The organism is Pseudomonas sp. R1-15, assembly GCF_051132085.1.
GTDB lineage: Bacteria > Pseudomonadota > Gammaproteobacteria > Pseudomonadales > Pseudomonadaceae > Aquipseudomonas.
This window is the reverse complement of record NZ_CP071660.1, coordinates 4,702,573-4,758,839: the sequence shown is the minus strand read 5'-3', so window position 1 is coordinate 4,758,839 and position 56,267 is coordinate 4,702,573. Positions and strand designations below refer to the sequence as shown.

57 protein-coding genes (2 of these 57 only partly in view) are annotated in these 56,267 nt (G+C 60.3%); 49 read left to right on the top strand and 8 right to left on the bottom strand.

Annotation, left to right across the window (positions count from 1 at the left end):
• Positions 1-619 carry the 5' portion of a type I methionyl aminopeptidase gene (map, locus tag J3P97_RS21440; protein ID WP_030139491.1) on the bottom strand. 164 nt of this gene lie to the left of the window's left edge, so 619 of the gene's 783 nt are visible here — the first part of the coding sequence; it begins with the start codon at positions 617-619; the stop codon falls past the left edge of the window.
• A 373-nt stretch (positions 620-992) separates the two neighbouring features.
• Here map and rpsB point away from each other — a divergent pair, with 373 nt between their 5' ends.
• From rpsB to ispD, 23 genes are all read left to right on the top strand, one after another.
• Positions 993-1,730, top strand: coding sequence for a 30S ribosomal protein S2 (rpsB, locus tag J3P97_RS21435; RefSeq protein ID WP_003198231.1), 738 nt, complete (start codon positions 993-995; stop codon positions 1,728-1,730).
• A gap of 194 nt (positions 1,731-1,924) precedes the next feature.
• Positions 1,925-2,788, top strand: coding sequence for a translation elongation factor Ts (gene tsf / locus J3P97_RS21430; protein WP_024619613.1), 864 nt, complete (start codon positions 1,925-1,927; stop codon positions 2,786-2,788).
• 215 nt (positions 2,789-3,003) lie between these two features.
• Positions 3,004-3,747 carry a UMP kinase gene (pyrH, locus tag J3P97_RS21425; RefSeq protein ID WP_039591983.1) on the top strand — a complete coding sequence of 248 codons (744 nt, stop codon included), beginning with the start codon at positions 3,004-3,006 and terminating at the stop codon, positions 3,745-3,747.
• The gene (gene frr, locus J3P97_RS21420) at positions 3,744-4,301 is read left to right on the top strand and encodes a ribosome recycling factor (RefSeq protein WP_305499089.1); all 558 of its coding nucleotides are present in this window, start codon (positions 3,744-3,746) and stop codon (positions 4,299-4,301) included. Before pyrH ends, frr begins: the two co-directional genes overlap by 4 nt.
• 13 nt (positions 4,302-4,314) lie before the next feature.
• Entirely contained in the window at positions 4,315-5,070 is a 756-nt protein-coding gene (gene uppS / locus J3P97_RS21415) for a polyprenyl diphosphate synthase (RefSeq protein ID WP_305499090.1), read from the top strand.
• Positions 5,070-5,876 (top strand): phosphatidate cytidylyltransferase, encoded by an 807-nt coding sequence (locus J3P97_RS21410; RefSeq protein ID WP_434572113.1) that lies wholly within the window; start codon positions 5,070-5,072, stop codon positions 5,874-5,876. The genes uppS and J3P97_RS21410 overlap by 1 nt, the downstream gene beginning before the upstream one ends.
• Positions 5,873-7,063 (top strand): 1-deoxy-D-xylulose-5-phosphate reductoisomerase, encoded by a 1,191-nt coding sequence (gene ispC, locus J3P97_RS21405; protein WP_434601716.1) that lies wholly within the window; start codon positions 5,873-5,875, stop codon positions 7,061-7,063. Before J3P97_RS21410 ends, ispC begins: the two co-directional genes overlap by 4 nt.
• A 52-nt stretch (positions 7,064-7,115) precedes the next feature.
• Positions 7,116-8,468, top strand: coding sequence for an RIP metalloprotease RseP (gene rseP, locus J3P97_RS21400; RefSeq protein ID WP_434672720.1), 1,353 nt, complete (start codon positions 7,116-7,118; stop codon positions 8,466-8,468).
• Positions 8,469-8,542: 74 nt separating this feature from the next.
• A complete protein-coding gene (gene bamA / locus J3P97_RS21395; RefSeq protein ID WP_434601715.1) occupies positions 8,543-10,918 on the top strand; it encodes an outer membrane protein assembly factor BamA in 2,376 nt (791 codons plus the stop codon).
• 45 nt (positions 10,919-10,963) lie between these two features.
• Positions 10,964-11,467, top strand: a complete 504-nt coding sequence (locus J3P97_RS21390) for an OmpH family outer membrane protein (RefSeq protein WP_003184901.1) — start codon at positions 10,964-10,966, stop codon at positions 11,465-11,467.
• 3 nt (positions 11,468-11,470) lie between these two features.
• Positions 11,471-12,526 carry a UDP-3-O-(3-hydroxymyristoyl)glucosamine N-acyltransferase gene (lpxD, locus tag J3P97_RS21385; protein ID WP_434601714.1) on the top strand — a complete coding sequence of 352 codons (1,056 nt, stop codon included), beginning with the start codon at positions 11,471-11,473 and terminating at the stop codon, positions 12,524-12,526.
• A gap of 111 nt (positions 12,527-12,637) precedes the next feature.
• The gene (gene fabZ / locus J3P97_RS21380; RefSeq protein WP_008154051.1) at positions 12,638-13,078 is read left to right on the top strand and encodes a 3-hydroxyacyl-ACP dehydratase FabZ; all 441 of its coding nucleotides are present in this window, start codon (positions 12,638-12,640) and stop codon (positions 13,076-13,078) included.
• Positions 13,075-13,851, top strand: a complete 777-nt coding sequence (lpxA, locus tag J3P97_RS21375) for an acyl-ACP--UDP-N-acetylglucosamine O-acyltransferase (protein WP_434572124.1) — start codon at positions 13,075-13,077, stop codon at positions 13,849-13,851. The genes fabZ and lpxA overlap by 4 nt, the downstream gene beginning before the upstream one ends.
• A 2-nt stretch (positions 13,852-13,853) precedes the next feature.
• On the top strand, positions 13,854-14,984 hold the full coding sequence (gene lpxB / locus J3P97_RS21370) for a lipid-A-disaccharide synthase (RefSeq protein WP_434672719.1): 1,131 nt from the start codon (positions 13,854-13,856) through the stop codon (positions 14,982-14,984).
• A gap of 11 nt (positions 14,985-14,995) precedes the next feature.
• Entirely contained in the window at positions 14,996-15,640 is a 645-nt protein-coding gene (rnhB, locus tag J3P97_RS21365; RefSeq protein ID WP_305501184.1) for a ribonuclease HII, read from the top strand.
• 99 nt (positions 15,641-15,739) lie between these two features.
• Positions 15,740-19,261, top strand: a complete 3,522-nt coding sequence (dnaE, locus tag J3P97_RS21360; protein WP_305499098.1) for a DNA polymerase III subunit alpha — start codon at positions 15,740-15,742, stop codon at positions 19,259-19,261.
• A 149-nt stretch (positions 19,262-19,410) separates the two neighbouring features.
• Complete coding sequence (locus J3P97_RS21355) at positions 19,411-20,358, top strand: acetyl-CoA carboxylase carboxyltransferase subunit alpha (protein ID WP_434572128.1); 948 nt, start codon at positions 19,411-19,413, stop codon at positions 20,356-20,358.
• Positions 20,359-20,491: 133 nt separating this feature from the next.
• Positions 20,492-21,820: a tRNA lysidine(34) synthetase TilS gene (gene tilS, locus J3P97_RS21350; protein ID WP_434672718.1), complete on the top strand. Its 1,329-nt coding sequence runs from the start codon at positions 20,492-20,494 to the stop codon at positions 21,818-21,820.
• 274 nt (positions 21,821-22,094) lie between these two features.
• Entirely contained in the window at positions 22,095-23,726 is a 1,632-nt protein-coding gene (locus tag J3P97_RS21345; RefSeq protein ID WP_434572132.1) for a CTP synthase, read from the top strand.
• Positions 23,727-23,730: 4 nt separating this feature from the next.
• Positions 23,731-24,576: a 3-deoxy-8-phosphooctulonate synthase gene (gene kdsA, locus J3P97_RS21340; RefSeq protein WP_041022908.1), complete on the top strand. Its 846-nt coding sequence runs from the start codon at positions 23,731-23,733 to the stop codon at positions 24,574-24,576.
• 154 nt (positions 24,577-24,730) lie between these two features.
• Entirely contained in the window at positions 24,731-26,020 is a 1,290-nt protein-coding gene (gene eno, locus J3P97_RS21335; RefSeq protein ID WP_258631378.1) for a phosphopyruvate hydratase, read from the top strand.
• A 168-nt stretch (positions 26,021-26,188) separates the two neighbouring features.
• Complete coding sequence (ftsB, locus tag J3P97_RS21330; RefSeq protein WP_003184873.1) at positions 26,189-26,467, top strand: cell division protein FtsB; 279 nt, start codon at positions 26,189-26,191, stop codon at positions 26,465-26,467.
• Positions 26,464-27,171 (top strand): 2-C-methyl-D-erythritol 4-phosphate cytidylyltransferase, encoded by a 708-nt coding sequence (gene ispD, locus J3P97_RS21325; RefSeq protein WP_434672717.1) that lies wholly within the window; start codon positions 26,464-26,466, stop codon positions 27,169-27,171. Before ftsB ends, ispD begins: the two co-directional genes overlap by 4 nt.
• A 150-nt stretch (positions 27,172-27,321) precedes the next feature.
• On the opposite strand, the gene J3P97_RS21320 is transcribed toward ispD, so the two are convergent.
• Positions 27,322-28,218: a LysR substrate-binding domain-containing protein gene (locus J3P97_RS21320; RefSeq protein ID WP_092330626.1), complete on the bottom strand. Its 897-nt coding sequence runs from the start codon at positions 28,216-28,218 to the stop codon at positions 27,322-27,324.
• Between the two features lie 107 nt (positions 28,219-28,325).
• On the opposite strand from J3P97_RS21320, the gene J3P97_RS21315 reads away from it, so the two are divergent.
• The 8 genes from J3P97_RS21315 to rpoS all read left to right on the top strand — a co-directional run bounded on the left by J3P97_RS21315 (position 28,326) and on the right by rpoS (position 35,464).
• A complete protein-coding gene (locus tag J3P97_RS21315; RefSeq protein ID WP_214915574.1) occupies positions 28,326-29,438 on the top strand; it encodes an S-(hydroxymethyl)glutathione dehydrogenase/class III alcohol dehydrogenase in 1,113 nt (370 codons plus the stop codon).
• Between the two features lie 8 nt (positions 29,439-29,446).
• Positions 29,447-30,292 carry an S-formylglutathione hydrolase gene (gene fghA, locus J3P97_RS21310; protein ID WP_434572137.1) on the top strand — a complete coding sequence of 282 codons (846 nt, stop codon included), beginning with the start codon at positions 29,447-29,449 and terminating at the stop codon, positions 30,290-30,292.
• Between the two features lie 43 nt (positions 30,293-30,335).
• Positions 30,336-30,809: a 2-C-methyl-D-erythritol 2,4-cyclodiphosphate synthase gene (gene ispF / locus J3P97_RS21305; RefSeq protein ID WP_305499111.1), complete on the top strand. Its 474-nt coding sequence runs from the start codon at positions 30,336-30,338 to the stop codon at positions 30,807-30,809.
• The gene (gene truD / locus J3P97_RS21300) at positions 30,806-31,864 is read left to right on the top strand and encodes a tRNA pseudouridine(13) synthase TruD (protein WP_434572140.1); all 1,059 of its coding nucleotides are present in this window, start codon (positions 30,806-30,808) and stop codon (positions 31,862-31,864) included. The genes ispF and truD overlap by 4 nt, the downstream gene beginning before the upstream one ends.
• Entirely contained in the window at positions 31,852-32,601 is a 750-nt protein-coding gene (gene surE / locus J3P97_RS21295) for a 5'/3'-nucleotidase SurE (RefSeq protein ID WP_305499115.1), read from the top strand. Before truD ends, surE begins: the two co-directional genes overlap by 13 nt.
• Positions 32,602-32,642: 41 nt before the next feature.
• Complete coding sequence (locus tag J3P97_RS21290) at positions 32,643-33,278, top strand: protein-L-isoaspartate(D-aspartate) O-methyltransferase (RefSeq protein WP_161796107.1); 636 nt, start codon at positions 32,643-32,645, stop codon at positions 33,276-33,278.
• 226 nt (positions 33,279-33,504) lie between these two features.
• On the top strand, positions 33,505-34,350 hold the full coding sequence (locus tag J3P97_RS21285; RefSeq protein ID WP_305499117.1) for a peptidoglycan DD-metalloendopeptidase family protein: 846 nt from the start codon (positions 33,505-33,507) through the stop codon (positions 34,348-34,350).
• Positions 34,351-34,456: 106 nt separating this feature from the next.
• Complete coding sequence (rpoS, locus tag J3P97_RS21280) at positions 34,457-35,464, top strand: RNA polymerase sigma factor RpoS (protein ID WP_003198289.1); 1,008 nt, start codon at positions 34,457-34,459, stop codon at positions 35,462-35,464.
• A gap of 491 nt (positions 35,465-35,955) precedes the next feature.
• On the opposite strand, the gene fdxA is transcribed toward rpoS, so the two are convergent.
• From fdxA to J3P97_RS21255, 5 genes are all read right to left on the bottom strand, one after another.
• On the bottom strand, positions 35,956-36,279 hold the full coding sequence (fdxA, locus tag J3P97_RS21275; protein ID WP_034111970.1) for a ferredoxin FdxA: 324 nt from the start codon (positions 36,277-36,279) through the stop codon (positions 35,956-35,958).
• 144 nt (positions 36,280-36,423) lie between these two features.
• On the bottom strand, positions 36,424-38,991 hold the full coding sequence (gene mutS, locus J3P97_RS21270) for a DNA mismatch repair protein MutS (RefSeq protein WP_434572145.1): 2,568 nt from the start codon (positions 38,989-38,991) through the stop codon (positions 36,424-36,426).
• A 228-nt stretch (positions 38,992-39,219) separates the two neighbouring features.
• Positions 39,220-39,387: a hypothetical protein gene (locus J3P97_RS21265; protein WP_305499122.1), complete on the bottom strand. Its 168-nt coding sequence runs from the start codon at positions 39,385-39,387 to the stop codon at positions 39,220-39,222.
• Complete coding sequence (locus tag J3P97_RS21260) at positions 39,384-40,142, bottom strand: zeta toxin family protein (protein WP_434601708.1); 759 nt, start codon at positions 40,140-40,142, stop codon at positions 39,384-39,386. Before J3P97_RS21260 ends, J3P97_RS21265 begins: the two co-directional genes overlap by 4 nt.
• Positions 40,143-40,399: 257 nt before the next feature.
• The gene (locus J3P97_RS21255; protein ID WP_434601707.1) at positions 40,400-40,702 is read right to left on the bottom strand and encodes a DUF6124 family protein; all 303 of its coding nucleotides are present in this window, start codon (positions 40,700-40,702) and stop codon (positions 40,400-40,402) included.
• A gap of 521 nt (positions 40,703-41,223) precedes the next feature.
• Between J3P97_RS21255 and J3P97_RS21250 the strand changes: the two genes are divergently transcribed.
• The 18 genes from J3P97_RS21250 (at position 41,224) to J3P97_RS21165 (ending at position 54,761) form a co-directional block, all read left to right on the top strand.
• Positions 41,224-41,958: a LexA family transcriptional regulator gene (locus tag J3P97_RS21250; protein WP_305501185.1), complete on the top strand. Its 735-nt coding sequence runs from the start codon at positions 41,224-41,226 to the stop codon at positions 41,956-41,958.
• Positions 41,959-42,417: 459 nt separating this feature from the next.
• Complete coding sequence (locus J3P97_RS21245) at positions 42,418-42,588, top strand: Com family DNA-binding transcriptional regulator (RefSeq protein WP_434572148.1); 171 nt, start codon at positions 42,418-42,420, stop codon at positions 42,586-42,588.
• Positions 42,589-42,603: 15 nt separating this feature from the next.
• Positions 42,604-43,185 (top strand): DUF642 domain-containing protein, encoded by a 582-nt coding sequence (locus J3P97_RS21240; protein ID WP_434672716.1) that lies wholly within the window; start codon positions 42,604-42,606, stop codon positions 43,183-43,185.
• A 63-nt stretch (positions 43,186-43,248) separates the two neighbouring features.
• Entirely contained in the window at positions 43,249-43,599 is a 351-nt protein-coding gene (locus J3P97_RS21235) for a phage holin family protein (RefSeq protein WP_434672715.1), read from the top strand.
• Positions 43,600-43,794: 195 nt separating this feature from the next.
• Positions 43,795-44,379, top strand: a complete 585-nt coding sequence (locus J3P97_RS21230) for a phage tail terminator protein (protein WP_434672714.1) — start codon at positions 43,795-43,797, stop codon at positions 44,377-44,379.
• Positions 44,376-44,558, top strand: coding sequence for a DUF2635 domain-containing protein (locus J3P97_RS21225; protein ID WP_434601704.1), 183 nt, complete (start codon positions 44,376-44,378; stop codon positions 44,556-44,558). The genes J3P97_RS21230 and J3P97_RS21225 overlap by 4 nt, the downstream gene beginning before the upstream one ends.
• The gene (locus J3P97_RS21220; RefSeq protein WP_434572157.1) at positions 44,558-46,054 is read left to right on the top strand and encodes a phage tail sheath subtilisin-like domain-containing protein; all 1,497 of its coding nucleotides are present in this window, start codon (positions 44,558-44,560) and stop codon (positions 46,052-46,054) included. Before J3P97_RS21225 ends, J3P97_RS21220 begins: the two co-directional genes overlap by 1 nt.
• A gap of 66 nt (positions 46,055-46,120) precedes the next feature.
• Positions 46,121-46,468, top strand: a complete 348-nt coding sequence (locus J3P97_RS21215; protein WP_024780162.1) for a phage tail tube protein — start codon at positions 46,121-46,123, stop codon at positions 46,466-46,468.
• Positions 46,465-46,761: a phage tail assembly protein gene (locus J3P97_RS21210; protein ID WP_434572159.1), complete on the top strand. Its 297-nt coding sequence runs from the start codon at positions 46,465-46,467 to the stop codon at positions 46,759-46,761. Before J3P97_RS21215 ends, J3P97_RS21210 begins: the two co-directional genes overlap by 4 nt.
• A gap of 130 nt (positions 46,762-46,891) precedes the next feature.
• On the top strand, positions 46,892-48,466 hold the full coding sequence (locus tag J3P97_RS21205) for a phage tail protein (RefSeq protein ID WP_434672713.1): 1,575 nt from the start codon (positions 46,892-46,894) through the stop codon (positions 48,464-48,466).
• Positions 48,453-49,691 (top strand): DNA circularization protein, encoded by a 1,239-nt coding sequence (locus J3P97_RS21200; protein WP_305499137.1) that lies wholly within the window; start codon positions 48,453-48,455, stop codon positions 49,689-49,691. Before J3P97_RS21205 ends, J3P97_RS21200 begins: the two co-directional genes overlap by 14 nt.
• Positions 49,692-49,694: 3 nt before the next feature.
• A complete protein-coding gene (locus tag J3P97_RS21195; RefSeq protein WP_434601700.1) occupies positions 49,695-50,735 on the top strand; it encodes a phage baseplate assembly protein in 1,041 nt (346 codons plus the stop codon).
• Positions 50,736-50,943: 208 nt separating this feature from the next.
• Positions 50,944-51,453, top strand: a complete 510-nt coding sequence (locus J3P97_RS21190; RefSeq protein ID WP_434572165.1) for a phage baseplate assembly protein V — start codon at positions 50,944-50,946, stop codon at positions 51,451-51,453.
• Positions 51,453-51,851, top strand: coding sequence for a phage GP46 family protein (locus J3P97_RS21185; protein ID WP_434572167.1), 399 nt, complete (start codon positions 51,453-51,455; stop codon positions 51,849-51,851). The genes J3P97_RS21190 and J3P97_RS21185 overlap by 1 nt, the downstream gene beginning before the upstream one ends.
• Entirely contained in the window at positions 51,841-52,881 is a 1,041-nt protein-coding gene (locus J3P97_RS21180) for a baseplate J/gp47 family protein (protein ID WP_434601699.1), read from the top strand. The genes J3P97_RS21185 and J3P97_RS21180 overlap by 11 nt, the downstream gene beginning before the upstream one ends.
• The gene (locus J3P97_RS21175) at positions 52,869-53,468 is read left to right on the top strand and encodes a YmfQ family protein (protein WP_434672712.1); all 600 of its coding nucleotides are present in this window, start codon (positions 52,869-52,871) and stop codon (positions 53,466-53,468) included. Before J3P97_RS21180 ends, J3P97_RS21175 begins: the two co-directional genes overlap by 13 nt.
• A 10-nt stretch (positions 53,469-53,478) precedes the next feature.
• The gene (locus J3P97_RS21170) at positions 53,479-54,345 is read left to right on the top strand and encodes a hypothetical protein (protein ID WP_434672711.1); all 867 of its coding nucleotides are present in this window, start codon (positions 53,479-53,481) and stop codon (positions 54,343-54,345) included.
• A complete protein-coding gene (locus J3P97_RS21165; RefSeq protein ID WP_434672710.1) occupies positions 54,345-54,761 on the top strand; it encodes a tail fiber assembly protein in 417 nt (138 codons plus the stop codon). Before J3P97_RS21170 ends, J3P97_RS21165 begins: the two co-directional genes overlap by 1 nt.
• Here J3P97_RS21165 and J3P97_RS21160 read toward each other — a convergent pair whose 3' ends face one another.
• Positions 54,762-56,267, bottom strand: partial view of an acyltransferase family protein gene (locus J3P97_RS21160; RefSeq protein WP_434672709.1) — the 3' portion only. It continues 471 nt past the right edge of the window; 1,506 of the gene's 1,977 nt are visible here — the last part of the coding sequence; its start codon lies off the right edge, out of view; the stop codon is at positions 54,762-54,764. It abuts the gene before it with no gap.

The following is a 56,267-nucleotide window of genomic DNA, read 5'->3' as shown; positions in this document are numbered from 1 at the left end:
TGATCATCGGTTCGATGGTGAAGGTCATGCCCGCCTGCAGTTCCATGCCGGTACCGGCGCGGCCGTAGTGGAGGATCTGCGGTTCTTCGTGGAACACCTTGCCGATGCCGTGGCCGCAGAACTCACGCACCACCGAAAAACCGTTTTTCTGCGCGTGCTTCTGGATCACTTCGCCGATGTCACCCAGGCGGCAGCCCGGCTTCACCAGTTCGATGGCCATGTACATGCATTCCTGGGTGACCTTGGACAGGCGCTCGGCCCACTCCGGTACGTTGCCGACGTGGAACATGCGGCTGGTATCGCCGTGGTAGCCGTCCTTGATGACGGTGACGTCGATGTTCAGGGTGTCGCCATCCTTCAACGGTTTCTCGTTGGGGATGCCGTGGCAGACCACGTGGTTGATCGAGGTGCAGATCGACTTCGGGAAGCCTTTATAGTTGAGTGGAGCCGGGATGGCCTTCTGCTCGTTGACGATGTAATCGTGGCAGATGCGGTCCAGCTCTTCGGTGGTGACGCCCGGCTTGACGTAGTCGGCGATCATTTCCAGCACTTCGGCGGCGAGTTTGCCGGCGACACGCATTTTGGCGATGTCCTCGGGAGTCTTGAGGGTGACGGTCATACAGGCTCTCTCTGCGCCCGACGGCGCTGTTCAAAACGAAATGGGCGGCGGATGATGTCGTTGCGGCCCTGAAAAAGGCGATTCTACCAGACGATCAGCGCAAATCCGCGCCCGCGTGCATCGCTTCTCTCTATAAGGGTGCGTATTCCTGGGCAATGAACGGGCGGCGTGCAAGCGCTTCGCCAGGTTTTCAGAATCCGGGTTTCGTTTTAATCCTTGCTGTGGTATAAAATGCGCCGCTTTCCGGGGATGACCCCGTAAGCTTAAATCCACACACGTGTCGACACGATGACCTGGGTGCCTTCGGCTTTTACAGTCGCTGGTTGGTCATTGGGATACGTGGAGGCCAAACCCGACTTACCAAGGAACTATCATGTCCCAAGTCAACATGCGCGATATGCTGAAGGCCGGTGTGCACTTCGGCCACCAGACCCGTTACTGGAACCCGAAAATGGGCAAGTACATTTTCGGCGCGCGCAACAAGATCCACATCATCAACCTTGAAAAAACCCTGCCGATGTTCAACGAAGCACTGACCTTCGTAGAGCGCCTGGCCCAGGGCAAAAACAAGATTCTGTTCGTTGGCACCAAGCGTTCCGCTGGCAAGATCGTTGCTGAAGAAGCAGCACGTTGCGGTTCGCCGTACGTCGATCACCGCTGGTTGGGCGGCATGCTGACCAACTTCAAGACCATTCGCGCTTCCATCAAGCGTTTGCGTGACCTTGAAGTCCAGTCCGAAGACGGTACTTTCGCCAAGCTGACCAAGAAAGAAGCGCTGATGCGCACTCGTGATCTTGAGAAGCTGGACCGCTCCCTGGGCGGTATCAAGGACATGGGCGGTCTGCCTGACGCGCTGTTCGTGATCGACGTTGACCACGAGCGCATCGCGATCACCGAAGCCAACAAGCTGGGTATCCCGGTCATCGGCGTTGTCGATACCAACAGCAGCCCGGAAGGCGTTGACTACATCATCCCAGGCAACGATGACGCCATCCGCGCCATCCAGCTGTACATGGGTTCGATGGCTGACGCTGTCATCCGTGGTCGCAACAATGTAAATGGCGGCACCGAAGTCTTCGCTGAAGAAGCTCCGGCAGCAGCCGCTGAGTAATTGACGCCCTGGCGTTGACTCAGTAAGCAAAAAGGGGGCTTGGCCCCCTTTTTGCCACCTCGAAAACCACTTGTCGCCAGCGCAGCTACCTGTTTGTAACCTGCAGCGGTCTATAAGCAGTGGTTTTTCAGGAAGAATTGATCGCCCGTTCGGTCGGGTGGAATGGTTGAAAACCTATCCAAGAGGATTTTGAAATGGCAGAGATTACTGCAGCGTTGGTCAAAGAACTGCGCGAGCGTACCGGCGAAGGCATGATGGACTGCAAGAAAGCCTTGACCAAGGCTGGCGGCGACATCGAGAAAGCCATTGATGACATGCGCGCTTCGGGCGCCATCAAGGCTGCCAAGAAAGCCGGCAACATTGCCGCTGAAGGCGCGATCGGCATCAAGGATGACGGTAAAGCTGCCGTTATCATCGAAGTCAACTCGCAGACCGACTTCCTGGCCCTGCAAGACGACTTCAAGGCATTCGTTGCCGCCAGCGTCGAAAAAGCATTCGCCGACAAACTGACCGACGCAGCTCCGCTGATCGCCGCTCAGGAATCGGCTCGTGAAGCCCTGGTTGCCAAAGTAGGCGAAAACGTCAACATCCGTCGTCTGGTTCGCGTCGAAGGCGATGTTGTCGGTTCTTACCTGCACGGTAACAAGATCGGTGTTGTTGTGGCCCTCAAAGGCGGCAACGTCGAGCTGGCCAAAGACATCGCAATGCACGTCGCTGCCAGCAACCCTGAGTTCCTGCTGCCGTCGGAAGTTTCCGCTGACGCCATCGAGCGTGAAAAAGCTGTGTTCATGCAGCTCAACGAAGACAAGATCAAAGGCAAGCCAGCCGAAATCGTTGAAAAAATGGTTGCCGGTCGTATCACCAAATTCCTGGCTGAAGCCAGCCTGGTTGAGCAGGCGTTCGTCAAGAACCCTGAAATCAAGGTCGGTGAACTGGCCAAGAAGGGCGGCGCTGAAATCGTTTCCTTCACCTACTTCAAAGTGGGCGAAGGCATCGAGAAACCAGTAGACAACTTCGCTGAAGAAGTGGCTGCTCAGCTGGCTGCCAGCAAGCAATAAGACAGTTTGTATAACTGTCGCCCTGAAGAGGCTGCCCGCTCACGCGCGCAGCCTCTTTTCGGATAAGGATGCCGATTTATATTGGTTTCCTGTCGGAACTGGCTTACAAAGCCGTGTTCCGATGGCGCTGTGTCAGCGTCAAGCTAGAGTGAACGCAGGCTGCAAACAGCCCGCAACAGAATTTTTTGAAAAATACGCCGCAGGAGAGATTCGCAATGGCTCAGCAGGGCAGTGGTTATCAGGCTCGCTATAAACGCATTCTACTCAAGCTTAGCGGCGAGGCCCTGATGGGCTCGGAAGAGTTCGGGATCGACCCGAAAGTGCTGGACCGCATGGCCTTGGAAGTGGGCCAGTTGGTCGGGATCGGCGTTCAGGTCGGCCTGGTCATCGGCGGCGGCAACCTGTTCCGTGGCGCGGCGCTGAGCGCGGCGGGCATGGATCGGGTCACGGGCGACCACATGGGCATGCTGGCCACTGTGATGAACGCCCTGGCTATGCGCGACGCGCTGGAGCGTGCCAATATCTCCGCGATCGTGATGTCGGCGATTTCCATGGTTGGCGTGACCGATCACTACGATCGCCGCAAAGCCATGCGCCACCTCAATTCCAAGGAGGTGGTGATTTTTGCCGCGGGTACCGGCAATCCGTTCTTCACCACGGATTCGGCCGCGTGCCTGCGAGCGATCGAGATCGACGCCGATGTCGTGCTCAAGGCTACCAAGGTGGATGGCGTGTACACCGCTGACCCGTTCAAAGACCCGCATGCCGAGAAGTTCGATCATCTGACCTACGATGAAGTGCTGGATCGCAAGCTGGGTGTCATGGACCTGACCGCTATCTGCCTGTGCCGCGACCACAAGATGCCGCTGCGCGTTTTCAACATGAACAAACCCGGGGCCCTGCTCAACATCGTGCACGGTGGCGCCGAAGGAACACTGATCGAGGAAGGCAAGCAATGATCAACGACATCAAGAAAGACGCTCAAGAGCGCATGCAGAAATCCCTGGAGTCTCTGAGCCACGCATTCGGCCAGATTCGTACCGGCAAGGCTCACCCGAGCATCCTCGGCAGCGTCATGGTGCCTTACTACGGCACTGACACGCCGCTGAGCAGCGTCGCCAACGTCACTGTAAAAGACTCGCGCACCCTGCAGGTCGTGGCTTTCGAGCGCAACATGCTCGCCGCGGTAGACAAGGCGATCCAGAGCGCCGGTCTGAACCTCAACCCAACCAACCTGGGCGAGCTGCTGCTGATCCCGATGCCGGCCCTCACCGAGGAAACGCGCAAAGGCTTCACGAAACAGGCCCGTAGCGCCGCGGAAGACGCGCGTGTTGCCGTGCGCAATATCCGTCGTGACGCGTTGGGTGAGCTGAAGAAGCTGGTCAAGGACAAGGAAATCAGTGAAGACGAAGAGCGTCGTGCCATCGCTGATATCGATAAGCTGACCAAAGAATCCGAGGCCCAGATCAGCAAGGCTACGGACGAGAAAGAAAAAGACCTGATGGCCGTATAAGGGTCTCGTTTTCATGGATAAGACCAAGCAGGCCGTGCCGTTCGCGGTACCGCGCCATGTGGCGATCATCATGGACGGCAATAACCGCTGGGCCAAGAAGCGCTTTATGCCCGGTGTCGCCGGGCATAAAGCCGGGGTCGACGCGGTTCGGGCGGTCATTGAAGTGTGCGCCGAGGCCGGGGTCGAGGTGCTCACCCTGTTCGCGTTTTCCAGCGAAAACTGGCAGCGTCCGGCCGACGAGGTCAGCGCCTTGATGGACCTTTTCCTCAAGGCGTTGCGGCGTGAAGCCAAGCGCCTCGACGAGAACAGGATCAGTCTGCGGATCATCGGTGATCGCTCGCGCTTTCATCCGGAACTGCAGGCTGCGATGCGCGAAGCCGAGACCGCCACGGCTGGCGCCGATCGGTTCGTGCTGCAGATTGCCGCCAATTATGGCGGTCAGTGGGATATCGCCCAGGCGGCGCAGCGCCTGGCGCGGGAAGTCCAGGCCGGTCATCTGCGGCCCGAAGACATCACGCCCGAGCTGTTGCAAACCTGCCTGGCAACCGGCGACCTGCCGTTGCCGGATCTGTGCATCCGCACCGGTGGCGAACATCGCATCAGCAATTTCCTGCTCTGGCAGCTGGCTTACGCCGAGCTGTACTTCTCCGACCTGTTCTGGCCGGACTTCAAACACGAAGCCATGCGCACTGCGCTGGCCGATTTCGCTTCCCGTCAGCGTCGTTTCGGTAAAACGAGCGAGCAGATCGAAGCTGGAGCCCGGGTTTAATGCTCAAACAACGAATCATCACCGCCCTGATCCTGTTGCCCATCGCCTTGGCTGGCTTTTTCCTGCTTGAAGGAGCCGGCTTCGCCCTGTTCATCGGCCTGGTCGTGACGCTGGGCGCCTGGGAATGGGCGCGACTGGCAGGTTTTGCTGCGCAGTCGGCGCGCATGATCTACGCGGCAGTGGTCGCCGCCATGCTGTTCATCATGTACCTCGTGCCTGGCATCGCGCCGTGGGTGCTGGGGGCGGCAGTGCTGTGGTGGGCGACGGCAACCTTCCTGGTGCTGACCTATCCACGCACTACGCACCACTGGGCCAATGCCGCGACCAAGCTGATGATCGGCCTGTTGATCCTGCTGCCGGCCTGGCAAGGGCTGATCTGGATCAAGCAGGGCGCACTGGGCAACTGGCAGATCATGGCGGTGATGGTACTGGTCTGGGGGGCTGACGTTGGCGCCTATTTTTCCGGTCGTGCCTTTGGCAAGCGCAAGCTGGCGCCGAAAGTCAGTCCGGGCAAAAGCTGGGAAGGTGTCTACGGTGGCCTGGCCCTGAGCCTGGTCATTACCGCTGTGGTCGGTTTTGTGCGGGACTGGACCGTCGCGCAATTGCTGATGGGCCTGTTCGGCGCGGCCCTGGTGGTTTTCGTATCGGTCGTCGGCGACCTGACCGAAAGCATGTTCAAGCGTCAGTCCGGGGTCAAGGACAGCAGTAACCTGCTGCCGGGCCACGGTGGTGTACTGGACCGTATCGACAGCCTGACCGCCGCAATCCCGATCTTCGCCGTGCTGTTGTGGATGGCGGCACCGTGAGTCGTCCTCAGCAGATTACCGTTCTGGGGGCCACGGGCTCCATCGGACTGAGTACCCTTGATGTCATCGGTCGCCATCCGGAGCGCTATCAGGTATTCGCTCTCAGTGGCTTCACCCGCCTGAGCGAGCTGCTGGCGCTGTGCATCCGCCACACGCCGCGTTTTGCCGTGGTGCCACATGCCGATGTGGCGCGGGCGCTGCAGGACGACCTGCGCGCCGCTGGCCTGCAAACTCATGTGCTGGTGGGCGAGGAGGGCCTTTGCCAGGTGGCTTCCGACCCTGAAGTCGACGCCGTGATGGCGGCAATCGTCGGGGCGGCGGGCTTGCGTCCGACGCTGGCGGCGGTGGAGGCTGGCAAGAAAATCCTGCTGGCGAACAAGGAAGCGCTGGTGATGTCCGGTGCACTGTTCATGCAGGCGGTGCGCAAAAGCGGCTCGGTACTGCTGCCCATCGACAGCGAACACAATGCGATTTTCCAATGCATGCCGCAGGATTTTTCCCGCGGCCTGGGGGCGGTCGGCGTTCGGCGGATTCTTCTGACAGCGTCTGGCGGCCCATTCCGGCAGACACCCCTGGAAGAATTGGTGCATGTTTCGCCCGAGCAGGCTTGCGCCCATCCGAACTGGTCCATGGGACGCAAGATCTCCGTGGACTCCGCCAGCATGATGAACAAGGGGCTGGAGCTGATCGAGGCCTGCTGGCTGTTCGATGCCCGGCCGTCCCAGGTCGAGGTGGTGATCCATCCACAAAGCGTGATCCACTCCCTGGTGGATTATGTCGATGGTTCGGTCCTCGCCCAGTTGGGGAACCCGGACATGCGCACGCCGATCGCCAATGCGCTGGCCTGGCCGGAGCGGATCGATTCGGGGGTGGCGCCGCTGGACCTGTTTGCCATCGCCCGTCTGGATTTCCAGGCGCCCGATGAACAGCGGTTTCCTTGCCTGCGCCTGGCGCGGCAGGCGGCCGAGGCCGGCAACAGTGCCCCGGCCATGCTTAACGCGGCCAACGAAGTGGCGGTCGCAGCGTTTCTCGATGGGCGTGTCCGTTACCTCGAGATCGCGAGTATCATCGAGGAGGTCTTGAATCTCGAGGCCGTGGTTTCGCTTGATGATCTCGATGCGGTATTTACCGTTGACGCCAGGGCTCGTGAGCTGGCGGGCCATTGGTTGAAGCGCCACGGGCGTTGAGACTGCGGTACCTTAGCCAGGGTTGTCCCGGGCAGGATTGTGGAGAAAACAGATGAGCGCGCTCTATATGATTGTCGGCACCCTGGTTGCGCTGGGGGTGCTGGTCACTTTTCACGAATTCGGCCATTTCTGGGTCGCGCGTCGCTGTGGCGTCAAGGTTCTGCGTTTTTCCGTTGGCTTCGGCATGCCTTTGCTGCGCTGGCACGACAAGCAGGGCACCGAGTTCGTCGTCGCGGCCATCCCCCTGGGCGGCTACGTCAAGATGCTCGATGAGCGCGAAGGCGAAGTGCCTGTCGATCAGCTTGACCAATCTTTCAATCGCAAGACCGTTCGTCAGCGTATCGCTATCGTGGCGGCGGGCCCGATCGCCAATTTCCTGTTGGCTCTGGTGTTTTTCTGGGCTTTGGCAATGCTCGGCAGCGAGCAGGTGCGTCCGGTCATCGGTGCGGTAGAGGCCGGCAGCGTGGCGGCTCGGGCCGGGTTGGGCGCAGGCCAGGAAATTGTCGCCATCGATGGTGAACCCACCTCGGGCTGGGCGGCGGTCAATCTGCAGTTGGTGCGCCGCCTCGGCGAAAGTGGCTCGCTGCAATTGCTGGTGCGCGAGCAGGGCTCGACGGCGGATTCGCCGCGAGAGCTGATGCTCGACAACTGGCTCAAGGGCGCCGACGAGCCGGATCCGATCCGTTCCCTCGGGATCCGCCCATGGCGTCCGGCGCTGCCGCCTGTGCTGGCCGAGCTCGATCCGAAAGGCCCGGCTCACGCCGCAGGTCTGAAAACCGGCGACCGATTGCTGGCATTCGATGGCCAGTCGGTGAATGACTGGCAACAGGTGGTTGATTCGGTTCGTGTACGTCCTGATACCAAAATCCTGCTGCGCGTCGAACGCGACGGTGCTTCAATCGACGTCCCGGTGACGCTGGCCGCCCGTGGCGAAAGCAAGGCGCCGACCGGTTACCTGGGGGCGGGCGTCAAGGCTGTCGAGTGGCCGCCGGAAATGATCCGCGAGGTCAGCTTCGGCCCTCTTGAGGCGATTGGCGAGGGTGCGCGTCGTACCTGGACCATGAGTGTCCTGACCCTGGACTCGCTGAAGAAAATGTTGTTCGGCGAGCTCTCGGTAAAAAACTTGAGTGGACCGATAACCATTGCTAAAGTGGCGGGCGCTTCTGCCCAGTCGGGCGTCGCTGATTTCCTGAATTTCCTTGCTTATCTGAGCATTAGCCTGGGGGTTCTGAATTTGCTGCCCATTCCGGTACTGGATGGGGGGCATTTGCTGTTTTATCTGATCGAGTGGGCGCGTGGTCGTCCCTTGTCGGATCGGGTGCAAGGTTGGGGGATACAGATCGGTATCAGCTTGGTGGTCGGGGTGATGTTGCTTGCTCTGGTCAACGATCTGGGTCGTCTGTAACGCTTCGCTGAATTGCGAATCTGCCGCATTTTGCGGCATTTTGTTTATTGCCAGTTGGAATAAGAAAGGACTTCATGAAACGTCTGCTGCTAACTGCGGTTCTCACCGTATTGATGATCGCCGAAGTTCACGCCGAGTCCTTCACTATCTCTGATATTCGCGTCAACGGCCTCCAGCGGGTTTCCGCGGGTAGCGTCTTTGGTGCCTTGCCGTTGAACGTCGGCGAGCAGGCGGATGATCGGCGCCTGGTGGAATCCACTCGTGCGCTGTTCAAGACCGGCTTCTTTCAAGATATCCAGCTGGGCCGCGACGGCAATGTCCTGGTCATCACGGTCGTCGAGCGCCCATCGGTTGCCAGTATCGAGATCGAAGGCAACAAGGCGATCTCCACTGAAGACCTGATGAAAGGCCTCAAGCAATCCGGCCTGGCCGAAGGCGAGATCTTCCAGCGCGCGACCCTCGAAGGCGTCCGTAACGAGCTGCAACGCCAATACGTTGCTCAGGGCCGTTATTCGGCGACTGTCGACACCGAAGTCGTGCCGCAGCCGCGCAACCGCGTCGGCCTGAAGGTCAACATCAACGAAGGCACCGTCGCCGCCATCCAGCACATCAACGTGGTCGGCAACACGGTGTTCCCGGATGAAGACCTGATCGACCTGTTCGAACTCAAGACCACCAACTGGCTGTCGTTCTTCAAGAACGACGACAAGTACGCTCGTGAAAAGCTCTCCGGTGACCTGGAGCGCCTGCGCTCCTACTACCTGGACCGTGGCTACATCAACATGGACATTGCTTCGACCCAGGTGTCCATCACCCCGGATAAGAAGCATGTCTATATCACTGTCAACGTCAACGAAGGCGAGAAGTACACCGTTCGTGACGTCAAGCTCAGTGGTGACCTGAAGGTTCCGGAAGACCAGGTCAAATCGCTGTTGCTGGTGCAGAAGGGCCAGGTGTTCTCGCGCAAGCTGATGACCACCACGTCCGAGCTGATCACTCGCCGCCTGGGTAACGAAGGTTACACCTTCGCCAACGTGAACGGCGTGCCACAACCGCACGATGAAGACCATACCGTCGACATCACGTTCGCCGTGGACCCCGGCAAGCGTGCCTACGTCAACCGCATCAACTTCCGTGGCAACACCAAGTCCGAGGACGAAGTGCTGCGTCGCGAAATGCGCCAGATGGAAGGTGGCTGGGCGTCGACCTACCTGATCGACCAGTCTAAGACCCGCCTGGAGCGCCTGGGCTTCTTCAAGGAAGTCAACGTCGAGACCCCGGCCGTACCGGGCGTCGATGACCAGGTGGATGTGAACTACAGCGTCGAGGAACAAGCCTCCGGTTCGATCACCGCCAGCGTCGGTTTCGCCCAGAGCGCGGGCCTGATCCTGGGTGGTTCGATCACCCAGAACAACTTCCTCGGTACCGGTAACCGCGTCAGCGTGGGCCTGACCCGCAGCGAATACCAGACCCGCTACAACTTCGGTTACGTGGACCCCTACTGGACTGCCGACGGTGTGAGCCTGGGCTACAACGCCTTCTATCGCACCACCGACTACGACGAACTCGACTCTGACATCTCCAGCTATGCGGTGGACAGCCTGGGTGCCGGCGTCAACATCGGCTATCCGATCAGCGAGACTTCGCGCCTGACCTTCGGCCTCACCGCCCAGCAGGACGAGATCAGCACTGGCCGCTATACCGTTGACGAAATTTTCGATTTCGTCGAGAAAGAGGGCGACAAGTACCTGAACTTCAAGGCATCTGTTGGTTGGTCCGAGTCGACCCTGAACAAGGGTGTGCTGGCGACCCGTGGCCGCTCCCAGAGCTTGGTCCTGGAAACCACTACGCCTGGCAGCGACCTGTCGTTCTTCAAGCTCGACTACCGCGGCCAGCTGTTCCAGCCGCTGTCTGACAACTACACCATGCGCCTGCACACCGAGCTGGGTTATGGCGATGGCTACGGTTCGACCGACGGCCTGCCTTTCTACGAGAACTACTACGCCGGTGGTTTCAACTCGGTGCGTGGCTTCAAGGACAGTACCCTGGGTCCGCGCAGTACTCCGAGCCGAGGCACTAACCCGGGCACCATCCGTGATCCGGACCAGGATCCGCTGCCATTCGGTGGCAACGTCCTGATCCAGGGCGGTGCCGAACTCCTGTTCCCGATGCCGTTCGTCAAGGATCAGCGCTCCCTGCGTACCTCGGTATTCTGGGACGTGGGTAACGTATTCGACTCCAGCTGCGACGACACCACCAATGCCAACGGCACCCGGTCCAACACCGAGTGCAACGACATCAGCCTGAGTAACCTCGCCAGCTCCGTCGGCGTCGGCGTGACCTGGGTCACCGCGCTGGGCCCGTTGAGCTTCGCGTTGGCGATGCCGATCAAGAAACCGGATGACGCTGAAACCCAGGTTTTCCAATTCTCCCTCGGTCAGACGTTCTAAGTGTCTGACCCAAGATAACGACAATGGATTTTGTAGGAGTACATCGTGCGTAAGTTGACTCAATTGGTTCTCCTGGCGACCGTACTGGTCGCAGGTCCGGCTTTTGCCGACATGAAGATCGCCGTCCTGAACTATCAGATGGCTCTGCTGGAATCCGACGCGGCGAAGAAATACGCTGTGGACGCGGAGAAAAAATTCGGCCCGCAACTGACCAAGCTCAAAGGCCTGGAAAGCAGCGCCAAGGGTATCCAGGATCGTCTGGTGGCCGGTGGCGACAAAATGGCCCAGGGTGAGCGCGAGCGTTTGGAGCTTGAATTCAAGCAAAAGGCCCGTGACTTCCAGTTCCAGTCCAAGGAACTGAACGAAGCGAAAGCCGTTGCCGACCGCGAAATGCTCAAGCAGCTCAAGCCGAAACTCGACAGCGCTGTGGAAGAAGTCATCAAGAAGGGTGGTTTTGACCTGGTGTTCGAGCGTGGTGCAGTGATTGATGTCAAGCCTCAGTACGACATCACGCGCCAGGTTATCGAGCGCATGAATCAGCTGAAGTAATCCATGACAGCGACTATCAAGCTCGGCCAGTTGGCCGAGTTCCTCGGCGCCACCCTGCGTGGCGACCCGGAGAAGGTCATCACTGGGCTAGCCACTTTGCAAGAGGCTGGCCCAGCTCAGTTGAGCTTCCTGGCAAATCCTCAATACCGCAAATACCTGGCTGATAGCCGGGCTGCCGCGCTGTTGCTCAAGGCCGGTGATGCCGAAGGGTTTGCCGGTGATTCGCTGATCGTGGCCGACCCCTACCTTGCGTATGCGCGGATTTCCCATCTGTTCGATCCCAAGCCCAAGTCGGCTGCCGGTATTCACCCGACTGCAGTGATCGCGGCGGACGCCGTGGTGGATCCTTCGGCCAGCGTTGGCCCGTTTGTCGTGATTGAAGGCGCGGCCCGGATTGGCGCCGGTGTGACGCTGGGCGCCCATTGCTTCGTCGGCGCGCGCTGCGAGATCGGCGAAGGTGGCTGGCTGGCGCCCCGGGTGACGTTGTATCACGATGTGCGCATCGGCAAGCGTGTAGTGATCCAGTCTGGCGCAGTGCTCGGTGGCGAAGGCTTCGGTTTTGCCAATGAGAAAGGCGTCTGGCAAAAGATTGCCCAGATCGGTGGCGTAACCGTCGGCGATGACGTGGAGATCGGCGTCAACACCGCCATCGACCGTGGCGCGCTGGCCGATACCGTCATTGGTAATGGCGTCAAGCTCGACAACCAGATCCAGATCGCCCACAACGTCCAGGTCGGTGACCACACCGCCATGGCCGCCTGCGTGGGCATCTCCGGCAGTACCAAAATCGGCAAGCACTGCATGCTCGCCGGTGGCGTGGGCCTGGTGGGCCATATCGATATCTGTGACAACGTGTTCCTGACCGGGATGACCATGGTGACCCACTCGATTACCGAGCCGGGTGCCTATTCTTCCGGCACAGCCATGCAACCGGCAGCCGAGTGGCGCAAGAGCGCGGCGCGTATCCGCCAGCTCGACGACATCGCGCGGCGCCTCAAGCAGGTGGAAAAGCGTGTAGGGGACGTGACCCCTGGCGGTAATGCTTCATCAGATGGCTGATACCATTTCCATATCAAGTGTGCACAGCCGCTAGGCCCTGGCCTCCTTGATTTGCTAGCGGGGTGCGCGTCAATCGTGCGCTCCCAATCTTTACATAGGCTTCCCCCCGAAATGATGGACATCAACGAGATTCGCGAATACCTGCCTCACCGTTACCCGTTCCTGCTGGTGGATCGGGTCGTGGACCTGGATGTTGAAGGCAAGCGCATTCGCGCCTACAAGAATGTCAGCATCAACGAACCCTTCTTCAATGGTCACTTCCCCGCGCATCCAATCATGCCGGGCGTATTGATCATCGAGGCGATGGCTCAGGCTGCCGGGATCCTTGGTTTCAAAATGCTCGACGTGAAGCCTGCCGACGGTACGCTTTACTACTTTGTTGGCTCCGACAAGCTGCGCTTCCGCCAGCCGGTCACTCCGGGCGATCAGTTGATCCTCGAAGCCAGGTTTATCAGTTGCAAGCGCCAGATCTGGAAATTCGAATGCCAGGCTTCGGTCGATGGCAAGCCGGTCTGCTCCGCTGAAATCATCTGCGCGGAACGCAAGCTATGAGTTTGATTGACCCTCGCGCAATCATCGATCCGACGGCCGTGCTGGCCGCCGATGTCGAGGTTGGCCCTTGGTCGATCATCGGTGCAGGTGTGGAAATCGGCGAGGGCACGGTGATCGGGCCCCATGTGATCCTCAAGGGGCCGACCCGGATCGGCCGGCACAACCGCATCTACCAGTTCTCATCGGTAGGCGAGGACACGCCCGACCTCAAGTACAAAGGTGAAGAAACCCGCCTGGTGATTGGCGATCACAACGTGATCCGCGAAGGCGTGACGATTCACCGTGGCACCGTCCAGGACCGTTCCGAAACGACGCTGGGCGACCATAACCTGATCATGGCCTATGCCCACATCGGCCACGACAGTGTCATCGGCAACCATTGCATCCTGGTCAACAACACCGCGTTGGCTGGACATGTGCACGTGGACGACTGGGCGATCCTGTCCGGTTTCACCCTGGTCCACCAGTATTGCCACATTGGCGCCCATAGCTTCTCCGGCATGGGCACTGCCATCGGCAAGGACGTCCCTGCCTATGTCACGGTGTTCGGCAATCCGGCCGAGGCTCGCAGCATGAACTTCGAAGGCATGCGTCGGCGTGGTTTCAGCGAAGAGGCCATAACTGCCCTGCGTCGCGCCTACAAGGTTGTGTATCGCCAGGGCCTGACGGTCGAGCAGGCGCTCGCCGAACTGGCCGAGGCAGCGGCACAGTTTCCGGAAGTCGCAATATTCCGCGATTCCATCCTGTCTTCGACCCGCGGCATCACCCGCTGATCATGGCGAACCTGCGTATCGCACTGGTGGCGGGCGAAGCTTCCGGTGACATCCTGGGCGCCGGGCTGATGCGCGCGCTCAAGGCGCAGCACCCGGCGGTCGAGTTCATCGGGGTGGGTGGGCCATTGATGGAAGCCGAGGGACTGGTGTCCTACTTCCCGATGGAGCGCCTGTCGGTGATGGGACTGGTGGAAGTGCTCGGCCGCTTGCGTGAGCTGCTGGCCCGGCGCAAGAAGCTGATCCAGACGCTGATCGAAGAAAAACCGGATGTGTTCATCGGTATCGATGCGCCGGATTTCACCCTCAATATCGAACTCAAGCTGCGCCAGGCCGGGATCAAGACCGTGCATTACGTCAGCCCGTCGGTCTGGGCCTGGCGACAGAAGCGCGTGTTGAAGATCCGCGAGGGCTGCGACCTGATGCTCACGCTGCTGCCGTTCGAAGCCCGGTTCTACGAAGAAAAAGGCGTGCCCGTGCGATTTGTCGGTCACACCCTGGCCGACACCATTCCCCTGGAGGCGGACCGCGAGGTGGCTCGCCAGGCGCTGGGCCTGGCCGCGGGCCCGCTGGTGGCGTTGATGCCCGGTAGCCGAGGCGGCGAAGTGAGTCGCCTGGGCGGGCTGTTCTTCGACGCCGCCGAGCGTCTGCGGGCGATGCGTCCGGACGTACGATTCATCGTGCCGTGCGCCAGTCCACAGCGGCGGGTCCAGCTCGAAGCGCTCCTGGCCGACCGCGATTTGCCGGTCACGCTGCTTGACGGCCAATCGCATCAAGCGCTGGCGGCCTGCGATGCCGTGTTGATTGCTTCCGGCACTGCTACCCTTGAGGCATTGTTGTACAAGCGCCCGATGGTGGTTGCCTATCGCCTGGCGCCGTTGACGTTCTGGATTCTCAAGCGCATGGTCAAGAGCCCTTACGTTTCCCTGCCGAACCTGCTGGCCCAGCGCCTGCTGGTGCCTGAACTGCTGCAGGATGACGCGACCGCCGAGTCCCTGGCCAGCACGCTTTTGCCGTTGATCGATGGCGGCGAGGAACAGACCCGGGGCTTTGACGAAATCCACCGTACCTTGCGTCGCGATGCCTCCAACCAGGCAGCAGACGCGGTACTGACCTTGATCGGCGCCAGACGATGAGCAACGTGAAGCTGCAGATGGGCCTGGATTTCAACCTGGTCGCCGAAGTCGAAGAGTTGGTTGCGGGTGTCGATGAGGTGGGCCGTGGCCCGTTGTGCGGTGCGGTGGTGACGGCGGCGGTGATCCTCGATCCGAAGCGGCCAATCCTGGGGCTCGATGACTCCAAGAAGCTCACCGAGGCCCGGCGTGAAAAACTCTACGACGAGATCTGCGAAAAAGCCTTGAGCTGGTGCATTGCCCGGGCCGAGGTCGAAGAGATCGACGAGTTGAACATCCTGCATGCCACCATGCTGGCGATGCAGCGGGCGGTACACGGCCTGCACATCACGCCGAAGCTGGCGATGATCGACGGCAACCGTTGCCCCCAGCTGTCGATGCGCGCTGAAGCGGTCATCCAGGGCGACGGGAAGGTGCCGGCTATCGCAGCGGCGTCGATTCTGGCCAAGGTCAGTCGCGACCGGGAAATGGCCGCGTTCGAATTGATCTACCCGGGCTATGGCATCGGCAGCCACAAGGGCTATCCGACCCCCGTTCATCTGGAAGCCTTGGCGCGCCTCGGGCCGACGCCCATCCACCGGCGCTCGTTCGCCCCGGTGCGGCTGGCCTATGAAGCTCGCGAAGGCTTGATTGTGAGTAGTCAGGCTCTGGTTTCCTGATGCAGGCTTTTGTCAGGCTGACCGCTCATGGCTGATGTTTTACCCAAGGCCCGGTACAATCCGGGCCTTGTTGTTTTCATGACTTAACGCAGGATCACTATGCCGGCTTCATTCGTTCATCTACGCCTGCACACTGAATATTCCCTGGTCGACGGCCTGGTGCGGATCAAGCCATTGGTCAAGACCCTGGTCGGCATGAACATGCCTGCCGTGGCCGTTACCGACCAGAACAACATGTGTTCGCTGGTCAAGTTCTACAAGAACGCCATGGGCGCCGGGATCAAGCCGATCTGCGGTGCCGACCTGTGGCTGGCGAACAAGGATCCGGATGCGCCGCTGAGCCGTATCAGCCTGCTGGTGATGAACGCCGTCGGCTACCGCAACCTCACCGAGCTGATTTCCCGCGGCTTTATCGAGGGCCAGCGCAATGGCTCGATCATCATCGAGCGCGAGTGGGTGGCCGAGGCGAGCGAAGGCCTGATCATGCTGTCGGCGGCCAAGGAAGGTGAGATCGGCCTGGCCCTGCTCAGCGACAACACCGAGGAAGCCGAGCAACTGGCTCGCGACTGGATGACGGTGTTCCCGGACCGCTTCTATATCGAGGTGCAACGCACCAACCGTCCGAATGACGAAGAGCACCTGCACGCCGCCGTGGCCCTGGCCGACAAGCTGGGCGCGCCGCTGGTGGCGACCAACGACGTGCGGTTCATCAAGCAGGAAGATTTCGAAGCCCACGAAACCCGCGTCTGCATCGGTGAGGGGCGGGCCCTTGATGATCCTCGTCGGTCAAAGAACTACAGCGACCAGCAGTACCTCAAGAGCGCCGAGGAGATGGCGGAGCTGTTCAGCGACCTGCCCGAAGCGCTGGAAAACACCGTCGAGATTGCCAAGCGCTGCAACATCGAAGTGAAGCTGGGCAAACACTTCCTGCCCAACTTCCCGATTCCCGATGGCATGACCATCGATGAGTATTTTCGCAAGGTGTCGTTCGACGGCCTGGACGAGCGCCTCAAGGTCCTGCTGCCCAAGGACACCACCGAAGATTACGAAGCCAAGCGCCAGGTCTATGTCGACCGGCTGAATTTCGAGCTGGATATCATCATCCAGATGGGCTTCCCCGGTTACTTCCTGATCGTGATGGATTTTATCCAGTGGGCCAAGAGCAACGGCGTGCCCGTCGGCCCAGGGCGGGGGTCGGGTGCCGGGTCGCTGGTGGCCTATGTGCAGAAGATCACCGACCTCGACCCGCTGGAATATGACCTGCTGTTCGAACGTTTCCTCAACCCGGAACGGGTCTCCATGCCCGACTTCGACGTCGACTTCTGCATGGACGGTCGCGACCGGGTGATCGATTACGTCGCCGAGAAGTACGGCCGCAACGCGGTAAGCCAGATCATCACCTTCGGTTCCATGGCCGCCAAGGCGGTGGTGCGTGACGTGGCTCGGGTGCAGGGCAAGTCCTACGGCCTGGCGGATCGCCTGTCGAAGATGATCCCCTTCGAAGTCGGCATGACCCTGGAAAAAGCCTACGAGCAGGAAGAGATCCTGCGCGATTTCATCAAGGTCGATGAAGAAGCGGCGGAAATCTGGGAGATGGCGCGCAAGCTCGAAGGCGTGGTGCGTAACGTCGGCAAGCACGCCGGTGGCGTGGTGATCGCGCCGACCAAACTGACTGACTTTTCGCCGATCTATTGCGACGAAGAGGGCGACGGCCTGGTGACCCAGTTCGACAAGGATGACGTCGAGGCGGCCGGCCTGGTGAAGTTCGACTTCCTCGGCCTGCGGACCCTGACGATCATCGATTGGGCGCTCAAGACCATCAACCGCGACCGGGCCAAGGTCGGCGAAGAGCCGCTGGACATCGCGTTTATTCCGCTGGACGACAAGCCGACCTACAGCCTGTTGCAAAAAGCCGAAACCACCGCGGTGTTCCAGCTTGAATCGCGCGGCATGAAGGAGCTGATCAAGAAGCTCAAGCCCGACTGCCTCGAAGACCTGATCGCACTGGTGGCCCTGTTCCGTCCGGGCCCTCTGCAATCGGGCATGGTCGATGACTTCATCAACCGCAAGCACGGGCGCGCCGAGCTGGCGTACCCGCACCCCGACTACCAGTACGACGGCCTCAAGCCGGTACTGGCGCCGACCTACGGCATCATCCTGTATCAGGAACAGGTGATGCAGATTGCCCAGGTGATGGCCGGTTATACCCTCGGCGGCGCGGACATGCTGCGTCGAGCCATGGGTAAGAAAAAGCCCGAGGAGATGGCCAAGCAACGCGGTGGTTTCATCGAGGGTTGTGCGAACAACGGCATCGATGCGGACCTGGCGGGCAACATCTTCGACCTGGTGGAAAAGTTCGCCGGCTACGGCTTCAACAAATCCCACTCCGCCGCCTATGGCCTGGTTTCGTACCAGACCGCGTGGCTGAAGGCGCACTACCCGGCGCCGTTCATGGCCGCGGTACTCTCGGCGGACATGCACAACACCGACAAGGTCGTGACCTTGATCGAAGAAGTGCGGACCATGAAGTTGCGCCTCGACGCGCCGGATGTGAACGCTTCGGAGTTCAAATTCACGGTCAACGACGAAGGCCGCATCATCTACGGTCTTGGCGCGATCAAGGGCGTGGGCGAGGGGCCGGTGGAGGCGATCACCGAAGCGCGCCAGGACGGGCCGTTCAAGGACCTGTTCGATTTTTGCGCGAGGGTCGACCTCAAGCGCATCAACAAGCGCACCCTCGACGGGCTGATCCGCAGTGGCGCGCTGGACCGCTTGGGCCCGTACTTCCAGGATGAGCCCAAGGCCTACCAGGCCAATATCGACCGCAACCGCGCGGTGTTGCTGGCGGCGATGGAGGAGGCGATCAAGGCTGCTGAACAGACCGCCCGTACCCACGACAGCGGCCACGCCGACCTGTTTGGCGGGCTGTTTGTCGAGGAAGACGCCGATGTGTATGCCAACCATCGCAAGGCCAAGGAGCTGACCCTCAAGGAGCGCCTCAAGGGCGAGAAAGATACCTTGGGCCTGTACCTGACCGGCCATCCGATCGACGAATACGAGGGCGAAATCCGCCGCTTCGCTCGCCAGCGCATCATCGACCTGAAGCCCGCTCGCGATACGCAAACCGTCGCCGGCATGATCATCGCCCTGCGGGTAATGAAAAACAAAAAGGGCGACAAGATGGGCTTCATCACCCTCGACGACCGCTCCGGGCGTATCGAAGCGTCGTTGTTTGCCGATGCGTTCCATTCGGCGCAGTCGCTGTTGCAGACGGATGCAATGGTTGTGGTGGAAGGCGAGGTCAGCAACGACGACTTCTCCGGTGGCCTGCGGCTGCGGGTCAAGCGGGTGATGAGCATGGAGGATGCCCGTACCAACCTGGCCGAGAGCCTGCGCCTGAAGTTGCAGACCCAGGACCTCAAAGGCGATCAGCTACGCTGGTTGGGCGAGTTGTTCAAGCGCCACCGTGGTGCGTGCCCGATCACCATGGAGTACGTGCGCCCCGATGCCAAGGCCGTGCTGCAGTTCGGCGAGGGCTGGCGGATCGACCCGGCGGATGCGTTGATTCAAGCCTTGCGTGACCAGTTCGGCAAAGACAACGTCTTCCTCCAATACCGTTGACGGCCAGGGGCCACTCCTGAACCTGGAGCGCCCCTGACCTCGACTCGAATTTTTAATCTCGACCTGAACGCGCCTCTCCCTTAAGGTAGGCGCGAATAGACAACCGGCCGGCCCAAGCTCACTTGGACGTCGACCCAAGACGGACGCCTATGAACCCGAATTTTCTAGATTTCGAACAGCCGATCGCCGACCTTCAAGCCAAGATCGAAGAGTTGCGCTTGGTCGGTAACGACAATTCGCTGAATATCGGCGATGAAATCTCTCGGCTGCAGGACAAAAGCCGCACGCTGACCGAAGACATCTTCGGCAAGCTGACCAGCTGGCAGATCGCGCGTCTGGCGCGGCATCCGCGTCGTCCCTACACCCTGGACTACATTGAACACATCTTTACCGAGTTCGATGAGCTTCACGGCGACCGTCACTTCTCCGATGACGCCGCGATCGTCGGCGGTGTCGCCCGTCTGGATGACCAGCCGGTAATGATCATCGGCCACCAGAAAGGCCGCGAAGTGCGCGAGAAAGTACGCCGCAACTTCGGCATGCCGCGTCCGGAAGGCTACCGCAAGGCCTGCCGCCTGATGGAAATGGCCGAGCGCTTCAAGATGCCGATCCTGACGTTCATCGACACGCCGGGCGCTTACCCGGGGATCGACGCCGAAGAGCGCAACCAGAGCGAGGCGATTGCCTGGAACCTGCGCGTGATGGCTCGCCTGAAGACCCCGATCATCGCTACCGTGATCGGCGAAGGCGGTTCCGGCGGGGCGTTGGCCATCGGCGTCTGCGACCAGTTGAACATGCTGCAATATTCCACTTACGCGGTGATCTCGCCGGAAGGCTGCGCCTCGATCCTGTGGAAAACCGCCGAGAAGGCACCCGACGCCGCAGAAGCCATGGGCATCACCGCCGAACGCCTGAAGGGCCTGGGTATCGTCGACAAGGTGATCAGCGAGCCAGTGGGCGGCGCCCATCGCGACCCGGCCGCGGCCGCAGCGCTGATTCGTGCGGAGCTGAGCTCCCAGCTGTCGATGCTCAAGAACTTCGATAACGACGCGCTGCTGGCGCGTCGCTACGAGCGGTTGATGAGCTACGGTCTCTGATCCGACTGCAACACCCATGTGGGAGCGAGCCTGCTCGCGAAAGCGGATTGACATTCAACAGATGAGTTGACTGATACACCGCCATCGCGAGCAGGCTCGCTCCCACATTTGCTTTGTGTGAAGGCCAGTTTCCATGAATCAACCCACCATTGACCTGACGGCCCGGCTCCTCACCCAACTATCCCCCTGGCGCAACGCCGCCACCTGGCGCATCGCTTTCTCCGGTGGCCTCGATTCCACTGTCCTGTTGCATCTGCTCGCGACCCTTTCGAAAAACCATTCGTTGCCTGCACTGAGCGCCATCCACGTCCATCATGGCCTCCAGGCTGTGGCCGATGCCTGGCCTGAACATTGTCGTCGGGTTTGCGCAGCCCTTGGCGTGCCTCTGGAGGTGGTCAGTGTGCAGGTCCGCCCCGGCGCCAGCATCGAACGAGCCGCCCGTGACGCGCGGTATGCGGCGTTCATTGCCGCGACGCAGGGCAACGAAGTGTTGCTCACTGGCCAGCATCGTGATGATCAGGCAGAAACCCTGTTGTTTCGTTTGCTGCGCGGGGCAGGGGCGAGGGGCTTGGCGGCGATGCCCCGGCAGCGTCCCTTGGGTCAGGGGCATTTGCTGAGGCCATTACTCGACGTGTCCCGGGCAGAGTTGGAAAACTACGCGGCGGAGCAAGGCCTGGACTGGATCGAGGATCCCTCCAATAACGATCTCGGGTACGCGCGCAATTACCTGCGCCAGCGGGTCTTCCCGGTGTTGTCTGCGCAGTGGCCCCAAGCGTCGTTGACCCTGGCCCGCAGCGCCGCGCATTTGAGCGAGGCCCAGGGCTTGCTGGACGAGCTGGCGCAGCTCGATCTGCACCGCGCCCGCATCCCGGGCACATTCGACTGGCTCGGGCTGCAGTCGCTTGAACTGGCGCCATTGCGGGCCCTCTCGCCGGCTCGCCAGCGCAATGCGCTGAGTCATTGGCTGGCGCCGCTGACGACCCTTCCCGACAGCGATCATTGGGTCGGCTGGGACTCACTGCGTGACGCGCAAGAGGACGCCCGCCCGATCTGGCGACTGGCCGGCGGCGAATTGCACCGGGCCGGTGCAAGAGTCTGGTGGTTATCCGACCACTGGCTGCGCCCGGTCTCGGGCTCCGTAGCCTGGGCGCGGGTTGATCAACCCTTGTCATTGCCCGATAACGGCAGGGTGATCCTGCGCGGCAAGGGCCCCGTCGGCCCACTCTGTATTCGTTATCGCCAAGGCGGCGAAGTGCTTGACGTTCCCGGCCGTGGTCACCGTGATCTCAAGCGCCTGCTCAATGAAAGCGGCCTGCCGGCGTTCGTCCGTGGTCGATTGCCGCTGCTTTATCAAGGTGAACAATTATTGGCGGTGGCCAATCTGGCCGGGCTCGACGCGCAGGTTGATGGCAGCTGGCAATTGATCTGGACGCCAGGAAGCCAAGATCTGGGTTTGAGCTGAAAGGGGCTTTCCGGTAGACTACGCTCCCTTCTTGATACAACTTCTGTGGATTCGCCTGAATTGCAGGAGTTGCCGATTACCAAGCAGTCTTTGCTGGGCGATTCCAAAAAATGTGTAGCGAGCAACGTACCGGTGATTTCACCTCCGGTCTGTCCCGACGCGGCGGTTTTTTTGAAAGGTGCACTGTGATTAATGCAGGTGATCGGGGGCTTCGGCCTTCCTTCGCTCTCCCCGGCGGCTCGGACCGCTTTAACGCAGACTTCTAGGGTTTTTCATGACGCGCTACATATTCGTCACGGGCGGTGTTGTTTCTTCATTGGGGAAAGGCATTGCCTCGGCTTCATTGGCGGCCATCCTGGAGGCGCGGGGACTTAAGGTCACCATGCTCAAGCTGGACCCGTACATCAACGTCGACCCGGGCACCATGAGCCCGTTCCAGCACGGTGAAGTGTTCGTCACCCACGACGGCGCCGAGACCGACCTGGACCTGGGCCACTACGAGCGGTTCATCCGCACGACCATGACCCAGAACAACAACTTCACCACCGGCCGTGTCTACGAGCACGTGTTGCGCAAGGAGCGTCGGGGTGACTACCTGGGCGCGACCATCCAGGTCATTCCGCACATCACCGACGAAATCAAGCGCCGCATCATCAAGGGTGCCGGCGACGCCGACGTGGCGATGGTCGAGATCGGCGGTACCGTGGGCGATATCGAATCCCAGCCGTTCCTCGAGGCCATCCGCCAGCTGCGTTTCGAAATCGGCGCCAAGCGCGCGATGCTGATGCACCTGACGCTGGTTCCGTACATTGCTACCGCCGGTGAAACCAAGACCAAGCCGACCCAGCACTCGGTCAAGGAACTGCGCTCCATCGGCCTGCAGCCGGACGTGCTGATCTGCCGCTCCGACCACCCGATCGATATTTCCTCGCGCCGCAAGATCGCCCAGTTCACCAACGTCGAAGAGCGTGCGGTGATCGGCCTGGAAGACGCCGACACTATCTACAAGATCCCCGGCATCCTGCATTCCCAGGGCCTGGATGACTTCGTCGTCGAGCGCTTCGGCCTGCAATGCGCCAGTGCCGACCTGTCCGAATGGGACGCGGTGGTCGATGCCAAGCTGAACCCGGAGCACGAAGTCACCATCGCCATGGTCGGCAAGTACATGGAGCTGCTGGACGCTTACAAGTCGCTGATCGAGGCGATGAGCCATGCCGGCATCAGCAACCGCACCAAGGTCAACCTGCGCTACATCGATTCCGAAGATATCGAGAACCAGGGCACCGGCCTGCTCGAAGGCGCCGATGCGATCCTCGTGCCGGGCGGCTTTGGCCTGCGGGGCGTGGAAGGCAAGATCACCGCGGTGCAATACGCTCGTGAGAACAAGGTGCCTTACCTGGGTATCTGCCTGGGCATGCAAGTGGCCGTCATCGAGTTCGCGCGTAATGTGATGGGCTGGAAGGACGCCAACTCCACCGAATTCGATCGCGCCAGCGGCCACCCGGTCGTGGGCCTGATCACCGAGTGGGAAGACGCCACCGGCTCGGTCGAAGTGCGTACCGAAACTTCCGATCTGGGCGGTACCATGCGCCTCGGTGCCCAGGAATGCCTGCTTGAAGCTGGCTCCAAGGTGCACGATTGCTACGCCAAGGACGTGATCGTCGAGCGTCACCGCCACCGCTATGAAGTCAACAACAACCTGCTGCCACAACTGATCGAAGCCGGCCTGAAAATCTCCGGCCGCTCCGGTGATGGTGCGTTGGTTGAAGTGGTCGAGGCCGCGGATCACCCGTGGTTCGTCGCTTGCCAGTTCCACCCGGAGTTCACCTCGACACCGCGTGACGGTCATCCGTTGTTCAGCGGTTTCGTCAAAGCCGCTTTGGCTCAACACCAGAAGAAGGCATAAGACCATGGCCCAGAAGATCATTCGCGTCGGCGACATCGAGATTGCCAACGACAAACCCATGGTGCTGTTCGGCGGCATGAACGTGCTGGAAAGCCGCGACATGGCAATGCAGGTCTGTGAGGAATACGTCAAGGTCACCCAGAAGCTGGGCATCCCTTACGTGTTCAAGGCCAGCTTCGACAAGGCCAACCGTTCATCCGTGACGTCCTACCGTGGTCCGGGCCTGGAAGAGGGCATGCGGATCTTCCAGGACATCAAACAAGCGTTCGGCGTGCCGATCATCACCGACGTGCACGAGCCTGACCAGGCCGCGGTTGTCGCCGAGGTCTGCGACATCATCCAACTGCCGGCCTTCCTGTCGCGCCAGACCGACCTGGTGGTCGCGATGGCCAAGACCGGCGCGGTGATCAACATCAAGAAAGCCCAGTTCCTCGCGCCCCAGGAAATGAAACACATCCTGAGCAAGTGCGAAGAGGCCGGCAACGATCAACTGATCCTCTGCGAGCGCGGTTCGAGCTTCGGCTACAACAACCTGGTGGTGGACATGCTCGGCTTCGGCATCATGAAGCAGTTCGAGTACCCGGTGTTCTTCGACGTTACTCATGCGCTGCAGATGCCCGGTGGTCGGTCCGATTCCGCCGGCGGTCGTCGCGCCCAGGTAACCGACCTGGCCAAGGCCGGCATGAGCCAGTCCCTGGCGGGCCTGTTCCTCGAAGCCCACCCTGATCCGGACAACGCCAAGTGCGACGGCCCTTGTGCCCTGCGCTTGAACAAGCTGGAACCTTTCCTGTCTCAGCTCAAGGCGCTGGACGAGCTGGTCAAGGGTTTTCCGACGATAGAAACCGCGTAACACGGCTTTCTCCGGTAAAGTACCGCTCGATAAACGCTCTGGCCTGCGGGCCGGGCGTTATCGTCGGCGAGCCTGCCCGCTGCTCTGTACCCGCCGACGGTAAAAGATTTCCTATCGCTGCGTCGTTTTCGTCAACTTTGGAGTGTTCACAACAATGGCAAAAATCGTCGACATCAAAGGTCGTGAAGTTCTCGACTCCCGTGGCAACCCCACTGTCGAAGCGGACGTGCTTCTCGACAACGGCATCATCGGCAGCGCCTGCGCGCCGTCCGGTGCTTCCACTGGCTCGCGCGAAGCGCTGGAGCTGCGTGATGGCGACAAGAGCCGTTACCTGGGCAAGGGCGTGCTGAAGGCCGTCGCCAACATCAACGGTCCGATCCGTGACCTGTTGCTGGGCAAGGACCCTGCCGACCAGAAAGCCCTCGACCAGGCCATGATCAAACTCGACGGTACCGAAAACAAAGCGACCCTGGGCGCCAACGCGATCCTCGCCGTTTCCCTGGCCGCCGCCAAGGCTGCCGCCCAGGACCAGGACCTGCCGCTGTACGCGCACATCGCCAACCTGAACGGTACCCCGGGCGTCTACTCGATGCCGGTGCCGATGATGAATATCATCAACGGCGGCGAGCATGCCGATAACAACGTCGACATCCAGGAGTTCATGGTCCAGCCGGTCGGCGCCAAGTCCTTCTCCGAAGGCCTGCGTATGGGCACCGAGATTTTCCATCACCTCAAAGCTGTGCTGAAGGCTCGTGGCCTGAGCACTGCGGTTGGCGACGAGGGCGGCTTCGCGCCGAACCTGGCGTCCAACGAAGACGCGCTGAAAGTGATCTCCGAAGCCGTGGCCAACGCTGGCTACAAGCTGGGCACCGACGTGACCCTGGCCTTGGACTGCGCGGCCAGTGAGTTCTTCGAAGACGGTAAATACAACCTGTCCGGCGAAGGCCAGGTGTTCACCGCCGAAGGTTTTGCCGACTACCTCAAGGGCCTGACCGAGCGCTACCCGATCATCTCCATCGAAGATGGCCTGGACGAGTCCGACTGGGCAGGCTGGAAAATCCTCACCGACAAGATCGGCGAGAAAACCCAGCTGGTGGGTGACGACCTGTTCGTGACCAACACCAAGATCCTGAAAGAGGGCATCGACAAGAAGATCGCCAACTCGATCCTGATCAAGTTCAACCAGATCGGTACCCTGACCGAAACCCTGGAAGCCATCCAGATGGCCAAGGCTGCCGGCTACACCGCGGTCATCTCCCACCGTTCCGGTGAAACCGAAGACTCGACCATTGCCGACCTGGCCGTGGGTACTGCGGCAGGCCAGATCAAGACCGGTTCCCTGTGCCGTTCCGACCGCGTGTCCAAGTACAACCAACTGCTGCGTATCGAAGAGCAGTTGAACGGCAAGGCCAAGTACAACGGCCGTGCCGAGTTTCGCGGCTAAGCGGTAAATGGTAAAAAGACAGCGGATTGTGTCGCAAAGGTCGCCAAGGCGACGGTTTTGCCTCTAATCTGATGCCTTATCAAGCACAAGCCTGGATTTTCCAGGCTTCGTGCTATCAGACCTTCAAGTTTGGCATGGCGGTCTTTTTTCACTGGATACTGATATTCGATGCGCAGTCCCAATTGGTTGTTCCTTGTCTTGCTTCTCTTGCTGGCCGGCTTGCAGTACCGCCTGTGGGTGGGGAATGGCAGCCTGGCGCAAGTGGCCGACCTGACTCAGCAAATTGCCGACCAGCACGCTGAAAACGAGGCGCTGCTGGAGCGTAACCGGGTAATGGACGCCGAAGTGACAGAGCTGAAAAAAGGCATGGAGACCGTTGAAGAGCGGGCTCGACATGAGCTGGGCATGGTCAAGGAGGGCGAAACCCTCTACCAGTTGGCCCAATGAGTATTCGTTTGCCGGCCTTCTGGGCCGTGATTCCTGCCGCGGGCGTTGGTGCCCGCATGGCCGCGGACCGTCCCAAGCAATATCTGCAGCTGGGCGGACGTACCATTCTCGAACACAGCCTTGGCTGCTTTCTCGACCACCCAACCGTCAAGGGCGTGGTGGTCAGCGTTGCACAGGATGATCCTTACTGGCCGACACTGGCCTGTGCCAGCGATCCTCGAATCCAGCGTGTGGACGGCGGTGAGCAGCGTTCCGATTCGGTGCTCAATGCCTTGTTGCATCTTCATGAACACGGCGCCGACGATTTCGATTGGGTCCTGGTGCATGACGCCGCGCGGCCCAATCTGGCGCGGGGCGATCTCGACACATTGCTCCATGAGCTGGCGAACGATCCGGTCGGAGGACTCTTGGCAGTGCCCGCCCGCGATACGCTCAAGCGCGTCGACAAGCATGGCCGTGTGTTGGAAACGATCGATCGCAGCGTGATCTGGCAAGCCTACACGCCACAGATGTTCCGCCTCGGCGCCTTGCATCGGGCCCTGGCCGACAGCCTGGTGGCGGATGCACTGATCACCGACGAAGCTTCGGCCATGGAATGCGCGGGGCAGGCGCCTCGGTTGATCGAAGGGCGATCGGACAACATCAAGGTCACCCGGCCGGAAGACCTGGAGTGGTTGCGCCAGCGCTGGGCGAATCGGCATTGAGCGCTGGAGGCGTCTTCCTGACCGTCTTCGCGAGCAGGCTCGCTCCCACATTGGATCTTCAGTCGCCATGAATGTTGGGTACAACCAAAAACCTCTGTGGGAGCGAGCCTGCTCGCGATAGCAATTGCTCAGGCAACACAAAAACCACTGTCACCCCCGATACTCCGGCCGCTCAGCCAACCCCTCCTTCAAATAATCCACCAACTTGCGCACCTTGGGCGACAGATGTCGCTGCTGCGGGTACAGTGCCCAAACCGCTGTGTTCGGCGGCTGATGAGCCTCCAGCAAAGAGATCAGCGCACCGCTGTGCAGATGTTCAAGCACGTAATAATCCGGCAACTGGCACAAACCCACGCCTTGAAGCGCCGCATCAAGCACCGCTTGCCCACTGTTACAACGCCAGTTTCCCTGCACCCGTTGAGAAAATTCCCGCCCGTTCTGCTCCAGTTGCCAAATGTCGGAGCTGCCGATGAGGCAGTTGTGACGGCTCAGTTCCGACACACTGTGGGGCCGACCGTAGCGTTCCAGATAGGACGGTGAAGCGCAGAGGTACATGCGCCGCGGCGCCAGGCGTGTCGCGACCAGGCGCGAGTCCTGCAGGCGGCCGAGGCGAATCGCCAGGTCAAGACTTTCGTGAACCAGGTCCAGTGGGCGATTGCTCAGTTCGATGTCTACTCGCAGTTGCGGGTACAGCCCCATGAACCGCGTCACCAGCGGCACGATAAAGCGCTCGCCGTAGGCCACGGCGCAGGTCATCCGCAGCATGCCCTTGGGTTCGCTGGTGAGATCACCCACCGCCCGCAGCGCTTCCTCGCGTCCGTCCTGCAGGCGTTGGCAATGCTGCAGAAAAGTCTGACCAGCCTCGGTGAGGGTCACACGCCGGGTACTGCGATAGAGCAATCGTGTCTGCAGACGCTCTTCCAGCCGTACGATTTGTCGACTGATGTGAGAAGACGAAACCCCCAGGCGCTCGGCCGCCGCGGTGAACTGGCTGCATTCGGCCACGGCGACGAACTCGTCGATGCCTTCCCAGCGATTGTCAGACATCGAGGATTGTCCCTATACAGCAATAATGTTTTGCTTTTGGTTGGATTATTCATCGTTCGGCGAAGGATTACACTCCCGGTCTTGTTTTTATTTGCCGGAGAATCCGAATGATCAAGTCGCGCGCCGCCGTTGCCTTCGAGGCCAAGAAACCCCTGGAAATCGTTGAAGTCGACGTCGCCATGCCGAAAGCCGGCGAGGTGCTGTTGCGCGTGGTGGCTTCGGGCGTTTGCCATACCGACGCCTACACGTTGTCGGGCGCCGACCCGGAGGGGATCTTCCCGTCGATCCTCGGTCATGAAGGCGGCGCGATCGTCGAGGCGATTGGCGAAGGCGTGACTTCGGTGGCGGTGGGGGATCATGTGATTCCGCTGTACACACCGGAGTGCGGCCAGTGCAAATTCTGCAAGTCGGGCAAGACCAACCTGTGTCAGGCGATTCGCGCCACCCAGGGCAAAGGCCTGATGCCGGACGGCACTTCGCGCTTTTCCTACAAGGGCGAGACGATTTTCCACTACATGGGCACTTCGACGTTCTCTGAATACACCGTGCTGCCGGAAATCTCCGTAGCGAAGATTCCAAAAGAAGCGCCGCTGGAAAAAGTCTGCCTGCTGGGCTGCGGCGTCACCACCGGCATCGGCGCCGTGCTCAACACCGCCAAGGTCAAGCCAGGGGACACCGTGGCAATCTTCGGCCTGGGCGGCATCGGCCTGTCGGCAGTGATCGGCGCGGTGAAAGCCAAGGCCTCGCGCATCATCGCTATCGACATCAACCCGGCCAAGTTCGAAATCGCCAGGCAGCTCGGCGCGACCGATTGTGTCAACCCGAAAGACTTCGATCGCCCGATCCAGGAAGTTATCGTCGACATGACCGATGGCGGCGTGGACTTCTCCTTTGAATGCATCGGCAATGTCCAGTTGATGCGCGCCGCGCTGGAATGCTGCCACAAGGGCTGGGGCGAGTCGGTGATCATCGGCGTGGCCGGGGCCGGCCAGGAAATTGCCACCCGTCCATTCCAGCTGGTGACCGGCCGCGTCTGGCGCGGTTCGGCCTTTGGCGGCGTGCGTGGTCGCAGCGAGTTGCCAAGCTATGTGGAAATGGCCGAAAAGGGCGAGATCCCGCTGGATACTTTCATCACCCACACCATGGGCCTGGAAGATATCAACAAGGCATTCGACCTGATGCACGAAGGCAAGAGCATCCGTACCGTTATTCATTTCTGAGGTCGGTCATGAGCCTGGAAAACATCTCCTGCCAGAAAAGCTTCGGCGGCTGGCACAAACGTTACCGCCACCGTTCCGAAGTGCTCGGTTGTGACATGGTCTTTGCCGTCTACCTGCCGCCGCAAGCCGAGCAGGGCGGCAAGCTGCCGGTGCTGTACTGGTTGTCCGGACTGACCTGCACCGATGAAAACTTCATGCACAAGGCCGGTGCCCAGCGCATGGCCGCCGAGTTGGGGCTGATCATCGTTGCGCCGGACACCAGCCCCCGTGGCGCCGACGTGCCGGGCGATCCGGACGGCGCGTGGGATTTCGGCCTGGGCGCGGGTTTTTATGTGAACGCCACGCAGGATCCTTGGGCGCGGCACTATCGGATGCATGATTATGTGGTGCAGGAATTGCCGACGCTGGTCGAAGCACATTTCCCTGCCTCGGATAAACGCGGCATCAGCGGTCATTCCATGGGCGGCCATGGCGCGCTGGTCTGCGCCTTGCGCAACCCTGGGCGCTACCGTTCGTTGTCGGCTTTTTCGCCAATCAACAACCCGATGGATTGCCCGTGGGGGCAGAAGGCTTTTTCCCGTTACCTGGGGGAAGACCGCTCGAAATGGCGTGAGTGGGATGCCTGTGCATTGATCGCCGAGGCGCAGGAAAAGCTGCCACTGCTAGTGGATCAGGGTGATCGCGATGATTTCCTGGCCAATCAGCTCAAGCCCGAAGCGCTGCAGCAGGCGGCCAAAGCGGCCGGTCATCCGCTGGAGTTGCGCCTGCAAGCAGGCTACGACCACAGCTATTTCTTCATCGCCAGCTTTATTGATGAACACTTGCAGCATCATGCGCGCGCTCTGAACGCCTAATGCAGGTAGAATCACGCCCTGACAAAAATCGGGGCGTTTTTTTATGCGTATTGGCCACGGCTACGATGTTCACCGTTTCGCTGAAGGCGACTTCATTACTCTGGGCGGCGTGCGTATCGCACACGGCTTCGGGCTGCTTGCGCATTCTGACGGTGACGTGTTGCTGCACGCCTTGAGCGACGCTCTGCTCGGCGCGGCTGCCCTGGGCGACATCGGCAAACATTTCCCGGACACCGACCCGCAATTCAAGGGCGCCGACAGCCGCGTACTGCTGCGCCACGTGGTCGCGTTGATCCACGCCAAGGGCTGGGTCGTCGCCAATGTCGACAACACCATTATTGCCCAGGCCCCCAAGATGGCGCCGCACATCGAAGCGATGCGCCAGCGGATTGCCGAGGATCTCCAAGTTGAGCTGGACCAGGTGAACGTCAAGGCCACCACGACCGAGAAGCTTGGTTTCGTTGGTCGCGAAGAAGGTATCGCCGTCCATTCCGTCGCCTTGTTGCAGCGCCCATGACCGAACTGGAACTCTTGGGCCCACGGGCCTACGGTGAGACATTGGGCCGTGCGGTACTGAAGGCTACCGCCGAGGACTTCCAGGTCGACGAAGTGCTTGATATCCCGTTGTCCGGTGATGGCGAGCATCTGTGGATCTGGGTGGAAAAACGCGGCTTGAATACCGAGGAGGCTGCCCGGCGAATCGCCAAGGCCGCCGGCGTGCCTTTGCGCACGGTCAGCTACGCCGGGCTCAAGGATCGTCAGGCCCTGACCCGGCAATGGTTCAGCGTGCAGTTGCCCGGCAAGGCCGACCCGGACCTGTCGACGGCAGAAAACGATACGCTGAAGATCCTCAAGACCGCACGCCACAGACGCAAGCTGCAGCGCGGCGCGCACTCGGCCAATGGCTTTACCTTGCGCCTGACCCAATTCTCGGGCGACAAAGAGGCTATCGAGACACGTCTGCAACACATCGCCCTTCAAGGCATTCCGAATTATTTTGGTGCCCAGCGCTTTGGCCATGACGGTGGCAATGTCGTCGATGCCCGTGCCTGGGCGGCGCGCAAGGCTTTGCCGGAGCAGCGCAACGTGCGTTCTCGGCTGTTGTCCACCGCGCGCAGCTTTCTGTTCAACCGGGTGCTGGCGGCGCGAGTCGCCGACGGTACCTGGCGGCAAGCCCAGGTGGGCGACTTGCTCGCCTTTACCGACAGCCGCAGTTTTTTCCCTGCCGGTGAGGCTGAGTGCAGCGATCCGCGCCTGGCCATTCTCGATCTGCACCCGACCGGGCCGCAGTGGGGCGAAGGACCTTCGCCCGCCGCCGGGGCAACCTTCGAATTGGAGCAGGCCATCGCCGCGGACGAGGCCGATCTGCGGGACTGGTTGATAAACGCGGGAATGAGTCACGAACGTCGCATCCTGCGACTGCCCATTGGCGGGCTGTCGTGGCATTATCCCTCGCCTGACATTCTGCAATTGGAATTCGTCCTGCCGGCCGGATGTTTCGCCACTGTCTTGGTGCGCGAACTCGTCGATCTGGTGCCGGTGGGGCAGACGGACAGCCCATGCGTATTCTGATTTCTAACGACGACGGGGTGACAGCACCCGGTCTTGCCGCGCTTTATGCTGCGCTGGCGGATTTTGCCGAGTGCGTGGTCATCGCCCCGGACCAGGACAAAAGCGGCGCGAGCAGCTCGCTGACGCTCGACCGTCCGCTGCATCCCTGCTACCTGGACAACGGTTTCATCAGCCTCAACGGCACGCCGACCGATTGCGTGCATCTGGGCCTGAACGGCCTGCTGGAGCGCGAGCCCGACATGGTGGTCTCCGGGATAAATCTGGGGGCCAACCTGGGCGATGACGTACTGTATTCCGGAACGGTCGCCGCCGCCCTGGAAGGTCGTTTCCTCAACCATACGTCGTTTGCCTTTTCGTTTGTTTCACGGCAGGTCGACAATTTGCCCACTGCCGCCTACTTCGCCCGCAAACTGGTGCAGGCCCACGGCGAACTGGACCTGCCGCCGCGTACGGTGCTGAACGTGAATATCCCGAATCTGCCGCTTGATCATATCCGTGGCATCCAGCTCACTCGCCTGGGCCACCGCGCCCGTGCCGCCAGGCCGATGCATGTTGTCGACCCGCGCGGCAAGGCCGGCTACTGGATCGCCGCTGCTGGTGATGCCGAAGATGGCGGGCCTGGCACCGACTTCCATGCAGTGATGCAGGGCTATGTCTCGATCACACCCTTGCAGCTCGATCGCACTTTCAACGATGCCTTTCGAAGTCTCGATGGCTGGCTGGAGGGGCTGCGCTGATGGGTCGTGAACAAGACGATATGCTGCGCCGCGGAATTGGCATGACCTCCCAGCGGACCCGGGAACGGTTGATCCAGCGGCTGTACGAAGAAGGCTTGTCCAACGCCCAGGTGCTCGAGGTGATTCGCCGTACGCCGCGTCATCTTTTCGTCGATGAAGCGCTGGCCCATCGCGCCTATGAAGACACGGCGTTGCCGATCGGCCACAACCAGACCATTTCCCAGCCCTACATGGTGGCTCGCATGAGCGAGTTGCTGCTGGAGGCGGGGCCGCTGGACAAGGTGCTGGAGATCGGCACAGGCTCGGGTTACCAGACCGCGGTATTGTCGCAGTTGGTGGAGCGGGTGTTTTCCGTGGAGCGAATCAAGGTCCTTCAGGATCGCGCCAAGGAGCGCCTGGTGGAGCTGAACCTGCGCAACGTGGTGTTTCGCTGGGGCGACGGTTGGGAAGGCTGGCCGGCACTGGCGCCTTATAACGGCATCATCGTCACGGCCGTTGCCACCGATGTTCCCCAGGCCCTGCTGGACCAACTCGCTCCCGGCGGGCGACTGGTGATTCCGGTGGGTGCGGGCGAAGTCCAGCAACTGATGTTGATTGTGCGTGAAGAACACGGTTTTTCACGACACGTCCTCGGGGCGGTGCGTTTCGTGCCGTTGCTCAACGGGCCATTGGCCTGAGCATTTATAGACAGACGCTGAATTCCGGGGCACGACATGTGTCTTACGGCAGCAGTAGTTCGACAAGCGCTGGTTTGCCAAACAGCGTTCAACAGCGTCGAGCAAACGTGTGCGGCAGCTTTTCGCGCTTCCTTTATGGAAGCGTGGTGTCGGCTCGCCACGGGGCAATATTTCTGCCTGGACAGGCAGTGTGCAATTTTTTCAGCCACCACAAAGGGAGCGGCGGGTGAGTCTCACAGTCATTGCGCAGCGTATGGGTATCACGAGCTTCAAGCGCCTGGTGACTGGCCTTCTCTTGAGTACCTTGCTGGTCGGTTGTTCCAGTACTCCGTCGGGTAATGTCCGGGTGGTCGATCGCAACAATGCGACACCGCAACGGCCTACAGTGACGACCGGCCAGTATGTAGTCCGTCGCGGCGATACGCTGTTTTCCATCGCGTTTCGCTACGGCTGGGACTACAAAGCCCTCGCGGCTCGCAACAACATTCCTGCGCCTTATACGATCCATCCGGGTCAGACAATTCGCTTTGACGGTCGCAGTGCCTCAACGCCTACCGCGGTCGTGACGCAGTCGGGTTCGACCCCGTCATCCTCGAGCAAAACCACGGTTATCCGTCGTCCGGCCGGTGCCGCAACGGCGACTGTACCGTCCGTCGCGAACAAGCCGGCACCCGCTCCGATGCCTCCGGCGGGCCCCGCCCCGACCGGCTGGGGATGGCCTTCTAATGGCGTTCTCATTGGAAAATTCTCTTCAAACGGTAGTTTGAATAAAGGAATTGATATCGCCGGGGATTTGGGACAGCCTGTTTTGGCAGCGTCTGATGGCACGGTCGTGTACGCCGGGAGTGGTTTAAGGGGCTACGGCGAACTCGTGATCATCAAACACAGCGATACCTACGTCAGTGCCTACGGTCACAACCGCAGGCTGTTGGTTCGGGAGGGGCAGCAGGTCAAGGTCGGACAGACAATTGCCGAAATGGGCTCAACGGGTACGGATCGAGTGAAACTGCATTTTGAGATTCGCCGACAAGGTAAACCTGTGGATCCGCTGCAATTCCTGCCACGTCGTTGATTTGCTTGTCAGCCTGTTCCGTCGCGTAGAGGGAACAGGCTCCAGCGTTGCCAAGGATAAAGGCGTCGCTTGAGCTTGAGGTCGAACTCACCAAAGGACTATAACAATGGCTCTCAGTAAAGAAGTGCCGGAGTTTGACATCGACGATGAGGTCCTCCTTATGGAGACCGGCATCGCTATGGATTCGATGTCGAATGATGAAGGGGCGACTCCACCTTCCGTTCGTGCCAAATCCAAACACTCCGCTTCACTTAAACAACATAAGTACATCGATTACACCCGGGCGCTGGACGCCACTCAGCTGTACCTCAACGAAATCGGCTTCTCACCACTGCTCTCCCCCGAGGAAGAAGTTCATTTTGCGCGCTTGTCGCAAAGTGGCGACCCGGCGGGTCGAAAACGCATGATTGAAAGCAACCTGCGCCTGGTGGTGAAAATCGCCCGACGCTACGTCAATCGTGGGCTTTCGCTGCTGGACCTGATCGAAGAGGGCAACCTGGGCCTGATTCGCGCCGTCGAGAAGTTCGACCCCGAGCGCGGCTTCCGTTTCTCGACCTATGCGACCTGGTGGATCCGCCAGACCATCGAACGGGCGATCATGAATCAGACCCGGACCATCCGGCTGCCGATCCACGTGGTCAAGGAGCTCAACGTCTACCTGCGGGCCGCCCGCGAGTTGACCCAGAAGCTCGACCACGAACCTTCACCCGAGGAAATCGCCAACCTGCTGGAAAAACCGGTGGGCGAGGTCAAGCGCATGCTCGGTCTCAACGAGCGGGTCTCATCGGTCGACGTTTCACTGGGGCCAGACTCGGACAAGACGCTGCTCGACACCCTTACCGACGATCGTCCGACCGATCCATGCGAGTTGCTCCAGGATGATGACTTGTCCCAAAGCATCGACCAATGGCTCTCGGAGCTCACGGACAAGCAAAGGGAAGTGGTGATCCGCCGCTTCGGCTTGCGTGGTCATGAAAGCAGCACCCTTGAAGACGTGGGTCTGGAGATTGGTTTGACCCGTGAGCGGGTCAGGCAGATCCAGGTCGAAGGCCTCAAGCGCCTCCGGGAGATCCTGGAGAAGAACGGCCTGTCTAGCGAGTCGTTGTTCCAGTAAACCAGGCAAGCGCAGCAGAGAAAGCCCCGACTGAGTTCGGGGCTTTTGCTTTTGTCGGCAGAGAGAATTTCTCGTCAGCCCATTTTTTGTAGCTTCAGTTTGTAAGCTTTTGCCTAGTGTTACGTAAGCGTTCGGTTCCACGATGATGGGACAGATTGCTAATAAAGCGTTTTATAAGCTTGCAACTAACTGTTTTTAAAAGAGTTTTATAAGTGTGACTGGCTCGTGACAATGCCGGCGGAGCGCTGCCGAGGTATTGCACTCGTTTGGGAAAACACTAATATCAATCCTGTGTCGACGGACAGACACACCCGTCAAGGACGATGGGACAGGAAGGACATCGCAGGACGCGATTCATCAGGACGATGAAAAGGATTAAAGGGATTATGGAAAAAATGTGGGCGGGTCAAACCGCCCCTTTTTTTTGCCCGCGATTTTGTTCCAGGCAGCAAAAAGGCCCGCAAGGGGCCTTTTCAGCGAACGCTGGGTAATCAGCGTTCCAGGTCTGCAATCTTGCCAGTCTTGCCATCCCATTCTTCGGCGTCGGGCAGGGCGTCTTTCTTCTCGGTGATGTTTGGCCAGATATCCGCCAGTTCGGCGTTCAGCGCGATGAAGTTCTCCATACCGGCCGGCACTTCGTCTTCCGAGAAAATGGCGTTCGCCGGGCATTCCGGTTCACACAGGGCGCAGTCGATGCACTCGTCCGGGTGAATGACCAGGAAGTTCGGGCCTTCGTAAAAGCAGTCCACCGGACAGACTTCTACGCAGTCGGTGTACTTGCACTTGATGCAGTTGTCGGTGACGACGAAGGTCATTTCTAATTCTCTCCTCAGGCGGCTGCGGCGAAGCCCCATCACGGTAGGGGTCGCGAGGTTCGGGAGCGATTGTCTGCAAACCCAGGCTAATAGGCCGCAGCATCCCAAACCGCGCGAGATTCTAACAGCTTGAAAGCCTGTGCGTTAGACCCGTGTCTTCAATGTATAGAGTAAATCCAGCGCCCGGCGCGGGGTCATGTCGTCGAGGTCGAGCTTGGCCAGTTCGTCGAGCACCGGATGCGGCAGGCTGGCGAACAGGTCGCTTTGCTGCGGCGCGGCCGGTTTGCCTTTGGTCGGGCGCGGTACCTCGTGCGGCAAGCTGGTGGTCTCCAGGCGGCTGAGGTGCTCGCGAGCGCGGGTGATGACGTCGCTCGGCACACCGGCCAGTTGTGCCACCGCCAGGCCGTAGCTCTGGCTGGCCGGGCCGGGCAGTACGTGGTGAAGGAACACGATGCGTTCGTTGTGCTCGGTGGCGTTGAGGTGGACGTTGGCCACCAGCGGCTGGCTCTCCGGCAACACCGTCAATTCGAAATAGTGCGTGGCGAATAGCGTATAAGCGCGCAACTGGGCCAGGCGTTCAGCGGCCGCCCAGGCCAGGGACAGGCCGTCGAAGGTGCTGGTGCCGCGACCGACTTCGTCCATCAGCACCAGGCTGCGCTCGGTGGCATTGTGCAGGATGTTCGCGGTTTCGCTCATTTCCACCATGAAGGTCGAACGCCCACCGGCCAGGTCATCGCTGGAGCCGATCCGGGTGAAGATCCGGTCCACCAGGGACAGTTCGCAACTGGCCGCCGGGACAAAGCTGCCGATGTGAGCCAGCAATACGATCAGCGCGGTCTGGCGCATGTAGGTGGATTTACCGCCCATGTTCGGACCGGTGATCACCAGCATGCGGGTATTGTCGTCCAGGCTCAGGTCGTTGGCCACGAACGGCGTGGTCAATACCTGCTCGACCACCGGATGGCGACCCTGGCTGATGCGCATGCACGGCTCGCTGACGAAGCGTGGGCAATTGAGGTCCAGGTTCAGCGCGCGCTCGGCCAGGTTGCTCAACACGTCCAGTTCCGCCAGGGCGGCGGCGGTGTCCTGCAACGGTGGGAGCTGGCTGATCAAATCTTCGAGCAGCGCTTCGTAGAGCATCTTTTCCCGGGCGAGGGCACGACTCTTGGCTGACAGGGCCTTGTCTTCGAAAGCCTTGAGTTCCGGCGTGATGAAACGCTCGGCGCCCTTGAGGGTCTGGCGGCGAATGTAATCGGCCGGGGCTTGCTCGGCCTGCTTGCTCGGCAGCTCTATGAAGTAGCCATGGATGCGGTTGTAGCCGACCTTGAGGTTGGCAAGGCCGGTACGGGCCTTTTCCCGGGCTTCGAGGTCGATCAGGAATTGGCCGGCGTTTTCGCTCAACGATTGCAGCTCGTCGAGTTCGGCGTCGTAACCGGTTTTCAGCACGCCGCCGTCCCGGATTACCGCTGGCGGATTGTCGATAATGGCCTTTTCCAGCAGCGCGGCCAGTTCCGGGTAGGTGCTGGTGGTGCGCGCCAGCTGCTGCAGGTGAGGTGCTTCAAGGTCGGTCATCGCCACCTGAAGTTCGGGCAGCGCGCCGAGGGCGTCGCGCAGGCGCGCCAAGTCGCGAGGACGGGCGTTGCGCAGGCCGATCCGCGCGAGGATCCGCTCGATATCGCCGATTTCCTTGAGCTGCGGTTGCAGCTGCTCGAAACGATACCGGTCGAGCAGGCACGTGATGGAAGACTGGCGTGCTTGCAGTACCGTCAGGTCCCGCAGCGGTCGGTTCAGCCAGCGGGTCAGCAGGCGGCTGCCCATGGCGGTCTGGCAGCGATCGACTACCGATTGCAGGGTGTTATCGCGGCCACCGGCCAGGTTGGTGTCCAGTTCCAGGTTGCGTCGGCTCGCGCCGTCCAGCACGACCGTGTCATCCAGGCGTTCGTGACGCAGGCTGCGCAGATGGGGCAGGGCGGTGCGCTGGGTTTCCTTGGCGTAGGCCAGCAGGCAGCCGGCGGCGCCGATGGCCAGGGTCAGGTTCTCGCAGCCGAAGCCCTTGAGGTCCTGGGTGGAAAACTGCTGGCAGAGACTTTTCAACGCCGAGTCGCGCTCGAAATCCCACGGCGCCCGGCGACGTACGCCACGGCGTTTTTCCGCTGGCAGGTCTTTGGGCCAGTCATCCGGAATCAACAACTCCACCGGATTGACCCGCTCCAGTTCCGCCAGCAGGTTTTCCCAGCCTTTGATTTCCAATACCGAGAAGTTGCCGCTGGTGATGTCCAGCACGGCCAGGCCGAACAGGCGCTCATCGCCGAGGACGGCGGCGATCAGGTTGTCCCGACGTTCATCCAGCAATGCCTCGTCACTGACTGTGCCGGGAGTGATGATCCGCACGACCTGGCGCTCCACCGGGCCCTTGCTGGTGGCCGGATCGCCGACCTGTTCGCAAATCACCACGGACTCGCCCAGCTTGACCAGTTTCGCCAGGTAGCCTTCCGCCGCGTGGTAAGGAATCCCACACATCGGAATCGCCATGCCTGCCGATTGCCCACGCGCCGTCAGGGTGATGTCCAACAGCTTGGCGGCCTTCTTCGCGTCCTCGTAGAAGATCTCGTAGAAATCGCCCATGCGATAGAACATCAGCTGATCGGGGTGCTGGTTCTTCAGGCGCCAGTATTGCTGCATCATCGGCGTGTGGGAGGACAGGTCGTTCACGGCTGTATTCATGGGTGTCAGGCAAAGCTCGTTGAAAGGTGTGGGGCAAAAGTGGGGCATTGGCCCGGCTTTTCCGCGATGGGCGCAAGGTTAACATGGGCGGTCTGGTGCGACCCAGGGATGAGTGGCTTCGATTGTTTTCCCAGAATGTGGCGGAAAACCCTCTGGCCAGGTAAATCTGGCAACAAAAAGCCCGACATGTAGTCGGGCTTCGCTTGAATTTTGATATCAGCCTCGTTTCGCCTCGGCCTGCATCATCACAAGGTTTTGCTGCTTGGTAGCCTCTGTCAAAACCTCGCTATAAACACGTTTCTTTTGGTCCGATTTAGCATTACGAATAAAATCGGCAAAGGTGCTTTTGGTTCCTTTGGACAAGCCCAGCTTGATCGAAATCATAGGTGCCCTCCTGATGGTGGCTCGAGCATGGCCTCTAGGTCGGCCCGCGTGTGTTGCTCAGGGATATGGTAGTCAATTTTATCGACACCAGCTTTGTAAAGTCGTCCCGAATTGTCGATATGTTTGAGTAACAGGTCCACATGGACATCGCCGCGATACTCTAGCTTAAGCGCGTTCACTACGTCACGTGCGGCGAAATATTGCTTGATGAAATGTTCTTTGCGGATCCTCCTGCCTTCGGCCGCCTCGCGAGCATTAACGAATCCCCAGGCGAGTACAGGCGACTGATATACATAAAGAATTTGTACGAATCGGCCTTTTCTCAAGGAGCGATCTACGTTTCGTCTTGCTACGTCTATGTTGGAAAACGTTCCATCAAGGATGAAGGACTGCCTTTGATCCAATGCGAAATCCAACATTTTATCGACCAGAATCGAAACTCCTCCCTGAAAAAGCCAGGAGTTTGCTCCAGCGTAAGCTGAAAACTCGCTTCGCAGCTCATCAGCGTCTATGCGTAGGATCGCTGAATCTGCGAACAGATTCACCAACGCTATTGATGCCTCGGTTTTACCGGCGCCCGGAGAGCCTGCCATAAAAACTGACACCGGCGCTTCCTCTGGCGGATAAAGAGCCTTATCTGTCAGTCGCTTCGCGATTGCTTTTTTATTGGACCGAGCGAAGCGCAATGCGTCTTCATGGACGGCTTGGTCTGCTGAGGCCAGTAGCCGGCTGCGTGTATCGGCATTCTCCGTCATTAATCCGATCCCTTTTCGATGGTCTGACTGTTGTATCGAACTCCCCAGGCCTCTTTGTGCTTATTGCTGCCCATTTATAGTTGATAACGACGTGGCGAGGGAGCTTGCTCCCGCTTTGGGGGCGCAGCGGCCGCTAGAAGCGGGGTAACTGCGTAACCCGGCGGGAGCAAGCCCCCTCGCCATAGGGGGTTGTCCTTCTTGAATGAACAGCTTTGCGACATGCAGGCTTTTTTTGTTTCTCGTCGAATCGGCCTGTTTTATTTGGGATCCACCACATCCAATGCCCGATTCGCCAGCAACTGGCTCAGCTCGATCATCTGGAGGATCCCTAGGGCGATATGTCGTCGCGAGCCTTCCAGGTCAAACGCGAGATCGCTCACCATGGCGTTGGCCGAGGCCAGGGTTTCGCTGAGGTTGGCGAGCGGGCATTCGGCGTCGATGTTGGGAGCAATAAGATAGAGGGTATCGGACCTTTCCTCGTCGGCTTTTGGCTTGAGGTCATCTTCGAGGGGATTTGGTATCTGTTTGGACATAGTCTTGGATCCTTGAGTTGGAGCCACTACCAATCCGCTACTAAACGAGATGGGCGGCAGCTGTACGCAGGTTAGTAGACCGGGGATCCAAGAAACCGGCGCGCCCTAGGGCGCCCTGCGCACAGCTACCATAGAGCGCAGGTAAAAATACCTGGCTGAGCGGAGCGATGTACGTCTTGGAATGCCGGGCTACTAAACCCGATCACTGATGGGCAGTGACAAGATCAAAAGTACCGGTGGGGCCCAAGGCGCACAAGCCGGCGGATTCTGGCGTAGTTGTAGGCAGAGGCGCAAGGCAACGTAGTCTCGCGATGCGCATTTGAAGGACGGGGTGGGAGGTTTTTCCTGGAGCTGTGTAGGGCAAATCCCGTGGCGAGGGAGCTTGCTCCCGCTGGGCTGCGCAGCAGCCCCTTTTGTGAGCGCTGCGCACTCAAGCGGGAGCAAGCTCCCTCGCCACAAAAGCATCTGGCAGAGCTTAAGCACAGTGTTTGCGTATTTATGCAAAACAGCATTTGTCTTCCGCGAAAAGAACAAGCATTATGCGCGTTATGCAAAAACGCAACGTTTCTACCGTATTAAGAGCATTGCTCGATCAGCACGGGATCTCCCCCACGGAGCTTCACCGGCGTACCGGCGTGCCTCAGTCCACCCTCTCGCGGATCCTCAGCGGCAAGATCGTCGACCCTTCGGATAAACACATCTCGAAGATCGCCGAATATTTCGCCGTGAGCACCGACCAGTTGCGTGGGCGGGTCGACGTTGCGCCTGCCGGCAACAGCCGCCGCGAAGAGCCACATTCCGAACTCAAGGACATAAGCCTGTGGGACGATGACACGCCCGTCGAGGAAGACGAGGTGTCCGTTCCTTTTCTGCGTGAGGTTGAATTGGCTGCTGGATCAGGAAGATTCGTCATCGAGGAAAGCGAGCGCTCAAGCCTGCGTTTCGGCAAGCGCAGCCTGCGCCACAACGGCGTGCAGTTCGACCAGGCCAAGTGCGTGACGGTGCGCGGCAACAGCATGTTGCCGGTGCTGCGCGACGGCGCCACGGTCGGGGTGAACGCGGGCAAATGCGGGATCGGCGACATCGTCGACGGTGACCTCTACGCCATCAACCACAACGGCCAATTGCGGGTGAAGCAGCTTTACCGCCTGCCAACCGGCATCCGCCTGCGCAGCTTCAACCGCGATGAACACCCGGACGAGGACTACACCTTCCAGGAAATGCAGGACGAGCAGATCGTCATCCTCGGTCACGTCTTCTGGTGGGGCATGTACGCTCGTTAACCCTTCCGCTGTCAGATAAAACCCGCCGTCGTGCGGGTTTTTTTTCGCCTCCTGGAAACCTTCAAACCCGGTACTTACGCGGGCTACATGCATCTGCGCATTCTTTGTGCATAAATAAATGCATTTACGCATTGACTGTATATGCATCCGTGCATATTCTGTGTCCAAGCCGCTCGACAAAGCGGCTGGCAACAAAGCTCTTTAGTTCCACCAACAGGCAGCGATGAACCGGCCTTAACGGTTCAGAGGGTTGGCAACTGACCCGGGTGTGCAGCGTAAAGCACCAGAAGCAGTTATCCGGCGGGCAGGGACCGCGGTCGGAGGAACAATTTGAATGGATCCGTACCGCGCCAGTCGCGCCGAAAGATCAAGCGCATTACTGAAAAGCCTGGGCGACCGGGCTTTTTGGAATGCCTGTGCCGCGAGGTACTTCAAACCGCCGCCGTGGGAGGGCTTTAAATGCTGAAGGATTTCAGATGCGGTCACTGCAAAAGACTTCTTGCCCGCATGGGCGAGAACACCGAACTCCAGATCAAGTGTCCCCGTTGCGGGACATTGAATCATGTGAAGGCCGTTGAGCCTCGAGTGAACGCCGGCGAGCAATGTATCAACCGTGCAATCAATCACTAACTCAACAGGTGGATCATGAATCGTTTCAAGAAATACGCTACCCCGCTGATGCTCTGCGGCGTCCTGTTCGGTATCGGAGGCAACGCTATTGCTGCCAACCTTCTGGTCAACGGTAGCTTCGAACAGCCAGGCTGCAGCGCAAGTTGCATATTGAATACTCCAGCGCAAGCCAACTTCATTACGGGTTGGACGACGTTCCTGTCTGGAGCCGAGTATTTCAACATGCCCGCTTCGATTGGCGGTTCCCTGGCGGCGGATGGCGTCGTAATTGTCGACTTGGCTAACTATATCTATAGCAACGGCGGCGGCATTCAGCAGAACTTTGCAACCTCCGTTGGCGCCAAGTACCGCTTGACCTTCAGCGCAGGTAATTCGCGTTACGCAAGTCGTTCCGGTGAAGGTGTTATCCAAATAAAAGTGGCGGGCCAAAGTGTCACTTTCAACACCCCTTCAGCAAAAGGTAGAGCTGTTGAGTGGAGCACCATTACGTATGACTTCATCGCGACCTCGCCTCAGACAACCCTGGCTTTTTCCAATGAGCAGAATCCGTATGCCAACTATGCCTTTATCGACAACGTAATCGTTGAGCGACTGTAGAACGTTATCTGGCTGTCCAGGCCTGACCCCCGTTCTTTCATCCATCTCCCCAGGAAACGAGACATGACAAACGAGCAACAAGCGTTGCTGGACATGCCGATCTGGCTGGTCATCGTGCTCGCCCTGGTGGGCGGGGTGACTGGCGAGATGTGGCGTGCCGACAAGGAGGGCGCCCGTGGCTGGTCACTGCTGCGGCGCCTGGCCCTGCGCTCCGGCGCCTGCATGATCTGTGGCGTCTCGGCGATCATGCTGCTGTACGCCATGGGCCTGTCGATCTGGGCCGCCGGTGCCTTCGGTTGCCTGACCGCGATGGCCGGGGCCAACGTGGCCATCGGGCTTTACGAGCGTTGGGCCGCCAAGCGGATGGGCATCAGTGAGCTACCGCCGCGCGATTCCCGTTCCGACCCACATTGATTTCCCGCCGCCGCTGCAAGATCGACGCGACCTGCCTGGATGCCAGGGCCTGACACTTATCCCCTGTGGGAGCGGGCTTGCTCGCGATTGCACTCTGACATCCAACATCTCCATCGACTGACACATCGCTATCGCGAGCAAGCTCGCTCCCACAGGTTTTCTGACCGCACCTTCCCTGTCAATTGGACCCCCCCCATGAAGATCACCCCGATCCTCACGCAACTGCGTGAGCAATGCCCCACGCTCGCCCAACGCGTGGCGGCAGGCTTTGACCTTGCCACGCTGCAAGCCCAGGCCCCGCTGCAAACCCCCTGCGCCTATGTACTGGCAACCGCCGACGTTGCCAGCAAGAACGCGGCGCAGAACGTCACGCTGCAAGCGGTACGCGATCGTTTCGATGCCGTGCTGGTGCTCGACGCGACTGACGCGACAAAAGCGCTGGATCTGTTGCACGACCTGCGGGCTGAACTGTGGCGCGCGCTGGTGGGGTTCAAGCCGGGCGCTGAGTACACCTGCGTCGAGTACGACGGCAGCGAGCTGGTTTCCATCAATAGCAGTCGCGTGTTGTACCGGCTGCGCTTTTTCGCCGAATTCCAACTGGGCCGCAATCTGCCGGGCCAGCCTGCCGAAAGCTGGCATGAGCGTGAACTGGACGGCTTGTCGTCCTTTACCGGGGCCACCGTGCGCGTCGATGCCATCGACCCGGCGGACCCCAACCTGAAACGTCCCGGCCCCGACGGGCGCCTGGAACTGACTTTCTCTGGAGACGTAACCCCATGAGCAAACGCATCACCGTGCTGCCGGCCCCTGGCCGCGCCGTACCGGACCCGGAAGCGGGCGACCTGTTGCCCCTCGAAGGCCGTGAAGTGCCGGACAACGCCTGGTGGCGTCGACGTCTGGCCGATGGCGATATCACTACCAAAGCCGTGCAAGCGGCAAAACCGAAGGGAGCCAAATAATGGCGATTGGATTCAGCAACATTCCCGCGGACATTCGTGTTCCGCTGTTCTACGCCGAGATGGACAATTCGGCCGCCAATAGCGCGTCGTCGGCCATGCGCCGGTTGATCGTCGCCCAGGTCAACGACAACGTCGCCCCGGCCGAAGCCGGCAAGCTGGTGCTGGTGTCCAGCGTCGCGCTGGCCAAGAGCATTGGCGGGCAAGGCTCGATGCTGGCGTCGATGTACGAAACCTGGCGCAAGACCGACCCGATCGGTGAGATCTGGTGCCTGCCGCTGCATAACGTCGAAGGGGCGATTGCCCAAGGTACGCTGACGCTGACCGGCAGCGCTGCGGAGAGCGGCGTGCTCAACCTGTACGTCGGTGGTGTGCGTGTCCAGGCCGCTGTCGTCAAAGGTGCCAGCGCAGCCCAGGCGGCCACGGCGCTGACCCTCAAGATCAACGCATCCGCCGACCTGCCGGTGACCGCCGCGGCCGCCGAAGGCGTGGTGACCCTGAGTGCCAAATGGACCGGCGCCAGCGGCAATGACATCAGCCTGCAATTCAATCGCCTGGGCAAGAGCAACGGCGAAGACACCCCGGCCGGCTTGACCACGGCCATCACTGCCATGGCCGGCGGCGCCGGTGTGCCGGACCAGACTGCCGCCGTCGCCGCCCTGGGCGATGAGCCGTTCGAGTTCATTGCCATGCCTTGGTCCGATGTGTCGAGCCTCGACACCTGGCAAGCGGTCATGGATGACAGCACCGGCCGCTGGTCTTGGGCCAAGCAGTTGTTCGGTCACGTCTACAGTGCCAAGCGCGGCACCCTCGGCACTCTTGTCGCCGCCGGCCAGGCCCGCAACGATCAGCACATGACCATCCAGGCCCTGGAGCCGGGCGTGCCGCAACCGTTCTGGGTACAGGCCGCTGCGCTGGCCGCGCGCACTGCGGTGTTCATTTCCGCCGACGCCAGCCGCCCGACCCAAAGCGGCAGCCTGCCGGGGCTCGATCCGGCATCGGCCAGCGAGCGCTTCACCCTGACCGAGCGACAGTCGTTGCTCAACTACGGCATCGCGACCGCTTACTACGAAGGCGGCTACGTTCGTATCCAGCGTTCCATCACCACCTATCAGAAGAATGCCTTCGGCCAGGCGGACAACTCCTACCTGGACAGCGAAACCATGCACCAGTCGGCGTTCATCGTGCGGCGCCTGCAAAGCGTGATCACCAGCAAATACGGTCGCCACAAACTGGCCTCCGACGGCACCCGTTTCGGCGCCGGCCAGCCCATCGTCACCCCGAGCACCATTCGCGGTGAGTTGATCGCCCAGTACGCCAAGCTTGAGTTGGAAGGCCATGTGGAAAATGCCGAGCTGTTTGCCGAGCACTTGATCGTCGAACGCGACAGCCAGGACCCGAGCCGGGTCAACGTGCTGTTCCCGCCGGACTACATCAACGGTCTGCGCGTGTTCGCGCTGCTCAACCAATTCCGCCTGCAATACGACGCCGCTGCCTGACAGTGGCACTCAGTTGCATGAATTCAGCCCACCTCGCGTGGGCTTTTTATTGAAGGGAGAAACACCATGGGTCAACTAATTGCGGGCACCTGCTACGTCAAAGTGGACGGCGCTCAACTGACCATCAACGGCGGCTGCGAAGCGCCACTGATGTTTACCAAACGCGAAACCGTCGTACCGGGTTTCTACAAGGAAACCGACATCGCGCCGTCGTTCAAGGTCACCGCGCTGCACACCGCCGACTTCCCGCTCAAGCAGCTGGTCGCCGGCACTGACATGACCGTCACCTGCGAGTTCAGCAACGGCAAGGTCTACGTGCTGGCTGGCGCGTATCTGGTGGAAGAGCCGGTATCCAAAGGTGACGACGCCACCATCGAGCTGAAATTCGAGGGCATCAAGGGGACCTGGCAATGACTGACGTCGTGGCGTTGCGCGTGGCCATCGAGGCCCACGGCGAGCCGTTGAGCGAACTGACCCTGCGCCGTCCGACGGTGCAGGAGGTCCGTGCGATCAAGGCGCTGCCGTACAAGATCGACAAGAGCGAGGAGGTCAGCCTGGACATGGATGTCGCGGCCAGATACATCGCGGTCTGCGCCGGGATTCCACCATCGTCGGTCAACCAGTTGGACCTGGCTGACCTCAACGCGCTGAGCTGGGCCGTCGCGAGTTTTTTCATGAGTGCGGCGTCGCAGCCATCGGCGACCTGATCACCGCCACCTATGACCTGGCCTGGTTCTGGAAGGTTGACCCCGAACAGATGATGGCCAGGCCACTGGATGTGCTCCGCGAATCCCTGGAGCACGCGCAACGGATCAATGCGATGCAGCAGGTGCAGTGATGGCAGAGACACAGAAGGTAGAGAAAAAGGCGCTACTGCTAACCGGTATCGACGAACTGTCGCCCAAGCTCGCCAGCCTGCGAGCGAAGGTCGCGAGTTTCAAGCAGAACCTCGACGCCACGGGCCTGGGCAGCCTGGATATGTCCGGGCTGCTGCCCAGCGGTGGTCTGGCCCAACCGTTCATGGACGGGCTCAAGTCGGCGCTGGCCTTCAAGGACGAAGCCGGCGCAGCGAGCGCGGCAGCCAGTGCCATCCAGGCGCCGGAAGCGCCTCGCGTAGCGGCACAGAACCTGGAGGGATTGAAGACTTCCATCAGCAATGTGTCGGTGCAGTTCGGCTCGGCGCTGGGGCCTGCGGTCAACGCGGTGGCGGTCGGTTTGCAGCCGATGGTCAGCGGCGTGGCCCAGGTGCTGCAGGACAACCCGCAACTGGTACAAGGCCTGGCGAATGGCGTCGTCGCGTTCAACGCGATCCAGACGGCAGTCAGCGGCGCGAGCCAGGCAATGGAAGTGATCAACCTGGCCTTGAAGATGAACCCCATCGGCTTGATTGCCATGGGCATCGCCTTGGCAGCAGGGATGATCATTGCCCACTGGACACCGATCTCGGCATTTTTTGCCGGGCTCTGGCAACGGTTGGCGCCGATCGTCCTGCCAATGGTCGAGTTCTTCAAGACGCTGTTCGCCTTTACCCCGATGGGGCAGGTGATCAGCAATTGGGGGCCGATCAGCAGCTTTTTTGGCGCACTCTGGAATGTGATCGTGGCGGCGGCGACGCCGATCATCGGTTTCATGCAGACGCTGTTCGCCTGGTCGCCCCTGGGGTTGATCATTGCCAACTGGACGCCCCTGAGCGGGTTGTTCGCGGCGATCTGGGATTTGCTCAAGGCCTTGACCGTGCCGGTGATGGACGCGCTGAAAGGCCTGTTCGACTGGACACCGTTGGGGCTGATCATGGCCAACTGGGGCACGATCGGCGAAGTCTTCGCCGGGATCTGGGAGGGCATTCGCAATCAGGTTTCGATCATGCTGGCGGTGTTCAGCGGCCTGTTCGACTGGTCGCCCATCGAGGGCCTGACCCGGCAGTGGGGACCGGTGGGCGAATGGTTCAGCCAATGGTGGGACGAGCTGCAGGGCGTGATCGCGCCGATCAAGGCGTTCTTCAACGGCGGCTTCGGCGAGGTGATTGCCTCGTTCACTGGCAAGGTCGAGGGATTGGCCGAGGCGCAGCGCGCCACCAATGCCGAAGGTAAGGGTGAGCTGGCACCGGCGTTTTTTGGCGGGGCCAGCGAGCAGCCTTCGGGGCTGTCTTCAAGCCTTGCGCCGACACCCGCCACTGCGTCGCCCAGAGCGTCCTTGACGCCCGGCGCATTGCCGCAGACTTCCAGCGCCCTGGTGCAACAAAGCGCCGCCAACAACCGCACGCAACTGGAAGGCGGCCTGACGGTGCGCTTCGAAAACGCGCCGGCGGGGTTGCGCGCCGACCCGCCCCAGACCAATCAACCGGGCCTGGCGGTGAGTTCGCGCATCGGTTATCGCTCACTTTCCGCAGGAGGTTCCAATGAGCTGGCGTGATCGTTTGTTGCCGGCGTCGTTTCGTGGCGTCGGGTTCTGGGTCGACCAGGCGAAAACCCCGATCGGTCATAAAGGCCAGTTGCATGAGTACCCGCAGCGTGACCAACCGTATTTCGAAGGGCTCGGCCGGCAGGCACGCATCCACGAGTTGACGGCGTTCATCGTCGGCCCCGATTGCCTGGAGCAGCGCGACAAACTGCTCGCAGCCTTGGAGCAGGGCAGCGGTGAACTGGTGCACCCGTGGCTGGGGCGCTTGCAGGTCAAGGTGGGCGAATGCGACATGACCCAGACCCGCCAGGACGGCGGGCTGGTCACGTTTGCCCTGAAGTTCTACCCCGACCAGCCGCTGCAGTTTCCTTCGGCGGCGATCAACAGCCAGAAACTGCTGCTGGTCTCGGCCGACAGCTTCCTCGGCTCGGCGGTGCGGCGTTTCGAAGACGCCATGAGCCTGATCAAGGCGGCGCGGATCGGCATCGCGGATCTGCGCAACAGCCTCAAGGAGGTTTATGGCGTCATCGAGCAGGAGCTCAAACCATTGATCGAGACCTATCGGCAACTCAGCGATCTGGTGAAGGCGGTGAAGGAGCTGCCCAAGGAAGTGGCGGCGGAATTCAAGGGATTGCTGGGTGATATTCGGGAGCTGAAGGATTTTGCCCGTGACGGCTATCGCGGCGTGATTGCCAGCGTGTCGCAACAGGTGGAAGCCATCCGTCAGGCGGACGCGCCCAAACTCACCACCGGCAAGGACACCACTGCGGCGGCCCAGGCGGTTGCCGATCTGGTCCAGGACACCTTGCTGGTGCAAGCGGCGCAATGGATTGCGGCGATGCCAGTGGCGGCGCCGGTGGTCAAGCTGGACGCCACTCCATCGGTGGCGCAACAGGCGGTGCAACCGGTCCAGCGCCGAGACGTGCCGGTGGCCGATGACGTGCTCGCCTTGCGCGATGCCCTCAACGAAGCCATCTGGCAGGCTTCCCTCAAGGCCGCTCCGGATCACTACCAGGCAATGAACAACCTGCGTCAGCAAATGGCCGCGCACTTGACGGCCGTGGCGTCGTCCGGTGTCCGGCTGATCAACCTGTCGTTCAAGCAAAGCCTGCCGGCACTGGTGGTGGCGTATCAGCAATTTGCTGACGCTACCCGGGTGACCGAGGTGACCCAGCGCAACGGCGTGGCGCATCCTGGCTTCCTGCCGCCCAACGACCTGAAAGTCTCCGGGGAGTGAGCCATGAATGAGCTCGACAACGCTGTCACGCTCACCGTCGGCGGGCTGGATTACGGCGGCTGGAAAAGCGTGGAAATCAGTGCGGACCTGGAGCGCCAGTTCCGCACCTTCAAACTCGACATCACCTGGCAATGGCCGGGGCAGACCCAGGCGGTGCCGATTCGTCCCGGTGACGAATGCCAGGTGCGCATCGGCGCCGACCTGCTGCTCAGCGGCTACGTGTTCAAGGCGCCCATCAGCTACGACGGCCGGCAGATCAGCCTGAGCATCGAAGGCGGCTCCAAGACCCAGGACCTGGTGGACTGCGCGGCGATCAACCGCCCGACGCAATGGCGCGGGCAAACATTGCTGAGCATCGTCCAGGCGCTGGCATCGCCCTATGCCGTGGGGGTGGTCAGCGAGATCCCGGAAACCGCGCGCCTGAGCGAGCACAGCATCGTGCCTGGAGAAACGGTGTTTCAATCCATCGACCGTTTGTTGACGTTGTTCCGAGTGTTCTCCACCGATGACCCGCAGGGTCGCGTGCTGCTGGCCAAGCCCGGCAGTGGTGGGCGGGCCAGCGATGTGTTGGAACTGGGCAAGAACATTCTTTCGGGCAACGCGCCGATGGACTACAGCCAGGTATTTTCCGAATACCGGGTCATCGGCCAGCACAAAGGCAATGACCAGCAGAGCGGGGCGGCGGTGAGCGAGGTTTCGGGCACCGCCACTGACCTGGGCTTCAAGCGCAAGCGGGTGACCGTCATCAGCGAAAGCGCTCAGTTGACCCCGGCGCTGGCCCAGCAACGAGCCGACTGGGAAAGCGCGATTCGCAGCGGCCGCGCCCTGACCACCACCTACCGCGTGCAGGGCTGGCGCCAGGCCAACGGCGATCTCTGGCGGCACAACACCTTGGTGCGGGTGATCGATCCGGTGCTGGGGTTTGACGCTGACATGCTGATCTCCAAGGTCACCTATTCGCTGTCCGCCCAGGGTTCGATCACCACCTTGCAAGTCGCCCCGCCGCATACCTTCGACGCCAACCCGGTGCCACCCAAGGCCTGAGCCCGACATCGATACCGCCCGATCACCAATCCCTTGTGGGAGCGAGCCCGCCGCCAGATTCCTGCCCAGCACAGATTCCTTGTGGGAGCGAGCCTGCTCGCGAAAGCGGTGGCTCGGCTTGCATCGATGTTGAATGTGCCGGTGCCTTCGCGAGCAGGCTCGCTCCCACAGTGCTCTGCCGTTAAACCCGATTCCGAAGGAAAACCCAATGAGCCTACTGACCCGCCTCCTGGCGCGCGGCACTGTCGTGCTCGCCCATTCGGCGAATAAATTGCAATCGCTGCAAATGCGCCTCACCGCTGGCGAAGTGAGCGACGACATGGAGCATTTCGAGCCCTATGGCTTCACCAGCAACCCGCTGGCCGGCGCCGAGGGCATCGCCACTTTTCTCGGCGGCGACCGCTCCCACGCGGTGGTGCTGGTGGTCGCAGATCGACGCTTTCGTCTTAAGGCCCTGGCCCCGGGCGAAGTCGCGCTCTACACCGATGAAGGTGACAAGCTCCACTTCAAGCGCGGCCGGGTCATCGACATCGAGACCGCGACGCTGAACATCCGCGCCAGCAGCGCGGTGAACATCGACAGCCCCGTCATCAACCACACCGGCAGGATCGTTTCCCAGGGCGACCAGATCGCCGGCGGCATCAGCCAGATCAAGCACGTGCACGTCGGTGTACAGGCCGGCAACGGCCAGACCGGTGCGCCGGCGGGAGGCCAGTGATGTTCATCAGCCAGAACCTGCACGCCGCGCTGACCCGCTCGGTGCTGATCAGCCTGTTCACCTGGCGCCGCGCCGCCGCTGGCGATGCGGTCGATGACGACGAGCGTTTCGGCTGGTGGGGCGACACCTTTCCCACGGTCGCCGACGATCGCATCGGCTCACGGCTGTGGCTGTTGCGGCGGGTCAAGCTGACCCGCCAGACCCAACTCGACGCCGAATTCTATGCCCGCGAGGCGCTGCAATGGCTCATCGATGACGGTCATTGCAGCGCCATCGACATTATCAGCGAACGCCTCGACGCCCAGCGTCTGAACCTGCGCACGGTCCTGACCCTGGCCAATGGCGAGCGCCTGGACATCAACCCCGACCACAGCTGGCAGGTGACCTATGCCGTTTGAAACCCCTTCGCTGCCGGTGCTGATCAAGCGCGCCCAAAGCGACCTGGCCAGCGATTCGCTGCGCCAGTCCGACGCCCAGGTCCTGGCGCGTACCCTCGGCGGCGCCGCCTATGGCCTGTATGGCTATCTGGATTGGATCGCCGAGCAGATCCTCCCGGACAAGGCCGATGAATCGACCCTGGAACGCATCGCCGCGCTGCGCCTGAACCAGGCGCGCAAGGCCGCCCAAGTGGCCACCGGCAGCGTCAGCTTCACCGCCACGGCGGGTGCCGTGCTGGATGCCGACACGCTGCTGCAAGCGCCCGATGGCCGAACGTATAAAGTGATCACCGCGCGAACCACCAGCAATGGCCTGAACACCGCCGCTATTGCGGCGCTGGAGGCCGGTAGCCTGGGCAATGCCGATGTCGGCCTGGCGCTCACGCCGGTGCAGCCGCTGTTGGGCATCGGCAACAGCTTTACCGTGCTGGCGCCAGGGCTGACCGGCGGTGTTGCCCGGGAAAGCCTTGAATCCCTGCGGTCGAGGGTGATCCGTTCCTATCGGGTCATCCCTCACGGCGGTTCGGCCCAGGACTACGAGACCTGGGCCCTGGAGTGTCCCGGCGTTACCCGCGCCTGGTGTCGCGGCAGTTATCTGGGGCCGGGGACCGTCGGCCTGTTCGTGATGCGCGACGACGATCCGCAACCGATCCCCAACGCCGAGCAACTGGAGGAAGTGCGGGCCTACATCGAGCCCTTGCGCCCGGTGACCGCCGAACTGCATGTGCTGGCCCCGACCCAGGTGCCGGTGAACTACAAGCTGCGCATCACCCCGGACACCAGCGCCGTGCGCGCCGCCATCGAGGCCCAACTGCGCGACCTGCATAACCGCGAAGCCGGCCTCGGCGAAACACTGTTGCTGAGTCATATCGCCGAAGCGATCAGCAGCGCCACCGGCGAAACCGACCACAAGCTCAGCGCACCCGCCGCCGATGTCGTCGCCGCCAGCAACCAGTTGCTGACCTTCGGAGGCTGCACATGGCTGGGATAAGAACCGCCGAACAATACCAGGCCCAACTGCGCAGCCTGCTGCCCAGCGGCCCGGCGTGGGACCCGGAGCGCGTGCCGGAGCTGGACGAAGTGCTGCAAGGCATCGCCCAGGAGCTGGCTCGCCTGGACGCCCGCGCCGCCGACCTGCTCAACGAGATGGACCCGGCGGGAGTCAGCGAGCTGGTGCCGGATTGGGAACGGGTGATGGAGCTGCCGGATCCGTGCCTTGGCGCCACGCCGCTGTATGACGATCGCCGTCTGGCAGTGCGACGGCGGTTGCTGGCGGTGGGCAGCCAGGCCATTGCCTATTACGTGGAAATCGCCAAGAGCCAGGGCTACCCCAACGCAACGATTACCGAACTCAAGGCGCCGCGCATGGGCCGTTCACGGTTCGGCGAAGCGCACTTCGGGACGTGGCAGGCGCAATTCATGTGGACCCTCAACACCGGCGGCCGGCTGCTGCTGGGACGGCGCTTTGGTGCGAGCTATTGGGGCGAACGTTTTGGCGTCAATCCGGGCTCGGCGCTGGAGTGCCTGATTCACCGCAGTGCGCCGGCGCATACGCAGGTGCATATCAATTATGACTAAGGAGTAGAAAATGGATTATCCGAAAAGTGTGCCCAGCGCCGGATTGGTAGCTGGCAAGTTTGTTGATGAAGATCCTATTCGTGGTACGCCCGGATCCTTGATTCCCAGTCAGTGGGGGAATGGAGTCACATCGGAAATTCTAAACGTGATTGAGGCGGCGGGGCTCACTCCGGCCGAAGACAATAATGCCCAGCTGTTGGCGGCGATTAAGGGCGTTGTCGGAGCAGGGCGGTTGATCAACATTCAAATGTTCAAAGTATCCGGGACCTTTCCATACATGCCAACGCCAGGCACGAAGTCGATAATGGTTGAGATTGTTGGCGGGGGAGGCGGTAGCGGAGGCGTTGCGGCTACGGCTTCTAACACAGTTGCAGCATCTAGTGGTGGCGGATCAGCTGCTTATGCAAAGTCATTGATCATGTCTGGCTTTTCTGGCGCACAGGTCATTGTCGGTGCTGGTGGTTCGGCTGGTGCAGCTGGCAACAACAATGGTGGGGTGGGAGGCACGTCGAGTTTTGGCTCTATGATGTCCGCTCCTGGCGGCAAGCCAGGGAATGGATCTGCGGCCTATGCAGCGGCGACAGGTACGGGTGGCAGTGGCGTAAGTGATCCACCTGTAGGGGCGAACATAGTTGGATTCGGCGGGGCTGGATCAGATACGTCAACAATATTACCTACGGCGATTTTTAGGCCGTCATCGGGTGGTGGCAACCCATTAGGAAGTGGAGGGGTTAGGCCTACTTCGGCCATTCCGGGCGCCATTTCTGGTACCGGATATGGATCCGGTCCATCTGGAACATTTGCCGGGACTAGTACTGCCGCGCAACCTGGTGCGACGGGGCAATCCGGCGCTGTCATTATATATGAGTACTCATAATGAAAACTTATGCAAGGATTTATAAAGGGCGTGTCGCTGAGCTGTTTTGTACCGAAGGTAATATCGGCGAAATGTTTCACCCCTCTTTCGTTTGGGTAGACGTTTCGGGCCTCGATAACTTTCCGGAATATAGGTGGGAAGCTGTTGAGCAGGATGGAGGTTGGAAGTTTTCGAAATATGTATCACCGCCCTCCTCTGAAGAACAGTTAAAAGCAGAGGCGATGGCCCAGCGGGATATATATATGGAAGCAGCTAATGAGGCCACTATTGGCATGGCTGATGCCTATATTGCCGGATTTTTAAACGAGGCTGACACCGCTAAATTCAAAGCGTTTGCGGTGTACAAACTCGCACTAAACAAAATTAATCAGCAGCCAGGATTTCCGGGAGCTATAAGCTGGCCGATAAGCCCCTGATTATTTTATTTGATCCGACTCTATAATCTTCTTTGCAACGAGTTTGGCACCCTCTGTAGTTAGATGTCCATAGTCCCAGGTTGTCAAATTGGAGGGGGTGTCTTTTGTATATGTGGTGCATCCGTTTTCATCGCAAAGTGCATCATAGACCGAAATAAGTGAGGCTTTTGATCTTGGAATGAGTGTTCGGAAAATATTGTCAATGGCCTTTGCCTCCGGGTTCAGTCCTTGTGCCAGTTTGCTCGGGATTCGATGGTAAATAAAATCATTGTGCCAAGCGTTGAATAAAAGCTTCGGAAGCGGAAGCCTCCACTCTGGTGACGGGCCAAGAACAATTATTTTATTTACTCCGGCTGCTGATATTTGCTCGATTGTTTGGAGTAACTTTCTCTGCACGTCGGATCCGGTGGACCAATCCGCCCCGTATCGGCCCCACGCACCGAACAATACGACGACATTGGGCTTCGTGTCTTTAAGTCTAGCCAGTATGTAGTTGTTACTGTCCGTGCATGCCGAGCCTGCAAAATCCAATATCGGCGGGCAGGAACTTCTTGTTGCTTGGAAAATAGCAGTGCTGCGATCAACCACTGACGCCAATCCTGGATATAGCCTGGCGGCGTGGGAGTCCCCCCAGATGAGTATCCTCTCACTTGCATTATTATCGCCAGCCTCCAGGCACTTCGGTGCGAAGCCGTCATAGGGTGCAGTGATAGCTATCCAGCATTCAGGGTTGCGTGCGTCCTTTAAGAACTCATATTTGAAGTTTGCAATCTGTTGTATTTCGCTGGGGAATCTCGAGGGGATGCCATCAGATTTTAATGTTACTAAGCCTGCGGTAGCTGTCCCTGTCATTGCTAACGAGAGAATAATTGCTGTTTTTAGTGGGTTAGGTCGGTGTCGGATAAATTTCTCAACATACCGATAAGTGAGCCACGCCAAGAGAATGCTAGCCGCGACCGCCAGTCCTCTTGGCAGCACGCTCGGTGGCTCGTTGCTCATGATTCTTTCAAAGGTCAGGATCGGCCAGTGCCATAGGTAGAGCGGAAAACTGATTAGACCGAACCAGACCAGCAATCGATTTGATAAGACCTTTTTGTTTAGCCAAGCGAAAGGCCCGGCAGAGATTATCAAGGCTGTGCCTATGGTTGGCAGCAAAGCCAACCAACTTGGGAACGGATTGTTCTTCGTGGAGAGGGCGAACGCGGCAATGAGAAACGTGATACCTATCAGTGATTGGGCGTTACGAAGCGTTGGGCCGCTGGACTCTCTCCACGTAGGAAAAAAACGATGCTTGTGTAGCGTTACATAAGCTAGTGATGAGCCTATCAGCAATTCCCAAAAGCGAGTCTGTGGTGAGAAGAACGTACCAACCGGATCGGTTTGTACATTCATGACATTCAGCACGAACGATATCCCACCCACCAGGACAATCAGAACCAGCGCATTAAGTCGGGCTTTCCAAGCCCCCCAGGCGAGAAGAGGCCAAACTAGATAAAACTGTTCCTC

What these genes read in the sequence shown, in the direction of transcription:
- rpsB (WP_003198231.1), top strand. Translation starts at nt 993, where the DNA reads ATGTCCCAAGTCAACATGCGCGATATGCTGAAGGCCGGTGTGCACTTC.
- tsf (WP_024619613.1), top strand. Translation starts at nt 1,925, where the DNA reads ATGGCAGAGATTACTGCAGCGTTGGTCAAAGAACTGCGCGAGCGTACC.
- pyrH (WP_039591983.1), top strand. Translation starts at nt 3,004, where the DNA reads ATGGCTCAGCAGGGCAGTGGTTATCAGGCTCGCTATAAACGCATTCTA.
- frr (WP_305499089.1), top strand. Translation starts at nt 3,744, where the DNA reads ATGATCAACGACATCAAGAAAGACGCTCAAGAGCGCATGCAGAAATCC.
- uppS (WP_305499090.1), top strand. Translation starts at nt 4,315, where the DNA reads ATGGATAAGACCAAGCAGGCCGTGCCGTTCGCGGTACCGCGCCATGTG.
- J3P97_RS21410 (WP_434572113.1), top strand. Translation starts at nt 5,070, where the DNA reads ATGCTCAAACAACGAATCATCACCGCCCTGATCCTGTTGCCCATCGCC.
- rseP (WP_434672720.1), top strand. Translation starts at nt 7,116, where the DNA reads ATGAGCGCGCTCTATATGATTGTCGGCACCCTGGTTGCGCTGGGGGTG.
- bamA (WP_434601715.1), top strand. Translation starts at nt 8,543, where the DNA reads ATGAAACGTCTGCTGCTAACTGCGGTTCTCACCGTATTGATGATCGCC.
- lpxD (WP_434601714.1), top strand. Translation starts at nt 11,471, where the DNA reads ATGACAGCGACTATCAAGCTCGGCCAGTTGGCCGAGTTCCTCGGCGCC.
- fabZ (WP_008154051.1), top strand. Translation starts at nt 12,638, where the DNA reads ATGATGGACATCAACGAGATTCGCGAATACCTGCCTCACCGTTACCCG.
- lpxA (WP_434572124.1), top strand. Translation starts at nt 13,075, where the DNA reads ATGAGTTTGATTGACCCTCGCGCAATCATCGATCCGACGGCCGTGCTG.
- lpxB (WP_434672719.1), top strand. Translation starts at nt 13,854, where the DNA reads ATGGCGAACCTGCGTATCGCACTGGTGGCGGGCGAAGCTTCCGGTGAC.
- dnaE (WP_305499098.1), top strand. Translation starts at nt 15,740, where the DNA reads ATGCCGGCTTCATTCGTTCATCTACGCCTGCACACTGAATATTCCCTG.
- J3P97_RS21355 (WP_434572128.1), top strand. Translation starts at nt 19,411, where the DNA reads ATGAACCCGAATTTTCTAGATTTCGAACAGCCGATCGCCGACCTTCAA.
- tilS (WP_434672718.1), top strand. Translation starts at nt 20,492, where the DNA reads ATGAATCAACCCACCATTGACCTGACGGCCCGGCTCCTCACCCAACTA.
- J3P97_RS21345 (WP_434572132.1), top strand. Translation starts at nt 22,095, where the DNA reads ATGACGCGCTACATATTCGTCACGGGCGGTGTTGTTTCTTCATTGGGG.
- kdsA (WP_041022908.1), top strand. Translation starts at nt 23,731, where the DNA reads ATGGCCCAGAAGATCATTCGCGTCGGCGACATCGAGATTGCCAACGAC.
- eno (WP_258631378.1), top strand. Translation starts at nt 24,731, where the DNA reads ATGGCAAAAATCGTCGACATCAAAGGTCGTGAAGTTCTCGACTCCCGT.
- ftsB (WP_003184873.1), top strand. Translation starts at nt 26,189, where the DNA reads ATGCGCAGTCCCAATTGGTTGTTCCTTGTCTTGCTTCTCTTGCTGGCC.
- ispD (WP_434672717.1), top strand. Translation starts at nt 26,464, where the DNA reads ATGAGTATTCGTTTGCCGGCCTTCTGGGCCGTGATTCCTGCCGCGGGC.
- J3P97_RS21320 (WP_092330626.1), bottom strand. Translation starts at nt 28,218, where the DNA reads ATGTCTGACAATCGCTGGGAAGGCATCGACGAGTTCGTCGCCGTGGCC.
- J3P97_RS21315 (WP_214915574.1), top strand. Translation starts at nt 28,326, where the DNA reads ATGATCAAGTCGCGCGCCGCCGTTGCCTTCGAGGCCAAGAAACCCCTG.
- fghA (WP_434572137.1), top strand. Translation starts at nt 29,447, where the DNA reads ATGAGCCTGGAAAACATCTCCTGCCAGAAAAGCTTCGGCGGCTGGCAC.
- ispF (WP_305499111.1), top strand. Translation starts at nt 30,336, where the DNA reads ATGCGTATTGGCCACGGCTACGATGTTCACCGTTTCGCTGAAGGCGAC.
- truD (WP_434572140.1), top strand. Translation starts at nt 30,806, where the DNA reads ATGACCGAACTGGAACTCTTGGGCCCACGGGCCTACGGTGAGACATTG.
- surE (WP_305499115.1), top strand. Translation starts at nt 31,852, where the DNA reads ATGCGTATTCTGATTTCTAACGACGACGGGGTGACAGCACCCGGTCTT.
- J3P97_RS21290 (WP_161796107.1), top strand. Translation starts at nt 32,643, where the DNA reads ATGACCTCCCAGCGGACCCGGGAACGGTTGATCCAGCGGCTGTACGAA.
- rpoS (WP_003198289.1), top strand. Translation starts at nt 34,457, where the DNA reads ATGGCTCTCAGTAAAGAAGTGCCGGAGTTTGACATCGACGATGAGGTC.
- fdxA (WP_034111970.1), bottom strand. Translation starts at nt 36,279, where the DNA reads ATGACCTTCGTCGTCACCGACAACTGCATCAAGTGCAAGTACACCGAC.
- J3P97_RS21265 (WP_305499122.1), bottom strand. Translation starts at nt 39,387, where the DNA reads ATGATTTCGATCAAGCTGGGCTTGTCCAAAGGAACCAAAAGCACCTTT.
- J3P97_RS21260 (WP_434601708.1), bottom strand. Translation starts at nt 40,142, where the DNA reads ATGACGGAGAATGCCGATACACGCAGCCGGCTACTGGCCTCAGCAGAC.
- J3P97_RS21250 (WP_305501185.1), top strand. Translation starts at nt 41,224, where the DNA reads ATGCAAAAACGCAACGTTTCTACCGTATTAAGAGCATTGCTCGATCAG.
- J3P97_RS21245 (WP_434572148.1), top strand. Translation starts at nt 42,418, where the DNA reads ATGCTGAAGGATTTCAGATGCGGTCACTGCAAAAGACTTCTTGCCCGC.
- J3P97_RS21240 (WP_434672716.1), top strand. Translation starts at nt 42,604, where the DNA reads ATGAATCGTTTCAAGAAATACGCTACCCCGCTGATGCTCTGCGGCGTC.
- J3P97_RS21235 (WP_434672715.1), top strand. Translation starts at nt 43,249, where the DNA reads ATGACAAACGAGCAACAAGCGTTGCTGGACATGCCGATCTGGCTGGTC.
- J3P97_RS21230 (WP_434672714.1), top strand. Translation starts at nt 43,795, where the DNA reads ATGAAGATCACCCCGATCCTCACGCAACTGCGTGAGCAATGCCCCACG.
- J3P97_RS21225 (WP_434601704.1), top strand. Translation starts at nt 44,376, where the DNA reads ATGAGCAAACGCATCACCGTGCTGCCGGCCCCTGGCCGCGCCGTACCG.
- J3P97_RS21220 (WP_434572157.1), top strand. Translation starts at nt 44,558, where the DNA reads ATGGCGATTGGATTCAGCAACATTCCCGCGGACATTCGTGTTCCGCTG.
- J3P97_RS21215 (WP_024780162.1), top strand. Translation starts at nt 46,121, where the DNA reads ATGGGTCAACTAATTGCGGGCACCTGCTACGTCAAAGTGGACGGCGCT.
- J3P97_RS21210 (WP_434572159.1), top strand. Translation starts at nt 46,465, where the DNA reads ATGACTGACGTCGTGGCGTTGCGCGTGGCCATCGAGGCCCACGGCGAG.
- J3P97_RS21205 (WP_434672713.1), top strand. Translation starts at nt 46,892, where the DNA reads ATGGCAGAGACACAGAAGGTAGAGAAAAAGGCGCTACTGCTAACCGGT.
- J3P97_RS21200 (WP_305499137.1), top strand. Translation starts at nt 48,453, where the DNA reads ATGAGCTGGCGTGATCGTTTGTTGCCGGCGTCGTTTCGTGGCGTCGGG.
- J3P97_RS21195 (WP_434601700.1), top strand. Translation starts at nt 49,695, where the DNA reads ATGAATGAGCTCGACAACGCTGTCACGCTCACCGTCGGCGGGCTGGAT.
- J3P97_RS21190 (WP_434572165.1), top strand. Translation starts at nt 50,944, where the DNA reads ATGAGCCTACTGACCCGCCTCCTGGCGCGCGGCACTGTCGTGCTCGCC.
- J3P97_RS21185 (WP_434572167.1), top strand. Translation starts at nt 51,453, where the DNA reads ATGTTCATCAGCCAGAACCTGCACGCCGCGCTGACCCGCTCGGTGCTG.
- J3P97_RS21180 (WP_434601699.1), top strand. Translation starts at nt 51,841, where the DNA reads ATGCCGTTTGAAACCCCTTCGCTGCCGGTGCTGATCAAGCGCGCCCAA.
- J3P97_RS21175 (WP_434672712.1), top strand. Translation starts at nt 52,869, where the DNA reads ATGGCTGGGATAAGAACCGCCGAACAATACCAGGCCCAACTGCGCAGC.
- J3P97_RS21170 (WP_434672711.1), top strand. Translation starts at nt 53,479, where the DNA reads ATGGATTATCCGAAAAGTGTGCCCAGCGCCGGATTGGTAGCTGGCAAG.
- J3P97_RS21165 (WP_434672710.1), top strand. Translation starts at nt 54,345, where the DNA reads ATGAAAACTTATGCAAGGATTTATAAAGGGCGTGTCGCTGAGCTGTTT.